The 56,869-nt window shown below is 45.9% G+C and carries 58 protein-coding genes and 1 tRNA gene (2 of these 59 only partly in view); 41 read left to right on the top strand and 18 right to left on the bottom strand.

Annotated features, from left to right (window positions below):
* From aceA to CL55_RS07420, 3 genes are all read left to right on the top strand, one after another.
* On the top strand, positions 1-497 hold the 3' end of the coding sequence (gene aceA, locus CL55_RS07430) for an isocitrate lyase (protein WP_046330514.1). It extends 802 nt beyond the left edge of the window; 497 of the gene's 1,299 nt are visible here — the last part of the coding sequence; the start codon falls outside the window, past its left edge; the stop codon is at positions 495-497.
* A gap of 113 nt (positions 498-610) precedes the next feature.
* Positions 611-1,051 carry an HIT family protein gene (locus CL55_RS07425; protein ID WP_046330513.1) on the top strand — a complete coding sequence of 147 codons (441 nt, stop codon included), beginning with the start codon at positions 611-613 and terminating at the stop codon, positions 1,049-1,051.
* Between the two features lie 37 nt (positions 1,052-1,088).
* On the top strand, positions 1,089-1,964 hold the full coding sequence (locus CL55_RS07420; protein ID WP_156156287.1) for a DMT family transporter: 876 nt from the start codon (positions 1,089-1,091) through the stop codon (positions 1,962-1,964).
* Here the strand turns inward: CL55_RS07420 and CL55_RS07415 are convergent.
* Genes CL55_RS07415 through CL55_RS07395 form a run of 5 tightly spaced genes read right to left on the bottom strand, consistent with a single transcriptional unit; the run spans position 1,961 to position 6,322 of the window.
* Positions 1,961-2,386 (bottom strand): DUF1841 family protein, encoded by a 426-nt coding sequence (locus tag CL55_RS07415; protein WP_046331250.1) that lies wholly within the window; start codon positions 2,384-2,386, stop codon positions 1,961-1,963. The two genes, CL55_RS07420 and CL55_RS07415, sit on opposite strands and share 4 nt — an antisense overlap.
* Positions 2,379-3,035: an endonuclease III gene (gene nth, locus CL55_RS07410; RefSeq protein WP_046331249.1), complete on the bottom strand. Its 657-nt coding sequence runs from the start codon at positions 3,033-3,035 to the stop codon at positions 2,379-2,381. Before nth ends, CL55_RS07415 begins: the two co-directional genes overlap by 8 nt.
* Positions 3,035-3,721 carry an electron transport complex subunit RsxB gene (gene rsxB, locus CL55_RS07405; protein WP_170217004.1) on the bottom strand — a complete coding sequence of 229 codons (687 nt, stop codon included), beginning with the start codon at positions 3,719-3,721 and terminating at the stop codon, positions 3,035-3,037. The genes nth and rsxB overlap by 1 nt, the downstream gene beginning before the upstream one ends.
* Before the next feature lie 60 nt (positions 3,722-3,781).
* A complete protein-coding gene (locus tag CL55_RS07400) occupies positions 3,782-5,080 on the bottom strand; it encodes a polyhydroxyalkanoate depolymerase (RefSeq protein WP_046330510.1) in 1,299 nt (432 codons plus the stop codon).
* A 42-nt stretch (positions 5,081-5,122) separates the two neighbouring features.
* The gene (locus CL55_RS07395) at positions 5,123-6,322 is read right to left on the bottom strand and encodes an amino acid aminotransferase (protein ID WP_046330509.1); all 1,200 of its coding nucleotides are present in this window, start codon (positions 6,320-6,322) and stop codon (positions 5,123-5,125) included.
* A gap of 149 nt (positions 6,323-6,471) precedes the next feature.
* Here CL55_RS07395 and uvrB point away from each other — a divergent pair, with 149 nt between their 5' ends.
* The 10 genes from uvrB (at position 6,472) to CL55_RS07345 (ending at position 15,711) form a co-directional block, all read left to right on the top strand.
* Positions 6,472-8,625, top strand: a complete 2,154-nt coding sequence (gene uvrB, locus CL55_RS07390) for an excinuclease ABC subunit UvrB (RefSeq protein WP_237150485.1) — start codon at positions 6,472-6,474, stop codon at positions 8,623-8,625.
* 118 nt (positions 8,626-8,743) lie between these two features.
* Positions 8,744-9,313 carry a Fe-S cluster assembly transcription factor gene (locus CL55_RS07385; protein ID WP_046330508.1) on the top strand — a complete coding sequence of 190 codons (570 nt, stop codon included), beginning with the start codon at positions 8,744-8,746 and terminating at the stop codon, positions 9,311-9,313.
* 43 nt (positions 9,314-9,356) lie between these two features.
* Positions 9,357-10,616 (top strand): IscS subfamily cysteine desulfurase, encoded by a 1,260-nt coding sequence (locus CL55_RS07380; protein ID WP_046330507.1) that lies wholly within the window; start codon positions 9,357-9,359, stop codon positions 10,614-10,616.
* Positions 10,617-10,684: 68 nt separating this feature from the next.
* Entirely contained in the window at positions 10,685-11,071 is a 387-nt protein-coding gene (gene iscU / locus CL55_RS07375; RefSeq protein ID WP_046330506.1) for a Fe-S cluster assembly scaffold IscU, read from the top strand.
* 19 nt (positions 11,072-11,090) lie between these two features.
* Entirely contained in the window at positions 11,091-11,414 is a 324-nt protein-coding gene (gene iscA, locus CL55_RS07370) for an iron-sulfur cluster assembly protein IscA (protein ID WP_046330505.1), read from the top strand.
* Positions 11,380-11,919: a Fe-S protein assembly co-chaperone HscB gene (gene hscB, locus CL55_RS07365; protein ID WP_046330504.1), complete on the top strand. Its 540-nt coding sequence runs from the start codon at positions 11,380-11,382 to the stop codon at positions 11,917-11,919. The genes iscA and hscB overlap by 35 nt, the downstream gene beginning before the upstream one ends.
* An 18-nt stretch (positions 11,920-11,937) precedes the next feature.
* Positions 11,938-13,803, top strand: coding sequence for a Fe-S protein assembly chaperone HscA (hscA, locus tag CL55_RS07360; RefSeq protein WP_046330503.1), 1,866 nt, complete (start codon positions 11,938-11,940; stop codon positions 13,801-13,803).
* Between the two features lie 18 nt (positions 13,804-13,821).
* The gene (fdx, locus tag CL55_RS07355) at positions 13,822-14,160 is read left to right on the top strand and encodes an ISC system 2Fe-2S type ferredoxin (RefSeq protein WP_046330502.1); all 339 of its coding nucleotides are present in this window, start codon (positions 13,822-13,824) and stop codon (positions 14,158-14,160) included.
* 49 nt (positions 14,161-14,209) lie between these two features.
* Positions 14,210-15,325: a DUF3300 domain-containing protein gene (locus CL55_RS10480; RefSeq protein ID WP_052728802.1), complete on the top strand. Its 1,116-nt coding sequence runs from the start codon at positions 14,210-14,212 to the stop codon at positions 15,323-15,325.
* A 17-nt stretch (positions 15,326-15,342) separates the two neighbouring features.
* Positions 15,343-15,711, top strand: a complete 369-nt coding sequence (locus tag CL55_RS07345) for a Rap1a/Tai family immunity protein (protein ID WP_046330501.1) — start codon at positions 15,343-15,345, stop codon at positions 15,709-15,711.
* 151 nt (positions 15,712-15,862) lie between these two features.
* Here the strand turns inward: CL55_RS07345 and CL55_RS07340 are convergent, their stop codons facing one another.
* Positions 15,863-16,762 (bottom strand): LysR family transcriptional regulator, encoded by a 900-nt coding sequence (locus CL55_RS07340; RefSeq protein WP_046330500.1) that lies wholly within the window; start codon positions 16,760-16,762, stop codon positions 15,863-15,865.
* Positions 16,763-16,844: 82 nt separating this feature from the next.
* Between CL55_RS07340 and CL55_RS07335 the strand changes: the two genes are divergently transcribed.
* Genes CL55_RS07335 through CL55_RS07305 form a run of 7 tightly spaced genes read left to right on the top strand, consistent with a single transcriptional unit; the run spans position 16,845 to position 22,255 of the window.
* Positions 16,845-17,576, top strand: a complete 732-nt coding sequence (locus CL55_RS07335; protein WP_046330499.1) for a succinate dehydrogenase/fumarate reductase iron-sulfur subunit — start codon at positions 16,845-16,847, stop codon at positions 17,574-17,576.
* Positions 17,573-17,923, top strand: a complete 351-nt coding sequence (locus CL55_RS07330; RefSeq protein ID WP_052728801.1) for a succinate dehydrogenase — start codon at positions 17,573-17,575, stop codon at positions 17,921-17,923. The genes CL55_RS07335 and CL55_RS07330 overlap by 4 nt, the downstream gene beginning before the upstream one ends.
* Positions 17,920-18,279 carry a succinate dehydrogenase, cytochrome b556 subunit gene (gene sdhC / locus CL55_RS07325; protein WP_046330498.1) on the top strand — a complete coding sequence of 120 codons (360 nt, stop codon included), beginning with the start codon at positions 17,920-17,922 and terminating at the stop codon, positions 18,277-18,279. The genes CL55_RS07330 and sdhC overlap by 4 nt, the downstream gene beginning before the upstream one ends.
* A gap of 11 nt (positions 18,280-18,290) precedes the next feature.
* Complete coding sequence (locus CL55_RS07320; protein WP_046330497.1) at positions 18,291-19,166, top strand: fumarate hydratase; 876 nt, start codon at positions 18,291-18,293, stop codon at positions 19,164-19,166.
* A gap of 8 nt (positions 19,167-19,174) precedes the next feature.
* Positions 19,175-19,786 (top strand): fumarate hydratase C-terminal domain-containing protein, encoded by a 612-nt coding sequence (locus CL55_RS07315; protein ID WP_046330496.1) that lies wholly within the window; start codon positions 19,175-19,177, stop codon positions 19,784-19,786.
* The gene (locus tag CL55_RS07310; RefSeq protein ID WP_046330495.1) at positions 19,783-21,501 is read left to right on the top strand and encodes an L-aspartate oxidase; all 1,719 of its coding nucleotides are present in this window, start codon (positions 19,783-19,785) and stop codon (positions 21,499-21,501) included. The genes CL55_RS07315 and CL55_RS07310 overlap by 4 nt, the downstream gene beginning before the upstream one ends.
* Positions 21,502-21,511: 10 nt before the next feature.
* Complete coding sequence (locus tag CL55_RS07305) at positions 21,512-22,255, top strand: sulfite exporter TauE/SafE family protein (RefSeq protein ID WP_046330494.1); 744 nt, start codon at positions 21,512-21,514, stop codon at positions 22,253-22,255.
* Between the two features lie 65 nt (positions 22,256-22,320).
* Here CL55_RS07305 and CL55_RS07300 read toward each other — a convergent pair whose 3' ends face one another.
* On the bottom strand, positions 22,321-23,307 hold the full coding sequence (locus CL55_RS07300) for a Bug family tripartite tricarboxylate transporter substrate binding protein (protein ID WP_046330493.1): 987 nt from the start codon (positions 23,305-23,307) through the stop codon (positions 22,321-22,323).
* 287 nt (positions 23,308-23,594) lie between these two features.
* Here CL55_RS07300 and CL55_RS07295 point away from each other — a divergent pair, with 287 nt between their 5' ends.
* The 5 genes from CL55_RS07295 to CL55_RS07275 are packed head-to-tail and all read left to right on the top strand — an operon-like array spanning position 23,595 to position 27,861.
* Entirely contained in the window at positions 23,595-24,605 is a 1,011-nt protein-coding gene (locus tag CL55_RS07295; protein WP_046330492.1) for an Ldh family oxidoreductase, read from the top strand.
* Positions 24,606-24,638: 33 nt separating this feature from the next.
* A complete protein-coding gene (locus tag CL55_RS07290) occupies positions 24,639-24,920 on the top strand; it encodes an SAF domain-containing protein (protein ID WP_046330491.1) in 282 nt (93 codons plus the stop codon).
* A 42-nt stretch (positions 24,921-24,962) separates the two neighbouring features.
* On the top strand, positions 24,963-26,135 hold the full coding sequence (locus CL55_RS07285) for a UxaA family hydrolase (protein ID WP_046330490.1): 1,173 nt from the start codon (positions 24,963-24,965) through the stop codon (positions 26,133-26,135).
* 9 nt (positions 26,136-26,144) lie between these two features.
* Entirely contained in the window at positions 26,145-26,864 is a 720-nt protein-coding gene (locus tag CL55_RS07280; RefSeq protein WP_046330489.1) for a GntR family transcriptional regulator, read from the top strand.
* Between the two features lie 4 nt (positions 26,865-26,868).
* Positions 26,869-27,861, top strand: coding sequence for a YeiH family protein (locus CL55_RS07275; RefSeq protein WP_046330488.1), 993 nt, complete (start codon positions 26,869-26,871; stop codon positions 27,859-27,861).
* Positions 27,862-27,870: 9 nt separating this feature from the next.
* Here the strand turns inward: CL55_RS07275 and CL55_RS10705 are convergent, their stop codons facing one another.
* Both CL55_RS10705 and CL55_RS07270 read right to left on the bottom strand, forming a co-directional pair.
* Positions 27,871-28,035, bottom strand: coding sequence for a hypothetical protein (locus CL55_RS10705; protein WP_170217003.1), 165 nt, complete (start codon positions 28,033-28,035; stop codon positions 27,871-27,873).
* A 106-nt stretch (positions 28,036-28,141) separates the two neighbouring features.
* Positions 28,142-28,918, bottom strand: a complete 777-nt coding sequence (locus tag CL55_RS07270; RefSeq protein WP_046330487.1) for a ferredoxin--NADP reductase — start codon at positions 28,916-28,918, stop codon at positions 28,142-28,144.
* Positions 28,919-29,068: 150 nt separating this feature from the next.
* Here CL55_RS07270 and CL55_RS07265 point away from each other — a divergent pair, with 150 nt between their 5' ends.
* The 3 genes from CL55_RS07265 to CL55_RS07255 are packed head-to-tail and all read left to right on the top strand — an operon-like array spanning position 29,069 to position 30,348.
* Positions 29,069-29,341 carry a hypothetical protein gene (locus CL55_RS07265; protein WP_156156286.1) on the top strand — a complete coding sequence of 91 codons (273 nt, stop codon included), beginning with the start codon at positions 29,069-29,071 and terminating at the stop codon, positions 29,339-29,341.
* Between the two features lie 40 nt (positions 29,342-29,381).
* Complete coding sequence (locus tag CL55_RS07260) at positions 29,382-29,867, top strand: methyltransferase family protein (RefSeq protein ID WP_046330485.1); 486 nt, start codon at positions 29,382-29,384, stop codon at positions 29,865-29,867.
* Between the two features lie 28 nt (positions 29,868-29,895).
* Positions 29,896-30,348, top strand: a complete 453-nt coding sequence (locus tag CL55_RS07255; protein WP_046330484.1) for an OsmC family protein — start codon at positions 29,896-29,898, stop codon at positions 30,346-30,348.
* An 80-nt stretch (positions 30,349-30,428) separates the two neighbouring features.
* Here CL55_RS07255 and lysS read toward each other — a convergent pair whose 3' ends face one another.
* From lysS to CL55_RS07235, 4 genes are all read right to left on the bottom strand, one after another.
* A complete protein-coding gene (lysS, locus tag CL55_RS07250; protein ID WP_046330483.1) occupies positions 30,429-31,985 on the bottom strand; it encodes a lysine--tRNA ligase in 1,557 nt (518 codons plus the stop codon).
* 34 nt (positions 31,986-32,019) lie between these two features.
* Positions 32,020-33,124 (bottom strand): peptide chain release factor 2 gene (prfB, locus tag CL55_RS07245; protein ID WP_156156285.1). Its coding sequence is split into 2 segments (ribosomal slippage): positions 32,020-33,042 and positions 33,044-33,124, totalling 1,104 coding nucleotides; the frame shifts between segments, so codons are not numbered across the junction.
* A gap of 28 nt (positions 33,125-33,152) precedes the next feature.
* A complete protein-coding gene (recJ, locus tag CL55_RS07240; protein WP_046330482.1) occupies positions 33,153-34,898 on the bottom strand; it encodes a single-stranded-DNA-specific exonuclease RecJ in 1,746 nt (581 codons plus the stop codon).
* Positions 34,895-35,854: a hypothetical protein gene (locus CL55_RS07235; RefSeq protein ID WP_237150483.1), complete on the bottom strand. Its 960-nt coding sequence runs from the start codon at positions 35,852-35,854 to the stop codon at positions 34,895-34,897. The genes recJ and CL55_RS07235 overlap by 4 nt, the downstream gene beginning before the upstream one ends.
* A gap of 70 nt (positions 35,855-35,924) precedes the next feature.
* On the opposite strand from CL55_RS07235, the gene CL55_RS07230 reads away from it, so the two are divergent.
* Genes CL55_RS07230 through CL55_RS07215 form a run of 4 tightly spaced genes read left to right on the top strand, consistent with a single transcriptional unit; the run spans position 35,925 to position 41,232 of the window.
* Positions 35,925-37,184 (top strand): lipoprotein-releasing ABC transporter permease subunit, encoded by a 1,260-nt coding sequence (locus tag CL55_RS07230; RefSeq protein WP_205621348.1) that lies wholly within the window; start codon positions 35,925-35,927, stop codon positions 37,182-37,184.
* Positions 37,177-37,872 (top strand): lipoprotein-releasing ABC transporter ATP-binding protein LolD, encoded by a 696-nt coding sequence (gene lolD / locus CL55_RS07225; RefSeq protein ID WP_046330479.1) that lies wholly within the window; start codon positions 37,177-37,179, stop codon positions 37,870-37,872. Before CL55_RS07230 ends, lolD begins: the two co-directional genes overlap by 8 nt.
* The gene (locus CL55_RS07220) at positions 37,869-38,729 is read left to right on the top strand and encodes a TatD family hydrolase (protein WP_046330478.1); all 861 of its coding nucleotides are present in this window, start codon (positions 37,869-37,871) and stop codon (positions 38,727-38,729) included. The genes lolD and CL55_RS07220 overlap by 4 nt, the downstream gene beginning before the upstream one ends.
* A gap of 4 nt (positions 38,730-38,733) precedes the next feature.
* The gene (locus tag CL55_RS07215) at positions 38,734-41,232 is read left to right on the top strand and encodes a DNA internalization-related competence protein ComEC/Rec2 (protein WP_237150482.1); all 2,499 of its coding nucleotides are present in this window, start codon (positions 38,734-38,736) and stop codon (positions 41,230-41,232) included.
* A 306-nt stretch (positions 41,233-41,538) separates the two neighbouring features.
* Here CL55_RS07215 and CL55_RS07210 read toward each other — a convergent pair whose 3' ends face one another.
* Positions 41,539-41,874 (bottom strand): hypothetical protein, encoded by a 336-nt coding sequence (locus CL55_RS07210; protein ID WP_156156284.1) that lies wholly within the window; start codon positions 41,872-41,874, stop codon positions 41,539-41,541.
* 80 nt (positions 41,875-41,954) lie between these two features.
* Here CL55_RS07210 and CL55_RS07205 point away from each other — a divergent pair, with 80 nt between their 5' ends.
* The 3 genes from CL55_RS07205 (at position 41,955) to CL55_RS07195 (ending at position 44,512) form a co-directional block, all read left to right on the top strand.
* Positions 41,955-42,533: a hypothetical protein gene (locus CL55_RS07205; RefSeq protein WP_046330476.1), complete on the top strand. Its 579-nt coding sequence runs from the start codon at positions 41,955-41,957 to the stop codon at positions 42,531-42,533.
* Complete coding sequence (locus CL55_RS07200) at positions 42,526-43,272, top strand: formyltransferase family protein (protein WP_046330475.1); 747 nt, start codon at positions 42,526-42,528, stop codon at positions 43,270-43,272. The genes CL55_RS07205 and CL55_RS07200 overlap by 8 nt, the downstream gene beginning before the upstream one ends.
* A 262-nt stretch (positions 43,273-43,534) precedes the next feature.
* Positions 43,535-44,512 (top strand): FkbM family methyltransferase, encoded by a 978-nt coding sequence (locus CL55_RS07195; protein ID WP_046330474.1) that lies wholly within the window; start codon positions 43,535-43,537, stop codon positions 44,510-44,512.
* 254 nt (positions 44,513-44,766) lie between these two features.
* Here CL55_RS07195 and CL55_RS07190 read toward each other — a convergent pair.
* Positions 44,767-44,843 (bottom strand) — tRNA-Met (locus CL55_RS07190).
* Between the two features lie 252 nt (positions 44,844-45,095).
* Between CL55_RS07190 and CL55_RS07185 the strand changes: the two genes are divergently transcribed.
* From CL55_RS07185 to radA, 3 genes are read left to right on the top strand one after another with little or no spacing between them, the layout of a single operon-like run.
* On the top strand, positions 45,096-46,940 hold the full coding sequence (locus CL55_RS07185) for a potassium transporter Kup (protein ID WP_046331243.1): 1,845 nt from the start codon (positions 45,096-45,098) through the stop codon (positions 46,938-46,940).
* Positions 46,937-47,446: a hypothetical protein gene (locus CL55_RS07180; protein WP_046330473.1), complete on the top strand. Its 510-nt coding sequence runs from the start codon at positions 46,937-46,939 to the stop codon at positions 47,444-47,446. Before CL55_RS07185 ends, CL55_RS07180 begins: the two co-directional genes overlap by 4 nt.
* Positions 47,447-47,450: 4 nt before the next feature.
* A complete protein-coding gene (radA, locus tag CL55_RS07175; RefSeq protein WP_046330472.1) occupies positions 47,451-48,815 on the top strand; it encodes a DNA repair protein RadA in 1,365 nt (454 codons plus the stop codon).
* A gap of 15 nt (positions 48,816-48,830) precedes the next feature.
* Here the strand turns inward: radA and prmB are convergent, their stop codons facing one another.
* From prmB to dapD, 3 genes are read right to left on the bottom strand one after another with little or no spacing between them, the layout of a single operon-like run.
* Positions 48,831-49,727, bottom strand: a complete 897-nt coding sequence (prmB, locus tag CL55_RS07170; protein WP_046330471.1) for a 50S ribosomal protein L3 N(5)-glutamine methyltransferase — start codon at positions 49,725-49,727, stop codon at positions 48,831-48,833.
* A gap of 37 nt (positions 49,728-49,764) precedes the next feature.
* Positions 49,765-50,916: a succinyl-diaminopimelate desuccinylase gene (dapE, locus tag CL55_RS07165; RefSeq protein WP_046330470.1), complete on the bottom strand. Its 1,152-nt coding sequence runs from the start codon at positions 50,914-50,916 to the stop codon at positions 49,765-49,767.
* Positions 50,917-50,933: 17 nt separating this feature from the next.
* On the bottom strand, positions 50,934-51,761 hold the full coding sequence (gene dapD / locus CL55_RS07160) for a 2,3,4,5-tetrahydropyridine-2,6-dicarboxylate N-succinyltransferase (protein ID WP_046330469.1): 828 nt from the start codon (positions 51,759-51,761) through the stop codon (positions 50,934-50,936).
* 174 nt (positions 51,762-51,935) lie between these two features.
* On the opposite strand from dapD, the gene smc reads away from it, so the two are divergent.
* The 3 genes in view from smc to ligA are tightly spaced (at most 18 nt apart) and all read left to right on the top strand, a layout consistent with a single transcriptional unit that may run on beyond the window.
* On the top strand, positions 51,936-55,457 hold the full coding sequence (gene smc / locus CL55_RS07155) for a chromosome segregation protein SMC (RefSeq protein ID WP_046330468.1): 3,522 nt from the start codon (positions 51,936-51,938) through the stop codon (positions 55,455-55,457).
* Positions 55,458-55,475: 18 nt separating this feature from the next.
* A complete protein-coding gene (locus CL55_RS07150) occupies positions 55,476-56,534 on the top strand; it encodes a cell division protein ZipA C-terminal FtsZ-binding domain-containing protein (RefSeq protein ID WP_046330467.1) in 1,059 nt (352 codons plus the stop codon).
* An 8-nt stretch (positions 56,535-56,542) separates the two neighbouring features.
* Positions 56,543-56,869, top strand: the start of a protein-coding gene (gene ligA, locus CL55_RS07145) for an NAD-dependent DNA ligase LigA (RefSeq protein ID WP_046330466.1). The gene runs 1,689 nt beyond the window's last position; the window shows 327 of its 2,016 coding nt (coding positions 1-327); its start codon is at positions 56,543-56,545; its stop codon lies beyond the right edge, outside the window.

Genomic DNA, 56,869 nt, shown 5'->3' with positions numbered 1-56,869 from the left:
ATCAAGCGATCTCTCGTGGATTGGCATATGCTGCTTACGCTGATATGGTGTGGTGCGAAACAGGTACTCCTGATCTCGAGTTTGCTCGTCAGTTCGCTGAAGCAATTCGTGCGAAGTTCCCAGGCAAGATGTTGGCTTACAACTGCTCACCATCTTTCAATTGGAAGAAGAACTTGGATGATGTAACGATTGCGAAGTTCCAGCGCGAATTAGGTGCAATGGGTTACAAGTATCAGTTCATCACTTTGGCTGGTATTCACTCTATGTGGTACAACATGTTCGACTTAGCTCAAGACTACATGCAGCGCGGTATGACTGCTTATATCGAGAAAGTACAAGAGCCAGAATTCGCTGCTCGTGATCGTGGTTACACATTCGTATCGCATCAGCAGGAAGTAGGTACTGGTTACTTCGACGATGTCACTACGGTAATTCAAGGTGGTAAGTCTTCAGTCACTGCGTTGACTGGTTCTACAGAGGAAGAGCAGTTTCACTAAGTAATCCCTAAGTAGTTCGTAATAGAACAGTAAAAGAATCTACCCTTACTGTCGCGGCATCTAAATTACCCCATAAGGGTGACTTAGATGCCGTTTTCGTTTACATTCTTCCCATGACTAATTGCGTACTCTGTAAAGAAGAGCTTAAACCTGAAGAGGGTCAATTAATTTGGCGCGGGGATGATTGCAGAATCATCTTGGTAAATGATCCTGATCTGCCTGGCTTTTGTAGGGTCATCTGGAATCATCATGTCGCTGAAATGACTGATCTCACCCGTGGTGAGCGCGAACACCTGATGTCCCTAGTCTTTGCGGTAGAGGAAGCGATAAGGCATGCGATGTGTCCAGATAAGGTCAATATTGCAGCCTTAGGCAATATGGTTCCCCACATACATTGGCATGTGATTCCCAGATATAAGGACGATGCTTTCTTTCCGGGATCGGCTTGGTCAAAAAGAGTTCAAGAGCTATCTCTCAGTAAGCTAGCCGAACGTCAGCAACTTGCAAGTCAACTGCCTGCAGTAATCAAAGCTGCCATTGCTACACTTTCCTAAAATTGTTCAGTAGTGTTTTTCTCCCCCAAGGTTGATAGTGAATAAAGAAACTAAGGGAATGCTCATTGGCTTTATTGGCATTCTCGTTTTTAGTCTCACCTTGCCGGTAAGTAAGATTACCGTTGAAAGCTTCAATCCTTACTTCATTGCTTTTGGTAGAGCTTCTTTAGCTGGTTTAGTTGCTTTAAGCTATCTTGCGTATAAGCAAGTACCGCTCCCCAGTAAAACTGACTTAGCGAAATTTGCTGTGATTGCACTAGGTGTAGTTTTTGGGTTTCCAATCTTTACTACACTGGCCATGAAGGAGGGTTCATCCTCTCATGGCGCCGTTATTTTGGGGATGATGCCCTTAGCTACTACAGTGATCGGAGTCATCCGCTTCAAAGAGCGCCCCTCGATCGGTTTTTGGCTCGTATCCATCTTGGGTGCTGCATTGGTAATGATGTATGCCCTTCTTAAAAGTTCTGGAAGTTTTACCTATATAGATATCCTGCTAGTACTGGGCGGCATTTGTGCTTGCGTAGGATATGTAGAGGGCGGGGAGTTATCTCGAAAGATGAACCCGCGCGTAGTAATTTCTTGGGCGCTAGTGATTTCATTACCTATTAATATCGTGGCAACTTACTTCACATTTTCTTCATCGTATTGGGGTGCTGATGTAGTTGCTTGGACAAGCTTTGTATACCTCAGTATATTTCCGATGTACTTGGGCTTTTTCTTTTGGTACGAAGGTCTTGCCATCGGTGGAATTGCAAGAGTCAGCCAAGTGCAATTGATCCAGCCTTTTTGTACGCTGCTGGCATCAAGCTTTTTCTTGGATGACCGCATCACCTTAATGAATATGGTCTTTGCTTTTTTGGTTGTCTCCACCGTCATTTTGAGCAAGCGAATGCTCGTGAAGCGAAGTTACTAGATTAATTTCTGAAGTGCCTCAAGATATTTCTCGGGGCTGAGTGCTTGCCCCTCACGTTGCGCTTCCCACATCACCTGTCCTAGACATTCCATCATGGCGTGCTGAGCTTCATGTGCAGAGCCCCGTTTCTTTGCTAACTTTTCAGAAACTTCTTTAATACCTGGGGGTTGATCAATCGAGGTTTGTTCGCTAATCGACAAGTGCATGGAGAGGTGCAAGAAGGGATTGGTCTCACCACGCTCTGGCGTATAGTCTTGCGCAATTGCCCCCTCTGGATCAGCTAGGAGGGCATGATATTCGGGGTGCTCACCCATCCAATCGCTAGCAAGCGTTTCCATTGGCGACAGAATTTGATCTCCAGTTTTCTTCTTCCAGGTGTCGCAAAAAAAGCGTCTTACCTCTTCGCGGGTCGGATTAAATATTGCCACGAACTTTTCCTTTACCAGTTTTCTGTTTAAAGCCGCAGAGAGGCTCAACAATACATTGCTCACAATCCGGACTACGGGCTTTGCAGGTATATCGGCCATGCAGAATAAGCCAATGATGCGCATCCATTAAAAACTCTTTTGGGATGCGCTTGAGTAATTGTTTTTCAACTTTCAGAACATCTTTACCGGGTGCTAAACCAGTTCGGTTTGAGACTCTAAAAATATGGGTATCGACAGCCATAGTGGGTTGACCAAAGGCGGTATTGAGAATCACGTTCGCAGTCTTTCTGCCAACGCCTGGGAGCAACTCTAGCTCTTCGCGATTTTGAGGCACTTCGCCACCATGCTTTTCAAGCAGTAGTCGACAGGTCTCTTGAATATGCTTGCCCTTGGAGTTGAATAAGCCAATGTGTTGGATAAAAGGCTTCACACCTTGCTCGCCCAGATCCAGAAGGGCTTGGGGCGTGTTGGCAAGCTTAAATAGCTGACGCGTACCTTTGTTTACTGAAATATCAGTTGCTTGTGCCGATAGTAATACAGCAATGAGCAGTTCAAACGGAGAGCTATATTCCAATTCGGTTTCTGGATGGGGATTGTTTTCCCTGAGTAGCTCAAAGAAAGCTTGGCGCTTTTCGAGATTCATCATTTTTGTTGCTGAGCTCGCGCGATTGCTGCGGCGATGATGGCTCGCTTTCTTTCCTGCTCTTTTCGGGCTTCTTCTGAATCGGGATTCTCTGCGTTTACTGCAACTAGTTTGGCAGCAGCTTTCTTTGCTAGTCGCTCATCATTGTCACGTTGCTCGCGATCCAATCGGACATTACGAGCTGCATATCTTGCGCGCGCTGCGTCCGCCAAATCTGGAGACCAGGCATCCCAGCCAGTCTTTTGGTCAGTGACATCTTGCATAGTGATGCAGTCTACAGGGCAAGGAGGAATACAGAGATCACAACCCGTGCACCAATCACTCAAGACAACATGCATTTGCTTAGAGGCACCCACAATCGCATCTACAGGGCAAGCTTGAATACAAAGCGTGCAACCAATACAAGTCTTAGGGTCGATGAATGCAACAGGTCTAGGGCGCTCTAAGCCACACTCAGGATCAATGCTGGGGTGTAGTTCAAACGCATCTTGAGGAAATATGGGAGTCAGAATTGCGCTCAGCCGCACAATGCCCTCTACGCCGCCAGGAGGGCAACGGTTAGGCAAAGCCTCGCCAGTGGCCATTGCTTGTGCATAAGCTCGGCAATCTGGGTAGCTGCATTTAGTGCATTGGGTTTGAGGAAGGATATCCTCGAGACGATCTGCAAGTTCTCTCGTCTGCTTCATATTCATTGCAATTGGTGAGCCCTAAAACTAGAAGCGCGACTCGAAAGTCGCGCCGCTGATTTATGCAGACTTTGAGCCTTCTAGTTTCGGAGGTCTAGCACGAGTTTTCTTTTGCACGCCCTGGTGTTCACGAATAAACGATTTAATCTTTGGATACACCTTCTCGCGCCAACGGCGACCAGAGAAAATGCCATAGTGGCCAGCGCCAGCAACTTCGTAGTGATCCTTATCGGCTTTCGGAATTCCTGCACACAAGGCATGTGCAGCGCGAGTCTGTCCGCTACCGGAGATATCGTCTAACTCGCCTTCAACAGTGAGAAGCGCAGTTTTCTTAATATCTTGTGGTTTAACTAAATCGCCTGATACCGCCCATGTACCGTTCGGCAAAGCATAGTCTTGGAAAACCGTCTTAATGGTATCTAGATAATATTGCGCATCCATATCTAGTACTGCGTTGTATTCATCATAAAAACGAATATGGGATGCAGCGTCTTGTTCATCGCCACGCACCAAGTTTTGGAAAAAATCCCAATGTGACTGCATGTGATTTTGTGGGTTCATGGCAATAAAGCCAGTGTGTTGTAAAAAGCCTGGATAAACCTTACGACCAGCGCCTGGATAGCTTGGCGGTACCTTGTAAATCACATGACTTTCAAACCAGTCATAGGACTTTTGATCGGCCAAGTTGTTAACAGCAGTTGGTGATTTGCGCGCATCAATCGGACCGCCCATCATGATCATTGAAGCGGGCGTTTTCTCACCGGCAGAGGCCATCAATGAGATTGCACCCAAAGTAGGAACGGTTGGTTGACATACCGAGATCACGTGTAAATCATCTGCACCAATAGCGCGAATGAAATCTTGTATGTAGTGAACGTAGTCATCCAAGCTAAAGCTGCCGTCTTCAGCAGGGACAATGCGAGCATCAATCCAGTCGGTAATGTAAACCTTATGATCTTGCAACAGGGTGCGTACAGTATCGCGTAGTAATGTAGAGTGGTGACCAGACAGAGGAGCCACTACTAAGACCGCTGGGTCGCCCTTAAGTTTTTTGATGGCATCAAGATCATCGGAAAAACGCTTAAAGCGAATTAAATTACAAAACGGTTTGGCAACAATCGTTCTTTCATGAATCGCTACTTCGCGACCATGCGCCTGTACTGAGCGGATACCAAATTCTGGTTTTTTATAGTCTTTACCAAGACGATGGAGCAGTTCATAACTTGCAGCTAAACGTTCAGATCCCGGAACCTTTGATGCTGGATTGGAAGCATTGATAAATGCTTCAGATGCAGCGCGAGCCCATGAGCTCATTGGTTGAAGTAAGGCTTTTTGAAATTCGTGTAACTGATAAAGCATGATGCCTCCTGATAATCCAGTGTAACCGCTGATTACTTGCTTTTAAGCCAATACGCGGGCAATTGCTTGAGCTACCTTATCAATATTTTTGGTATTAAGAGCAGCTACACAAATACGACCCGTGGAAAGGGCATAAATACCATCTTCCTTTTGTAGGCGCTCTACTTGTTCGGCGCTTAATCCGGAGTAAGAAAACATGCCACGCTGAGCTTCAATGAAAGCAAAGTCTTGCTTAACGCCAGCAGCAGCTAATTTTTCAACCAATCCATGACGCATCGCTTTGATGCGATCACGCATTTCAGCTAGCTCATCTTCCCAAAGCTGTCTGAGTTCTGGTGAATTCAAAACAGCGGCTGCAATTGCAGCGCCGTGCGTTGGAGGATTGGAATAATTTGTACGAATCACGCGCTTCAATTGAGAGAGCACACGAGTAGACTCATCTTTGCTTTGCGTCACGATAGACAAAGCGCCAACGCGTTCACCATAAAGCGAGAACGATTTGGAGAAGGAGCTCGATACAAAGAAAGACATGCCGGACTCTGCAAACAAGCGCACAGCAATGCCATCTTTCTCAATACCATCAGCAAAGCCTTGGTAGGCCATATCTAAAAATGGAATGAGGTCTTTCGCTTTACAGATATCGATCACTTGACGCCATTGCGCTTCGGTAATGTCTGCACCAGTTGGGTTGTGGCAGCAAGCGTGAAGTAATACGGTGGTGTACTTTGGGAAAGACTCTAAAGACTTCACCATGCCATCAAAATCTACGCCGCGGGTTTTGCCATCGAAGTAGGTGTACTCAACTACCTCAAAGCCAGCAGATTCAAAAATGCCGCGGTGATTTTCCCAGGTTGGATTACTGATTGCACAAGGAGCATTTAAGTTGAGGCGCTTAATGAAGTCAGCGCCAACTCGCAACGCGCCAGTTCCACCAAGGCACTCGGCGGTAACCACGCGACCATCTTTGATGAGCGAGGAGTCAGCGCCAAATAATAAGTTCTGAACTGCGCTGTTGTAAGGGTTTGGACCTTCGATTGGAATGTAGCTACGCGGTGAGTGCTTTGCAACAATCGCCTCTTCGGCCTGAATCACTGCCTTCAAAAGAGGTACCTTGCCTTCGTCGGTGTAGTACACGCCAACACCTAGGTTGACCTTGTCTGCACGTTGATCGGCGACATAGGCTTCTGTGAGGCCAAAAATAGGGTCTTTAGGGGCTAGCTGGACTGAAGTAAAAAGGTTCATTTGATGGTCAGAAAGGGTGGATAAGGGAATTTTTCAGTTAAATTTGCTTTGAGTGGCTGTTTTTGAGGCTAGATTCAACTATTTCTAAATAAAAACGGCAAAATCGATGTTTGTACAAAATTCGCTGTGAACTAAAACTTACAGTTGAAATGATAGCTGAGATGCCCCCCAAGTTGCCTAAAACTTCCTCGAATTCCCCAGTTGCCGAAAGCAAGAAAACCCCTGTAGCCGATCCTTTGGGCGAGGTAGGCCACGATTTAAACCCAGCTAAATTCGTTTCCTTCCCAGATTCCCCGTTTCAGCTCTATCAGCCATTTCCGCCCGCAGGCGATCAGCCGGCCGCAATTGATGCGTTAGTGGCTGGTATTGAGGATGGGTTGACCTTTCAGACGCTGTTGGGCGTGACTGGCTCGGGTAAGACCTTCACTATGGCTAATGTGATTGCCATAACAGGTCGTCCCGCCATCATTTTTGCCCCAAACAAGACCCTAGCTGCCCAGCTCTATAGTGAGTTTCGGGAATTCTTCCCTAAAAATGCGGTGGAGTACTTTGTTAGTTACTACGATTACTACCAGCCGGAGGCCTACGTTCCGACACGCGATTTGTTTATTGAAAAGGATTCATCAATCAATGAGCATATCGAGCAAATGCGACTGTCTGCTACCAAGAGTTTATTAGAGCGACGAGATGTCATCATCGTAGCAACCGTATCCGCAATTTACGGTATTGGTAATCCAGGCGACTATCACAGCATGGTGATGACTTTACGTCCTGGCGACAAGATGAGTCAGCGCGATATTTTGATGCGCTTAATTGCGATGCAATACGATCGCAATGAAACCGACTTTAAGCGTGGTGTTTTCCGAGTTCGGGGCGACACGATTGATATTTTTCCGGCTGAGCATAATGAATTAGCCGTACGCGTTGAGCTCTTCGATGATGTTATCGAGAGCTTGCAATTCTTTGATCCACTCACTGGAAAAATTCGTCAGAAGATTCCACGCTTTACCGTTTATCCAAGCTCGCACTACGTCACGCCGCGTGATACGGTTCTCAAAGCAATTGAAACGATCAAAGCAGAGTTACGCATTCGCTTAGATGAATTTGTAAAAGACGGTAAGCTGGTTGAAGCGCAGCGTTTAGAGCAGCGTACCCGCTTTGACCTAGAGATGCTCAACGAATTAGGCTTCTGCAAAGGCATTGAGAACTATTCCCGCCACCTCTCAGGCGCTATGCCTGGTGAGGCGCCGCCTACCTTGGTCGACTACCTGCCCAATGATGCACTCATGTTTTTAGATGAGAGTCATGTCCTCATCGGTCAGCTCAATGCGATGTACAACGGCGACAAGTCTCGCAAACATACCTTAGTAGAGTTTGGATTCCGCTTGCCTTCAGCAATGGATAACCGCCCACTCAAATTTACTGAGTTTGAAACCAAAATGCGTCAAACCGTCTTTGTTTCTGCAACACCGGCTGATTATGAAAATACGCACACCGGACAAGTGGTAGAGCAAGTAGCAAGACCAACCGGATTGGTCGACCCAGAAATTGAAGTATTGCCAGCAAGTACTCAGGTAGATGATTTGCTGAATCAGATTCATGAGCGAGTCAAAGTCCATGAGCGTGTTTTAGTAACGGTATTAACAAAACGTATGGCTGAGCAACTCACGGATTACTTATCGGATAACGGAGTAAAGGTACGCTACGTACACTCCGATATTGATACGGTGGAGAGAGTGGAAATTCTGCGTGACTTACGTTTAGGTGTCTTTGACGTATTGGTAGGTATTAATTTATTACGCGAGGGCCTAGATATTCCAGAGGTCTCTCTAGTCGCCATTTTGGATGCAGATAAAGAGGGCTTCTTGCGTTCTGAGCGCAGTTTGATTCAAACCATTGGTAGAGCGGCACGAAACGTCAAAGGTAAGGCGATTTTGTATGCCGACCGTATTACCGACTCCATGAAGCGGGCGATGGGCGAAACGGAGCGTCGCCGTACCAAACAAATTGCCTTCAATAAGGCTAATGGGATTGAGCCCCGTGGCGTTAAAAAGCGCATTAAAGACATTATTGACGGGGTCTATGACGTCAAAGAGAAGCGCTCTGAGATGCAAGTTGAGCAGGAGCGGGCACGCTATGAGGATATGAGCGAGAAGGACCTGGCGGGCGAAATCAAGCGTTTAGAGAAGCAAATGAACTCTGAGGCCAAGAATTTGGAGTTTGAAAAGGCCGCCTCTACCCGCGACAGATTGACTAAGGTGAAGGAAATGGCGTTTGGGGCTCGTTCCCGGGACGCCATTTAGACCTGAGGGGTTAATGCCTGAGCAATTTAGTGGGGTATATGGTAAAGTTGAGTGGAATGGTCGGGTATTACCCGCCCGACTGTTAGCTGTCCATAACAATCCATTACCAAGGTGACATATGAGACTTACAACTAAAGGCCGTTTTGCAGTAACCGCAATGATCGACTTAGCCCTGCGTGAGACGCACGGGCCTGTAACTTTGGCCGGAATTAGCCAAAGACAGAAGATTTCCCTCTCTTATTTAGAGCAACTTTTCGGCAAGTTACGCCGCTTCAATATCGTTGAAAGTACTCGTGGACCTGGTGGTGGTTACACCCTAGCCCGTAAATCCGAGGAAATTAGCGTGGCCGACATTATTGTGGCCGTTGATGAGCCCCTGGACGCAACTCAATGCGGCGGTAAGGGCAACTGTCATACCGACGAAGAAAGCCAAGGTCATTGCATGACTCATGATCTTTGGTCGAACCTGAATGCCAAGATGGTGGAGTACCTGAGTTCCGTGTCATTACGAGACTTGGTACATCAGCAATCTGGACGCGGAATCGTGTTGCAGGATTTGCGCCCCAAGAAAATCAAGACTGACAGTGTTAGGGCAGAAAAGCCAGTACCAGCAGTCGCAGCAAAAAAAGAAGATGCCCCGAAGCGTCCTCTAGTGAATTCTGTTTTTAATTTAGCTCGGCAAAGTTAATCCAAGAGATTCATCTCTTTACCTATAAATCGATAAGCAAAAAATGAACGCACCACAAGACATTCCCCAGCAGTCAATCCCGATGTTTAGTCCTAAGCATTTTCCGGTTTATATGGACTATTCGGCGACTACGCCGATTGACCCGCGCGTGGTAGACAAGATGTTGCCTTACTTGCGTGAGCAGTTTGGTAATGCTGCATCTCGTAGCCATGCCTACGGTTGGGCTGCAGAGGAAGCGGTTGAGTGGGCGCGTTCAGAAGTGGCTCAGTTAGTCCATGCCGACCCAAGAGAGATCGTATTTACTAGCGGCGCGACTGAAAGTATTAATTTAGCGCTTAAGGGTGCGGCGCACTTTTATAAAGATCGTGGCAATCACATCATTACTGTGAAGACAGAGCACAAGGCTACTTTAGATACTTGCCGCGAACTTGAGCGCGAAGGTTTTGAAGTTACTTACTTAGATGTTCTTCCAAATGGTTTGATTGATTTTGCTCAGCTAGAAGCGGCAATGAAGCCGGGCACTATTTTGTTGTCAGTGATGTACGTCAATAATGAGATTGGCGTAATCCAAGATATTCCAGGTATTGGCGAGTTATGCCGCTCACGTGGTGTGATTTTTCATGTGGATGCAGCGCAAGCTACCGGCAAAGTAGAAATTGATTTAGAAAAAACTAAAGTAGATTTAATGAGCTTTTCTGCTCATAAGTCTTATGGCCCTAAAGGTATTGGCGCCTTGTTTGTGCGTCGTAAGCCCCGTATTCGTATTGAGGCACAGATTCATGGTGGCGGTCATGAGCGCGGTATGCGTTCAGGCACCTTAGCCGTTCATCAAATCGTTGGTTTAGGTGAAGCTTTCCGTATCGCACGTCTTGAGATGGCTTCGGGCAATGCTCGTATTCGTGCTTTGCGCGATCGCTTGCTTAATGGTTTGAAGGATATTGAAGAGGTTTACGTCAACGGAGACATGGATCATCGTGTTCCGCATAACCTGAACATCAGCTTTAATTACGTTGAGGGCGAATCGATGTTGATGGCCTTGAAAGACCTAGCGATCTCTTCTGGTTCTGCATGTACTTCAGCATCCTTGGAGCCTTCTTATGTTTTGCGTGCTCTTGGCCGCAATGATGAATTGGCGCATAGCTCAATTCGTTTTACTTTGGGACGCTTTACTACTGAAGAAGAAGTGGATTTCACAATCAAATTAGTAAAAGAGAAGATTGCGAAGTTACGTGAACTTTCACCTTTGTGGGAAATGTTTAAGGATGGTATTGACCTCAGCACCATCCAGTGGGCAGCTCACTAAGAATTATTGAATCAGCATTGAATATATTGAAGCAAGATTAAAGATAAAAGAGATAGCGAGAAAACACCATGGCATATAGCGACAAAGTAATTGATCATTATGAAAATCCCCGCAATGTGGGTTCTTTTGAAAAAGGCGATGACCAAGTAGGTACCGGCATGGTTGGCGCACCTGCGTGTGGTGACGTGATGAAGTTACAGATTCGTGTAAACGATCAGGGTGTGATTGAAGATGCCAAGTTCAAGACCTATGGTTGTGGTTCTGCGATTGCATCATCTTCACTAGTCACTGAGTGGGTTAAAGGTAAAACTTTGGATCAAGCCTTGGAGATTAAGAACTCCTTGATTGCTGAAGAGTTGGCTTTGCCACCAGTAAAAATTCACTGCTCTATCTTGGCTGAAGATGCCATTAAGGCAGCAGTGGCTGATTACAAAGAAAAGCATCCGGCCCTGTAAAGATAAAGAGGCTTTCATCATGGCAATTACCTTAACCGACAAAGCAGCAAAACATGTTCAGCGCAATTTAGATAAGCGCGGAAAAGGTTGCGGCTTACGCTTGGGTGTTCGCACCACTGGTTGCTCGGGCTTAGCCTATCAATTGGAGTACGTGGATGAGGCTGCCCCTGAAGATGCAAAATTTGAATCTAATGGCATCACTATCTTTATTGATCCTAAGAGCTTGGCCTATTTAGATGGCACCGAATTAGACTTTGTACGTGAAGGTTTGAACGAAGGCTTTAAGTTCCAAAACCCGAATGTAAAAGATGAGTGTGGTTGTGGTGAATCCTTCCGCGTCTGACAATTACTTTAATTTCTTTGGTTTAGAGCAGCAATTCAATCTCGATTTGTCTGCACTAGATCAAGCCTATTTGGCGATCCAAAAAGAAGTACATCCTGATCGCCATGCTCGCGGTAGCGATACCGAGCAAAGATTGGCAATGCAAATGGCTACCCTAGCAAATACAGCATTTCAAACTTTGAAAAATCCCATTCAGCGCGGGCTCTATCTTTGCCAACTCCACAAAGTGGATGCGCGTCTTGAGACCAATACGGCCATGCCTGCTGCTTTTCTGATGAAGCAAATGGAATGGCGTGAAAGTCTCGAAGACCAAGATGAGGATCTTGGGGCTCTCGAAGCTCTAGCTGAAGAGGTTGATCAAGCCAAACAAGATATCCTGGTAGAAATTACACAGGCTATTGATAGAGCTAAAAACTATGAGCGCGCAGCTGAGTTACTCAGAGGGCTGCTTTTTATTGATAAGTTTGCGCTAGAGCTAGATGATGCTATCTCAGCTTTGGTATAGCTTTACACTCTAGACCCCATGGCCTTATTACAAATCTCCGAACCTGGTAAATCACTTGCTCCGCATCAGCGTCGGATTGCGGTAGGTATTGATTTAGGTACTACTAACTCCTTAGTCGCAATTGTGCGGGATGCCTTACCTCAAGTTCTCCCTGATTCAGAGGGGCGCGAATTACTCCCTTCAGTGGTGCGTTATCTCCCAAATGGCAGAACTCAAGCGGGTTTCGAGGCTGCCGAAAGTATTGTCTCTGATCCTAAAAACACGATTGTTTCTGTGAAACGTTTCATGGGCCGGGGTATTGTGGATGTAGAGAATATCGAAAGCACTCCTTACGACTTTGTAGACGAGCCCGGGATGTTAAAGATCAAAACAGTGGCGGGTGATAAGAGCCCCATTGAAGTTTCAGCAGAAATTCTGGCACGCTTGCGCCAGTTGGCGGAAGACTCGGTAAATGACGACATCGTTGGTGCGGTGATTACTGTGCCCGCTTATTTTGATGATGCTCAACGTCAAGCAACTAAAGATGCTGCGAAGTTGGCTGGTATTGAAGTTTTACGTCTACTCAATGAGCCTACCGCTGCTGCCATTGCTTACGGTTTGGATAACGCCTCCGAGGGTATCTACGCAGTTTACGATTTAGGTGGCGGCACTTTTGATATCTCCATTTTGCGTATGAGCAGAGGGGTATTTGAGGTGCTCTCTACTGGTGGCGATTCTGCTTTGGGCGGTGATGATTTTGACCATCGTCTCTATTGTTGGGTGATTGAGCAAGCTAAGCTTCCACCACTATCGATTCAGGATCACCGTAAGCTCTTGCTCTCTTGCAAACATGCGAAAGAGCAATTGAGTCATAACCCGTTAGCACGCGTTCATGAAGCCCTTGCAGATGGCACTGTGATTAATGTGGGAGTTAGCCAAGCTCAGTTTTTTGAAATCACCCAAAACTTAATCAATAAGACTTTAGTTGCTGTGAAGAAGGCTTTGCGCGATGCAGGCCTTAAAACTGATGAAGTCAAAGGTGTCGTGATGGTTGGTGGAGCAACTCGCATGCCTCAGGTGCAACGTGCGGTGGGCGAGCTCTTTGGTACCAAACCCTTAAACAATCTCAATCCAGATCAGGTTGTTGCTTTAGGCGCTGCAATGCAAGCTGACTTACTTGCTGGTAATCAAAGCAAGGATGATGAGTGGCTCCTCTTAGATGTCATTCCGCTGTCTCTTGGCATTGAAACCATGGGTGGTTTGGTAGAAAAAATTATTCCTCGCAACACACCTATTCCGGTAGCGCGTGCTCAGGATTTCACAACCTTCAAAGATGGCCAAACCGCTTTAGCGATTCAGGTGGTGCAGGGCGAGAGAGAGTTGGCACAAGACTGCCGCTCCTTAGGCAAGTTTGAATTGCGTGGCATCCCACCAATGGCTGCCGGGGCTGCCCGTATTCGGGTGACCTATCAAGTGGATGCAGATGGATTACTTTCCGTTAGCGCCATGGAGCAGGGTTCAGGTGTGCAAGCCTCAATAGATATTAAGCCATCATATGGTTTGACTGATGCTGAAATTGCCCGCATGCTGCAAGATGGATTTGCCTCGGCCAAAATAGATCTTCTCTCAAGATCTTTGCGTGAAGAGCAAGTGAATGCCCAACGATTACTAGATGCCGTACAAACTGCTTTGGATTCTGATCGTGGATTATTGAACTCTCAAGAGCAGGCTGAGGTTGATCAAGAAATGGCCGTCTTGCAAAAGTTACTTACAGAAGAAGCTGATAGCGCCATTCTCAGAAAAGCAGTCGATCATGCTGCCAAGGCTACCGACGAGTTTGCTCAAAAGCGTATGAATGCCAGTATTAAGAGGGCATTGGCCGGTAAGAATGTTGCAGAAATTTAAGAAAAGAAAATTACCCAAATGACTCAGATCGTCGTTCTACCCCATAGCGAGTATTGCCCTGAAGGTGCGGTGCTTGAAGTGACTCCAGGCACTTCTGTTTGTGAAGCCTTGCTAGAAAACCATATTCCGATTGAGCATGCCTGCGATATGGTCTGCGCTTGTACTACCTGTCACGTGATTGTGAGAGAGGGTTATCAGAGTCTGAATGAGCCTGATGAGAATGAAGAAGATTTGTTAGACCGTGCATGGGGACTCAATCCTCAGTCTCGCTTATCTTGCCAGGCTATTGTGGCGCGCCAGGACTTAGTTATTGAGATACCGAAGTACTCTATCAATCACGCTAAAGAAAACCACTAAATTCAAACCCGGTATTAAACTCTATCATTATTGGAGGATTAACGAGCGTATGAATATTCAATATAAGGCGTGCTACTGCATTAGTGTTATTTCACTTTTGGGCGCTTGCTCAAATAATAGTGATCCCTATCAAAATATCGACTATCCACAGTCCTACACTCAAAGTGGGGGCTATAACAGTTCGCCACAGTTGATTTCATCAGAGCAATTGCAGTCCTTACTCTCTCCGATTGCCTTATACCCGGACTCCTTACTGTCTTTGATGCTGTTGGCATCAACTTATCCACTAGAGGTGGCTGAAGCCTATAACTGGCGTAACAGCAATTCCAGTCTAAATGGCACTGCATTGCAAGATGCCCTCAAAGCACAATCATGGAACGATAGTGTGAAGTCACTGATCGCATTCCCGCAAGCATTCAATATGATGGGTAGTAAGTTGCAGTGGACCCAAAATTTGGGTAATGCCTACAAGCTACAACCTGCAGATACGATGAAGGCGGTGCAGGTTTTACGCAAACGCGCCGTTCAAGCTGGAACTCTCAAGTCAAATCAGCAAATTACAGTCAGTACTGATGCTAACTCGAACGTATTAATTGGTCCCGCCAATACTCAAGTGGTCTACGTGCCGAGCTATAACCCCACGGTTGTTTATGGAGCGTGGCCTTATCCAGACTACCCGCCATATCCTGCTTATAACCCCGCCTGGGGAATGATGTCTTTTGGACTTGGGATGGCAGTAGGTGGTGCATTTTGGTCCACGCCTAGTTGGTCTGACGGCACGATTAATGTGAATAATACAAACTCTCCTGGAAGAACGAATAGGGGGCTGATTGGCCCTAGTAGCATTCAGAACCAACAGCGACTTCTGAATGATTGGAAAAATAATGCTAGCCCGCAAGATCGACAAGCCGCAAGAGCGGCGGGGCAGCGCGCAGATAGCGCCTTTCAGAAAAATGCTACGCCACAAGAGCGCGCTCAAGCTGACCGCCTAAATCAAGAGGCAAGAAATGATTACCAGCAAGATCGTAGTAATCCAAATACCAATCGTGAGGCAGTCCAAGAAAATGCGATGCGAGAGCAAGCGCGTGCTGATCGAATGAATGATGATCGATTTGGTGGTCGCGGCGGTTTTGGCGGTGGTCGTATGGGTGGATTTAGGCGCTAATCTATAAAGAAGACACTATGAAACTATTCCGGATAATCCCACTTATCATTGGTGCAGTCTTGCTGTCGCAGGCAAATGCTTTTGCTCAGTCTGATCTGCCTAAAAATGATGCCTCCACTGCTGCATTGGTTGAGCTATGCAAAAACCTCAACGATACAGATGCTCAGAACTTTTGCTTTGGCTTTGGTGAGGGTGTTTATCAGACTTACCTTGCTAACCGAAATGCAAAACAAAAGCCGAGCATTTGCTTCTCATCGGAAGCTGGCACAAGAGAAGTCATTCTTCAGGAGTTCTTGGCTTGGAACCAAAGTAATCCCCAATTTAATCAGGAGCGCGCAGCTAAGACGCTGGTCCGCTTCTTTGAAGCAAGGTATCCCTGCAAATAGCAGGCACTTGGGTAGTATTAGCTATTGCACCAATCTGAGGCATTGTGCACATTAAGTAAGCAATTCCTTGTCGGGGGAGGCTATTGATGGAATACGATGAAGTTGTTGTTCATTCTTAGGTAGTGCCTCCATAGATTTATTTCAAACCACCCTACGGGGTGGTTTTTCTTTTTGCAATCACTTCATCTAAGAAGTATTTCTTAATCTCTTGAGTAATATTTTCACGAGAATGCTTACGTTTTTCTAGTAAGCCCACTTTTCGGTAAATTGTTTTTCCAGGTAATTGAGATATCTTTAATTGGCGATCGTTTTCCCAAGAAACGTTGGCTAGCTTGGGAACAATTGAATATCCAAGCCCTTGTCTTACAAGCTCAATGATTGCCTCTACAGAATTGAGCTCCATACCTTCTTTAATGTTGAGCTTATTTGCTCGAATGGTTTGATCTACGAGATGGCCAGTCCAAGTATTTCGTTCAAAACGGATAAACGGAAATTCATCGGCCAACTGCTTCGGCGTTAACCCTTTCTTATTTTTAACTGCTGGATGGATGACAATCATAGGCTCTGTATATAGCTCGGTCCATTGAACATTTTGGGGTAATGCATAGGGTGACTCAGTCACTATTGCTGCATCTAGGTTGCCTTCGATTACTTGCTCTAGAAAGTTGCTAGAAAGGCCTGCAATGAGTTTAATTTCAAGCTCTGGGTAGTTCTGCTTGAGCTCATTTAATGTATTTCCAAAAGCGCCCATTAAAGTGGAGACTAGTGCGCCTAGAACAATGGTGCCACTGAGTTCAGATTTAAAGTCTGATCCTAGAGCCTCATAGCGCGCAATGATCTCTTGAATGGGTTCGACCAACGATCTTCCATGATGATTAAGCGTCATAGATCGTTTGGTTCTATCAAATAGCTCTACACCAATATCTGCTTCTAGCTGTTGCAATTGCTGTCCTGCGGCGGCAGCCGTAAGACCTATTTCACGTGCAGCGGCTGCCACGCTCTTGTGCCTGGAAATAGCTAGAAAGTTCTTGAGCACTCGGATGCTGGACATAGGTTTTAATATAAAGTATTAATTTATCTCGTAGAAAATTATATTCGATTTATTTTTTACTATCTATCTATATAATTAGCCCATGTCTAATTCAGATCTCAAAGTCAAAGTATGGCGCGGTGCTCAAGAGGGTGAGTTTGTTGAGTATTTGGTGCCTCGCAATCCAAATCAAACGGTATTGGATGTCGTTACCTTTATTCAGCGTAAGCTAGACCCAACCCTCAGCTACCGATTTGCTTGTCGGGTGGGTATGTGTGGTTCTTGCGCCATGACAGTGAACGGCGTTGCTCGCTGGACATGTCGTACTCACGTTTCCCAGATTGTTGAAGGGGACTCCCTGGAGATTGCCCCCTTGAATAATCTACCAGTCATTAAAGACCTTGCTACTGATATGCGAGAGTTCTTTAATAAGTGGAAGGGTGCGGTTGGTTTCTTCAAGGGGGATAAAACCCGTCATGATGATTTTGCAAGAGTAGAGCCGCAGTCACCTGAACGTCAATTAGCCAATGCTGGTATCGAATGCATCGGTTGTGGAGTGTGCTATTCCTCTTGTGAAGTTGTGCAGAGCCGCCCTAACTACCTCGGTCCAGCCGCCTTGAATCGTGCCTGGACCTTAACGAATGATGTGCGTGATGTACAGCAATTAGATCGCCTACGTGCCGTTGCTGGTGATGAAGGTTGCCATGCATGTCATACGCAGGGATCCTGTACAGAGCGTTGCCCTAAGAAACTTGAACCTACGGCTAGTATTGCCGGATTGAAAAAGTTAGTAGCAAGAGCTGCTGTACGAGGAAGCAAGTGGGGCAAGTTATGAGTCAAGCCGTGATGCAGGCAAAGCTTTGGTATGCCCAGAGAATCAGCGCCATGGTTTTGGGTCTTTGCGTCAGCATCCATCTTGTCATTATTTTCTATGCAATACGTGGCGGCTTAACTGCTGAGGAGATTCTGGGGCGCACTCAAGGTAATATTGCCTTTGCTATTTTTTATGAGATTTTTGTTTTAGCCTGTTTTGTACATGCGCCTATTGGCTTGGCTAATATTCTCGAAGAAACGTTTTCTAAGGGATTTATTTCTAAAGCCCTATCTTCGCTGCTAGCGGTTCTCATACTCGTCTTAGGGACTACAGCAGTGATTGGTGTCTTTACCGGGGGTGCGTTATGAGCTCAAGACCAAAGCTCGATTTACGCGCAAAGTCTCACCTCTCTTACTTTGCATATGCATGCCATAGATTCTCCGGGCTGCTACTGGCTTGCTTCATTCCCTTACATTTCTTAATGCTTTCGCAGTCTTTACGTGGCGCTACTGGGTTTGAGCGCTCCTTAGGCTTAACGGACTTTTGGGTTTTTAAATTCGGCGAGTGGGCGCTGGTTATTTTATTGGCGGTCCATTTGGTGGGCGGAATTCGACTCATCATGATTGAATTTGGCCCATGGCGCGGATTGCGTAAGGCTTGGACCCAAGTAGCTATTTTGTTTGGTATTGCTTGCGGCCTTCTATTTTTGTATTTAGCAAACTGATTGGATAATTTATGCAGCTACAAATGAAAGCAGTTGAGGAGGCTTGCAAGGAGCTCTATATTCGTGCTTTAAAGGTGCTGCCAGATGATGTTAAAGCTGGTATTGAGCGCTTAAATCAAGGCGAATCAGATGCACGCGCTCAAGTGGTTCTCAAAACCATGATCACCAACATTGCTGTTGCCGAGCGTGAGGACAATCTACTTTGCCAAGATACTGGTTTACCAATTTATAAGGTCAAGATTGGCCGTAATGTGCAGCTAGATGGCATGGAGCTCAAGGCGGCGATTCGTAAAGGTTGCGAGCGTGCAACTACTGAATACCCATTGAGATCTTCTGTAGTGCATCCGATCACGCGCAAGAATAATCACACATCCTGCGGTATTGATATGCCAGCAATCAGCATCGATTTTTGTGATGATGATGAGATGATTGAAATCGAGATGGTTCCAAAAGGAAGCGGTTCAGAAAACAATTCTTTTTTGAAGATGGCCATTCCTGCTGATGGAATTAATGGCGTTAAAGCCTTTGTTATTGATAGCGTTGTTTCTGCGGGAGGCAAGACTTGTCCGCCAACCATCGTCGGTGTTGGTATCGGTGGCACCTCTGAGCAATGTGTCGCAATGGCTAAGCGTGCTGCTACAAGAGCATTGGGTAGCGTATGTAGCGATGAAGAAGGCGCCAAGTTAGAGCAAGAATTAACTGCTGCCGTGAACAAATTAGGCATTGGTCCTCAAGGCTTGGGTGGTGATGGCACAGCGTTTGCCGTGCATATAGAGCTTGCCCATACTCATATCACCTTAAATCCAGTAGCTGTCAATATGCAGTGCCACTCAGCTCGTAGAGCGCGAGCAACCTTCACGCCTGATGGTGTGACTTACGGATTTTAGGAATTAAGATGGCCCACTATAACCTTCCAACTCCTGTTAGCGAATCGGATATTCGAAAGCTGCGTATTAATGACACCGTGACTCTACAAAATACCTTATTTGGTATTCGAGATGCCACGCAGATTCACTTGTTTGATAAGGGTCGAAAAACTCGCTTTGATCTCCATGGTCATGCAGTAATTCATACGGCTCCTAATGTGCGCAAGGTGGCGGTGAGTGAGGAATTCCCAGCTGGATATCAAGCAATCTGTATTGGCACAACCACATCAGATCGCATGGAGCGTTTTACGCGTCCACTGATGACCGAGAATGGCGTGCGAATGATTGTAGGTAAGGGCGGTATGCGCGAAGAATCTGCGGCAGCTTTTCAGGAAATTGGTGGCGTGTATCTTGCAATTATCGGAGGTACAGCAGCACTAGAGACAACGTGGATTGAGCAAATTGAAGATGTGGATATGGACGATCTCAATCCAGAGTCTCTTTGGCGTTTCAAGATTAAAGACTTTGGACCTTTGCTAGTAGCGATGGATAGTCATGGCGGTAGTATTTATCAAGAAGTAAAAAGTGACGTTGCACGTAACAAAGAGGCTGTACTAAAGAGCTTAGGAATTTCCTCATGAATATCACTACTCTTGAGACAGACATTCTCATTCTAGGTTCTGGCGGTGCAGGGCTTTTTGCAGCTCTACACGCCCACCAAACTAATCCAAATCTGCACATCACCATTGCCGTAAAAGGATTGCTGGGTAAATGTGGTTGTACTCGCATGGTGCAAGGTGGTTATAACGTGGCGCTGGCAGAGGGCGACTCTGTTGAACGTCATTTTATGGACACAATCGAAGGTGGTAAATGGTTGTCGGACCAAGAGTTGGCATGGACATTGGTAAATAAGTCGGTTGAACGTATTCGTGAGCTTGAGAATGAGCTCGGCTGTTTCTTTGATCGCAATCCAGATGGCACAGTTCATCAAAAAGCATTTGCGGGGCAAACTTTTGACCGGACAGTTCACAAGGGCGATTTAACTGGAATTGAAATTATCAGTCGACTGGCTGAGCAAGTATGGGCAAGAGGAATTCATCGACTTGAGGAGCATAGGGCAGTCGAGTTAATTCATAGTGCTGATGGAAAGTCTCTCGCTGGTGTATTGATGCTCGATATGACGACTGGTCAATTCACCCTAGTGCGAGCAAAGGCAGTTCTGCTGGCTACCGGTGGTGGACCTACCATGTACAAGTACCACACACCATCGGGTGATAAGAGCTGTGATGGCTTGGCTATGGCACTTCGTGCAGGTCTTACTCTGCGCGATATGGAGATGGTGCAATTTCATCCTACCGGCTTACTGGCGGGACCTGGCACTAGGATGACGGGAACCGTACTTGAGGAAGGATTACGTGGCGCAGGCGGATATTTGCTCAATGGCAATAAAGAACGCTTCATGGGTAACTACGATCCGCGCAATGAACGGGCTACTCGGGATATCGTTTCGCGATCGATTAATTCTGAAATTCGTGCAGGTAGATCTACACCAAACGGCGGTGTCTATATTCAGATGAGTCACTTAGGTCCTGATAATGTGCGCAAGCTATTTAAAGGCATGGTCGAGCGTTGTGCGGACAGCGGTTTTGATTTGGCCGGAGATCTCGTAGAGGTCGTTCCAACTGCGCATTACATGATGGGCGGATTAATTTTCAAGGCGGATTGCAGTACCGAGTTACCAGGTTTATTTGCAGCAGGTGAAGATACTGGAGGGGTGCACGGAGCAAATCGCCTGGGTGGCAATGGTGTAGCTAATTCAACTGTATTTGGCGGCATTGCCGGTGAAGAGATGGCAAATTGGGTTGTGTCCCAGAGTCTGCAAGAGTGCAATATGGAAGAGGTACTTGCTAGCATCAAGGCGCATGAGGCCCCATTGGAGAGACCGGCTGGCGATATTGAATCGATTCGTGATGCCCTAGCAGAATGTATGTGGGATGACGTGGGCATTTCCAGAACAAGAGAAAGCTTGTTACGTGCTCGCGTGAAGCTCGATCAACTAGATCAGCAGCTGCACCAAATAGGGGTTGGCGACATCCAGAGGGAGTACAGCATTACTTGGCAAGATTGGATGAATTTAAGTAACCTGATCTTAGTGAGCAAGTCGGTAGCAGATGCTGCTCTTGCCCGAGAAAACTCAAGAGGAGCGCATTATCGTGAAGATTTTCCGCAGCCCGGCTCTTTGGAGGAGTCTTACTTTACCGCTGTCCATCTGGGTATAGAAGGATTAGAAATTAAAAACAGGCCAGTTCAATTTACGATGGTGAAGCCTGGCGAGACTATTTTGGTAGAGGCTTAATATTTTTGAATTGATTGAGCCGGCCTCATTTGCGCTATCAGCTTTAATAGTTCTTTGTGGATTCTTCATCTTTGGAGTTTCAGGATTTGGCTCGTCAATAGTAGCCGTCCCTTTGCTGGTACAGATATACCCCCTCAAGGTTGTAGTTCCCATGATGGTCATCATTGATATCTGCGCTTCGCTTTACATCGGTAGAAAGTCATCCAGCGATGCAAATATCCAAGAATTGAAATGGCTATTTCCTTTTAGCTTAGTCGGAATGGTCTTGGGTATCTTTTTATTGGTAAAGGCACCAAGCGAACCCTTGCTACTGATTCTTGGGATATTTGCAGCTGTTAACGGCGTGCGTGTTTTGGTTCAAAGAAATGTTGATTCTCGGGATCCAATTAACAGATGGTGGGCAGTGCCATTTGGATTCTTTGGCGGTGTATTTACAGCTCTTTTTGCAACTGGTGGACCAGTGTATGTCTCTTACCTTGGCTTAAGAATTAATAATCCCAAAGTGCTTCGTGCAACTATGGCATTCGCTATTTTTATGCTGACATTTTTGCGGCTCACCTTAATGTTGGTCACGGGACTCATCTTGAGCTGGGAGGTAATCGGCCTCGCGGTTTGCTTAATGCCTGTCACTTTCTTGGGGATATGGACAGGCTCACATGTTCACACGAAGCTAAGCAACACTTCCATGCGCATCGCCTATGGGTCGATATTAGTATTTGCGGGTTCAATGTTATTGTTTAGACAGCTAACGTAAAATATTTTTCAGGGAATATAAAAAGCGAGGATAAATCCTCGCTTTTTATATTCCGCTAGTAATTCTTACTGGGTGCTAATGTTGCGACCCTTAATTACTTTTTCCCAGTTAACTAACTCAGCTTTAATCTGAGCATCAAAGTCTTTCTGAGAATTCACAACCGGGGTTAAGCCATTAAGCTCCAAGCTCTTTTGCATGGCATCTGACTTCACCGCTTTCACAGTGGCATCATAGATTTTGTCCGTAATGACCTTAGGAGTGTTGGCCGGTGCCACTAAACCAAACCAACCAGTGCTTTCAAATCCGGGGATTCCGCTTTCGGCAACTGTTGGAACATCGGGAAGTTGCTTGACACGTTTAGCGCTAGTTACAGCAAGCGGCTTAATCTGACCAGCTTTGGCAAAACCTGTTGCGGCAGTGAGGTTGCCAACCATAAAGTCGATTTGCCCAGACACTAAGTCATTGATGGCAGCAGATTCACCCTTATATGGAACATGAGTCGCCGGAATGTTGGCAGAGTAGGTTAGGTTTTCAGCGGCCATATGAACTTGGCTTCCAATGCCTGCAGAGCCAAAATTCAGATCCTTAGTTTTTGCATAGGTAATAAATTCATTTAAATTCTTGACTGGGATTTTGCTGCTGACAGATAGCAACATGGGGCCGCTAGCAACATTAGTAATGTTCACAAAATCTTTGCTGTAATTTACTGGCAATCTTTTATATAAACTGGGATTCACGGTAAGCATACTGCCTGAGGCGAGCATGATGGTATAGCCATCTGCTGGTGCTTGCGCTACAAATTCAGCAGCGATATTGCCACCAGCACCGCCTTTATTTTCAACAATGACGTTTTGTCCTAAATCTTTTGTTAACTGCTGAGCTAAGAGTCGGCCAAGAATATCGGTGGTGCCGCCGGCTGCAAAAGGAATGATTAATTTAATCGGCTTTGTTGGCCAGGATTGTGCTGTTGCTAATTGGGGGAATGCAAGAGTCAGCGCTCCTGCAAGTAAAACTAAACGTCTGCTTATCTTCAATTTTTGAATCTTCAACATCGGTGACCTCCAGTGGTAATTTGATCTTTATATCTTAGCTATTTCGCTATGAAAAAAATATACTCAACTGCTATTTAATAGTTATATGCTTATTCATTACTTCTGTCTCCTCCATTCCTCCTGCAGTGCTTCAAGATACTTTCTGCGCTGCACCACGAATTGGGTATTGCAAGATATCTAAATCATCTATATGATTCAGATATGTCAGTTATTTTGTTCCCTAAAGCTAGATCTAGTCAAGCCCTGAAAACCCTGTATTTAGGCGACTTCATTCATGGGGAGCATTCATGAATCTGAGCTATCCAGAGATTCTTGAGCTAGCAAACAAAGGCCTTCAGGCTGCCGGTATCAATTCAAAGGCGGCTTATGAGACTGCACAGTTTCTGGCACTGGCGGAGTTGGATGGGTTGGCTTCGCATGGCTTGGCGAGAGTTCCCCAATATGCTGCACATGCAAAAAATGGCCGAATTGAGCTAGATCCTAAGTTAAGGGTTCGGCCATTTAAAACGGCAGCTGCTTTGGTCGATGCGCGTGATGGCCTAGCTTTTCCTGCACTACGGTTTGCAACTGACCTGTCGGTGAGTCTAGCTTCAAAAAATGGTCTTGGTTTAGTGGCTGTGACTAATAGCCATCATTTTGGTGTTGCGGGGCATTATGTTGAAGCTGCGGCACGAGCAGGTTACGTCTCCTTGTTGTTTGGAAATACTCCAGCTGCTATGCCAATGGTTGGTGGTAGCAGAGCCATCTTTGGAACTAATCCCCTAGCTGCGGCTTTCCCTACCCCTGGCGGCGATCCTTTAGTTATAGACATGTCACTTTCCGCAGTAGCCCGCGGAAAGCTATTGGTTGCAGCAAAAAATGGTCAAGCCATTCCAGAAGGCTGGGCATTGACTGCAGATGGTAAGCCGACTACTGATCCGCAAGAGGGCTTGAAGGGCTTAATGCTTCCTTTGGGTGGCGATAAAGGAGCCTTGCTTGCCCTCATTGTTGAATTGCTAGTAGTTGGACTTTCAGGTAGTCGCTTTTCTTATGAGGCGGATTCCTTTTTTGATCCTAAAGGTAATCGCCCGCGTATTGGACAGTTGATATTAACGATTGATCCTGGTTTGGCGGGCGCATCTATTTTCGCTAGCCGTATTCAGGATTTCTTGCAGGTTTTAAGTGCCGATGCTGGTACCCGTCTTCCTGGACAACGTCGTTTTCAGCAGCGCGCTACAGGATTGAGTGATGGCGTCACAGTTTCAGATGTGGTTGTGGAAGAAATTCAGACTGGCATTCGCCAGTCATGGACTGAGTAGTTTTTTATAAACGAGATTATTGAGGAGATAGTAATGATCCACTTTGTCGTGCATGAGCCAGCAGATGGCGTAGGTGTAGTAGTAGTCGAGGATGTAAAGGCTGGAACAGACCTAATTGGTTGGGTTATGGATGGTGACCTTACTCTAAATATCAAGTCTGAAAGTGACATTCCTATTGGTCACAAAATTTCATTGAACGATTTCAAGCCAGGTGACACGGTAATGAAATACGGCGTTGATATTGGCAAGGTAGTAGCCCCAATCAAAAAGGGCGAGCATCTTCACGTCCAAAACGTAAAAACTAAGCGCTGGTAATCCGGTACCTGACCTACCTATTCATTGAGAGAGATATAAAAAATGACTAATTTGAAAGACGCGACCTTTTTAGGTTATCGCCGTGAAAACGGCCGCATGGGTATTCGTAATCACGTATTGATTTTGCCTTTGGATGACTTATCCAATGCAGCCTGTGAAGCAGTAGCCAATAACATCAAAGGAACGATGGCAATCCCTCACTCCTATGGTCGTTTACAGTTCGGAGCTGACTTGGATTTACACTTTCGCACCTTAATTGGTACAGGTTCTAATCCGAACGTTGCTGCTGTAGTGGTAATCGGTATTGAGCCGCAATGGACAAAAATTATCGTTGATGGCATCAAGGCATCAGGCAAGCCAGTTGAGGGATTCTGGATCGAAGGTAATGGCGACACAGCAACCATTGCTTCCGCTAGTAAAGCTGCCTACAACATGATGAAGCATGCATCTAAGCAAAAACGTGTTTCTGCTCCATTATCTGAGCTATGGGTTTCTACCAAATGCGGTGAATCCGATACGACTTCTGGATGTGGTGCAAACCCAACCGTGGGTGATGCTTTTGATAAGTTATATGAAATTGGCTCCACCATGGTGTTTGGTGAAACTACTGAGTTAACTGGTGGCGAGCATTTAGTTGAAGCGCGTTGCCGTACTCCTGAAGTGAAGAAAAAGTTCCGCGAGATGTTTGATCGCTACCAGGATGTGATTGAGCGTCATAAGACGAGTGATCTCTCTGACTCTCAGCCAACCAAAGGCAATATTGCAGGTGGTTTAACAACCATTGAAGAGAAGGCTTTGGGTAATATCCAGAAAATTGGTAAGAAATGTATTGTGGATAGCGTGCTGGATAAAGGTGAGGAGCCGAAGATTCCTGGTTTGCATTTTATGGACTCATCATCAGCTGCTGCTGAAATGGTCACCTTGTGTGCAGCCGCCGGCTTCACTGCGCATTTCTTCCCAACGGGTCAGGGTAATGTGATCGGTAATGCAATTCTTCCAGTCATTAAGATTTGCGCTAATCCAAAGACTGTCCGCACGATGGGTGAGCATATCGACGTTGATGTGTCTGGCTTATTGCGTCGCGAAGAGAATATGGATGAAGCAGGAAACAAGTTGTTAGATTGCTTGAAGCGTACGGCTGATGGTGAATTGACTGCTTCTGAAATTCTCGGTCACCGTGAGTTCGTATTGACTCGTTTATACGAATCAGCATAAGACTGCAGCATGAGAAACCTGACCGCTTACGAGGAAGTTAAGCAAAAGATCACCGAGGATCTGGTCAGGGGTCGATATCCTATGGGGCAGGCATTGCCTGCCGAAAAGGATTTGTCAAAAGAGTTAGATGTATCTATAGGTACCCTGCGCAAAGCGGTGGACGAGTTGGTTGCGGAAGGTATCGTAGTTCGACGCCAAGGCAGGGGAACCTATGTTGTTGAGCATGATCTCAAAAGACTTTTGTATTATTTTTTTCACATTGTTAAACACGATGCTGAGAAAAAGGTTTACCCCAAAGTTGAATTAGTCTCCCTAATTAGCGCTACTGCCAATAAGGAAGAGGCGAGTAAGTTAGGGATAAAAGAGGGTGCACCCGTTTGGAGAATTACCAATCGCCTGTCATTGGAAGATCAGTGCGTCATGATCGATCAGATCACCTTGGATAAGCAGAGGTTTAAAAATTTAACCCGTGCAGACTTTATTGAACGTAAAGGTAGTATTTATCAGATGTATCAAATGGAATACGGCCAAACTGTTGTGCGAAGTAGCGAGCGTTTGCGTGCCGGCCTAGCAGGCAAACAGCACGCTGAATGGCTAGGATTAAATCCGGAGTCTCCCGTACTAGTTATTCGAAGAGTGGCGCTGGGCATTCAGGATGAGCCTCTAGAGTGGCGTGTTTCTACTTTAAATACTACTCAACATGAGTATTTCAGTGAGTTGGTAGCTTAGTTTGATGTTGACCACCATTCGGAAAAATACTCCAGGACTTTTGGTTTGCCTACTCATTGCCATGTCCACCAGTTTTCTTTCTGAGAACTATGGTGGCCCCCAGTTGTTGTACGCATTACTGATTGGTTTGTCGCTCCATTTTTTATATCTCAATGAGGCAGTAAAGTCAGGAATTGATTTTTGCGCCAAAACGGTTCTCCGTTTGGGTGTGGCATTTCTAGGTATTCGGATTACATTTGCTGATATTGGCGCAATTGGTTTGAATACCGGATTAATGGTGATGTTTGCAGTTGCTGCCACGGTAGCCTTGGGATTCTTCTTGGCCAAACTCTTAAAGCTGTCCCCAGATTTTGGATTGATTGCGGGTGGATCCGTTGGTATTTGCGGAGCTTCAGCAGCTTTAGCGGTAGCTTCAGTTCTGCCAAAAACAAAAGAGAATGAGCGATTTACTCTCCTGGTAGTAGTTGGGGTAACCGTCCTCTCCACTATAGCCATGGTGGTATACCCTTTCGCCTTGCAGTTGCTCGATATCACCGCTTTACCTGCTGGCATCTTTCTGGGGGCTACCATTCATGATGTGGCGCAGGTAGTTGCTGCGGGCATGTTGTTTGGCCCTGAGGCGGGGGATGTAGCGACTGTTGTGAAGCTTTTCCGCGTCGCTCTTCTGTTGCCTGTCGTTTTATTTATCTCTATTTTCTTTGGTGCTGAAAAATCATCTCAACATTTAGGATGGGGAAGTCTACGCCTGATACCGATATTCTTATTGGGGTTTGTGGCGCTATCAGTCGTTGCATCTATGCAGATTTTGCCAAGCTCAGTTACCCAATCTATTGGTGAAATGTCCCGTTGGATGTTGGTAATTGCTATTGGCGCGGCTGGACTGAAAACCAACTTTCAGGAGTTGGCCAAATTAGGTTGGCAACCCGTAGTCATGTTGGTTGTTGAAACTGTATTTATTGCTGTAATCGGATTAATCTTTATTAGCAGCTCTTTGTAAGAAAGATTTTTAACTGTAAGAGTCCTCAAACTCTTCCATCTTGATAGTGGTCATCAAGAACAGAATTCTGCGTTGGAAGTTTTTTCGTTCAGCCACATTCTCATGTGGCAAGCGATCATGTTCACGCAATAACTGCGTAATAATCGGGTTGTAGTGCTCTCGGACAGGGGACATCTCAATTCCTTGGTAAATTTCTTATGAGAACTAATTTACCAAGTTGTCTATATATCCACAAGAAACATATAGCGATAACTTAATTACTTTTGGGTATATAGGCTTTTTACTTTTCTACGAATGCGCGCTCAAATACATAGTCACCCAATTGACCAAGGCTAGGAGATACCTTGAAGCCCTTGGAGTCTAGCATTTCAGCGGTTTCTTTTAGCATGGATGGGCTACCGCAGATCATGGCGCGATCGACTGCTGGATCTAATGGGGGTAAGCCAATATCTTTAAATAGTTGGCCTGACTCAATCGCGGTAGTTAATCGACCAGTGTGTTTAAAAGCCTCGCGCGTCACCGTTGGGTAGTAGATTAATTTCTCGCGAATGATTTCACCAATATATTCGTCTTGAGTGAGCTCATCTTTAATGTAATCACCGTAGGCCAGCTCGCTTACCAAACGAACACCATGAATTAAGACTACTTTCTCAAATTTCTCATAAGTATCCGGATCACGAATAATGCTCATGAAAGGCGCCAATCCCGTCCCGGTGCTAAATAAGTAGAGGTGTTTTCCTGGGTTCAAGTCATCTATGACTAGGGTGCCCACGGATTTCTCGCTCACCAAAACGGGGTCGCCTACCTGAATCTTCTGAAGACGAGAGGTGAGGGGGCCATCTTGAACTTTGATGCTTAAAAACTCTAGATGCTCTTCATAGTTAGGGCTTGCAACACTGTAGGCGCGAACTAATGGCTTGCCTTCAACTTCTAAACCAATCATCAAGAAATGGCCGCTACGGAAGCGTAAACCTTTGTTTCTGGTGGTTGTAAAGCTAAACAGGGTGTCATTCCAGTGATGAACAGTGAGGACGGTTTCAGTGTTGTAGGCAGCCATAAATACGAATTATTAAGGTATAAAACCTAATTATCCTCATTCTAGGGATGGTTCTATAGATAAAAAAGTATTTAAGCTTATAAAAAGGGATTCTTTTACTTATGTAGGCTAGCCCCCTATGATTCTTTTATGCCTAATCGAGAGAATCCTATGTCTGCTAAGCCCAAAGTCCAAAAGCCCTTATTTTTAACCATCATCCAGATATTTTTGGGTTTGGCTCTACTGAGCTTATCCACCCACCTGGCCCTGGATAGCGCCCAGTATCTCAATGCCCTTAATCAGAGTGGCCTAAATCAATATCATGCTTTTGGAGTGCTAGTTTGCCTCAGCTTTATTTCAGGGGTTTTCCTGATTGCACAACATGTGTTGACCCAAGATGAGGCTAGCATTGATGAGCACTTTAATAAGGCATTAACGTACTAATTCAAGCTAGACTGTGGTCTTATCTTCATAAGGCCACGCCATGACTTCATCGCCACATCAATCGATCTTTGAAAGAGGTGCATGGTATGTGGTGGTACAGGGAATTCTGATTGGCCTGATCTTATTCGGCCCTCAAGGCTCTCTTTTAATCAGATCCGAACCCCTTGCTTCCATTCTCCAGTCTTGTGGCATTGCGATTGGCTTGCTAGCCACTTTAATCATGGTAATCGCCGTGATTAATCTCGGTAAAAATCTCACCCCTCTACCTTGCCCAAAAGACAATGCCATTCTGATTCAAAATGGCTTATATCAATTTGTAAGGCACCCGATCTACTTTGGGGTGCTCTTAGCAGCAATTGCTTGGCTACTCATCTTCCCCGGCATTTATATCTTGATCTATGCGATTGGCCTATTTTTCTTATTTGATATCAAAGCAAGGCGGGAGGAAGTCTGGTTGGTAGAGCGTTTTCCAGATTATCGAGACTACCAGCGTAGAGTCAAAAAGTTAATTCCTGCTATCTATTAAGATAGCGTTTTAAGTTATTGGAGTTTTTATGAGTAGCGATCCTTCCGTAAGACTAGTTCAGCAAGCTGATTACCAATTTGCTATTTATTACAACGAAGAGCGTGATCCTGTTTATGGCGATGAGCCACCACCCCTGGGAAAATCACAAGGCGCTACGCCATCACAGTTCTTATTGGCGGGTGTGGCGAATTGCCTGTCTGATTCGCTGCTCTTTGCGCTCAGAAAGTTTAAGCAAAATCCTGAGCCAATCGAAACGAAGGCCAATTGTGAAATAGGTAGAAACGCAGAAAACCGTTTACGCATATTGGCCATCAATGTAGAGATTCGGATTGGTGTTCCAGGAAATACTCTGGAGAACCTCGAGCGTGTATTAGCGCAGTTTCAGGACTTCTGTACTGTATCTTCTAGTGTGAGTCTTGGTATTCCGGTGAATGTGACTGTCATTGATAGCGAGAGCACGAAGTTATATCCAGCTATTTAACCATTCCTGATGTAGTCGAAAAAAAGCCGCAGAGTTTGCATTCTGCGGCTTTTGATTTACGGAGAAGATGTTCTAACTACTTACTCTTCTTCGCGACGCAGATGCGGGAACAAAATCACATCACGAATATTGGGTACGTCAGTTAGCAACATGACTAAGCGGTCAATGCCAATACCGCAACCACCAGTCGGGGGCATGCCATATTCCAGTGCACGAATGAAGTCATGGTCAAAGTACATTGCCTCTTCATCACCTGCTTCTTTTTGCTCTACTTGCTTACGGAAGCGATTGGCTTGATCTTCAGCATCATTCAACTCAGAGAAGCCGTTGGCGATTTCACGGCCGGTAATGAATAGCTCAAAGCGTTCGGTAATGCCAGGGCGGGTATCGGATTCACGGGCAAGAGGACTTACTTCGATTGGGTAATCGATGATGTAAGTTGGTTCCCAAAGATGTGACTCAGCCACTAATTCAAACAGAGCGAGTTGAAGGGCGCCGATACCGGCGCTCTTGAGGGTAGGAGAGTCTGGATTCTCACCACCTTTTTTCAATTCAGCGCGAATGAATGCAGCATCTTCTAATTGAGCTGCTTCATAGATCTTGTTAGATTGGCCACAATATTTCAGGATGGCTTCAGTAATTGTTAAGCACTGAAAAGGTTTACTGAGATCAAGTTCACGACCTTGGTGGGTTAGAACAGCAGTACCTTGCGCATCCATTGCAGCAGAGCGAATTAAGCCTTCCGTGAAATCCATTAACCAGCGGTAATCGGTATAGGCTGCATAGAATTCCATCATCGTAAATTCTGGATTATGACGTGGGCTAACACCCTCATTACGGAAGTTACGATTGATTTCAAACACACGCTCAAAGCCGCCAACCACAAGGCGCTTCAAGTACAGCTCTGGCGCAATACGCAAGAACATCTGCATATCCAAGGCATTGTGGTGCGTAATGAAGGGCTTTGCAGTTGCGCCACCAGGAATCGGATGAAGCATGGGTGTTTCAACTTCCATGAAGTCTGCATCGAGCATATGGCGACGCAAAGAAGCAATCGTATTGCTACGAGCCCTGAAGGTATTGCGACTTTCTGGATTGACGATCAAGTCAACGTAACGTTGACGGTACTTGGTTTCTAGGTCTGATAGACCATGAAACTTATCTGGCAGAGGACGTAAAGACTTGCTCAGCAGGCGCAGCTTGCTGCATTCAACGGAGAGCTCGCCTTTATTGGTCTTGAATAAATTACCTTCAGCGGAGATAAAGTCTCCCATATCCCAGTGCTTGAATGCACCATGAATATCAGCACCGCTAATTTCATCATTAATGTAGAACTGAATCTGGCCACTACGATCTTGAATGGTGGCAAAGCTGGCTTTACCCATCACCCGCTTGAGTACCATGCGGCCAGCCACTTTGACATGCACTTTCTTAGCGGCCAATTCCTCTTTAGTGAGGCTGTCATAGTGAGTATGAAGATCTGCTGCTAAGTGGGTTGGTACGAAGTCGTTTGGAAACGCGATACCACCTTCACGTAGCTTGGCTAATTTCTCACGACGCTCGGCGATGATATGGTTTTCATCTACGGCTTCAGTGGCTGTAGATTGGTTAGGAGTTGAATTCACTGGATCGTTCATATGGAATATTAATAACTGGAATGGGGGTAATGAATCAAACGCCTTGTTTCAGGCTGGCTTCAATAAAGGCATCAAGGTCACCATCTAATACCTTTTGTGTATTTGATATCTCAACGTTAGTACGCAAGTCTTTGATGCGACTTTGGTCCAGCACGTAAGAGCGGATTTGATGACCCCAGCCCACATCGGTTTTAGTGGCCTCTAATTTATCCTGCTCTACACGACGCTTTTGCATCTCATGCTCGTACAGTCGTGATTTCAGCATTGTCATCGCTTCAGCTCTATTACGGTGCTGGCTTCGGTCGTTCTGACATTGCACCACGATTCCGGTGGGAAGGTGGGTTAAGCGAACAGCAGAGTCGGTTTTGTTAATGTGCTGGCCACCCGCACCAGAGGCGCGATAGGTGTCGGTGCGAATATCTGCTGGATTAACGTCAATCTCAATCGAGTCATCAATCTCTGGGTATACATAGATGCTGGCAAAAGAAGTATGGCGACCATTAGACGAATCAAAAGGTGACTTGCGTACTAAACGGTGCACACCAGTCTCTGAGCGCAGGTGCCCGTAAGCATATTCACCATCGACCTTGATGGTGGCACTCTTGATGCCGGCAACATCACCATCGGATTCTTCTAGGATTTCTGTCTTGTAGCCTTTGCGTTCGCAATACTTTAAGTATTGGCGATAGAGCATGCTGGCCCAATCGCAGGCTTCAGTGCCGCCGGCTCCTGCTTGGATATCAATAAAGCAACTGCATGGATCCATTTCGTTATGGAACATGCGGCGGAACTCTAAATCATGAATGATCTTGCTATAGCTCTCGACATCATGCTCGATCGCACTAATCGTTTCAAAATCACTTTCGTCTTTAGCCATATCGAATAACTCGAGTGCGCCAGTGATGTTGCTATTTAAATCAGTGAGAGTAGCAACCACGCCGTCGAGCAATTTCTTCTCTTTGCCGAGGGCCTGCGCTTTCTTTTGATCATCCCAGATAGTAGGATCTTCAAGAATGGAGTTCACTTCCGTAAGGCGTCGTGACTTTACTTCGAAGTCAAAGATACCCCCGAAGTGCTTGCTCACGAGTGAGCAGATCGGACAGGGTATTTGAAATAATGTTGAGTTGTTCGGCTTCCATCCCCTGATTATAAGGGGGTTATTGCAGCTTAACCCTCGTCATGGGCCTCAATCATGAGTTGTACGCGTGCCTGTCCTTGAAAACGGTCAGTGACTAGGCGATAGGCCAGCTTGGCCTTGGCTGGTAAGGATTGGGTATGGTTAAACCAGACTCCAGTAAATGGCTTGCTAGCCAATGGACCGATTCCAATTGGACGAAGCTGCAGGCGCAGGTGTTTTTCTTTCATGAGGCTTTGCTGTCCAATCTCAAACTCACCATAAAAAATGGGCTGAGGAAAGCCTTGACCCCAGATTTCTTCAGCCAAGAGATCGCCTGTTTCGGGTGTGAATTCAGATAGATCTAGTGGCCCATCATGAATATGGCGACGCTCTAGCAATTCATCATTGAGTAAGCCATTGGCAACCTGTTGAAACACGGTGTCAAACTTTTCAAAATCACCTTTTCTAATGCTAAGACCAGCCGCCATGGCATGTCCACCAAACTTCAGAATTAAGCCAGGCTCACGCTTAGAAACAATATCCAAGGCATCGCGTAGATGAAAGCCTGTCAATGATCTACCAGAGCCACGCAACTCCTCACCGCTAGCGCCATCAGCTGGAGCAAAGACAATCGCGGGACGATTAAAGCGTTCTTTCAGACGAGAGGCGACGATGCCAACTACTCCCTGATGCCACTCTGCATTCCAAAGGCAGATACTGGAACGCTCTGCCATGGTGCCTGCTAATTGATCTTCAGCGAGGTGAGCGAGAGCAGCTTCTTGCATGCCACCCTCAATGACACGCCGCTCACGATTAATACGATCAAGTTCGTAAGCTAACTCAATGGCTTCGTCGGGCTTATCGCAAATCAATAGGCGAATACCTAAAGTCATGTCCGCTAGACGTCCTGCTGCATTTAAGCGAGGGCCGATAGCAAAACCTAGATCAAAGGTATTCGCTTTGCGAGGATCCCGCACAGCCGCCTGAAACAGCGCCTGAATACCAGCTTGCGATACTCCTGTGCGAATGCGTTTAAGACCATTGGAAACCAAGATGCGATTATTGCGATCAAGCTGTGCCACATCTGCTACGGTGCCTAAGGCCACGAGATCCAATAGGCTCTCAATCTTAGGTTGAGTCTCAGCAGTAAATTTTTCACGCTTGCGAAGTTCTGCTCTTAGGGCAACTAATAAATAGAACATCACACCCACACCAGCAAGTGCTTTGCTTGGGAAGCTACAGCCTGGTTGATTTGGATTGACGATTGCAGTGGCTTTGGGCAGTCGATCACCTGGTAGGTGGTGGTCAGTCACGATGACTTCCATTCCCAGCTCGCGAGCTCGGTCTACCCCAGCTTCACTGGCGATCCCGTTATCGACTGTGATGAGATATTTAGGTTTGGGGGTTTGCTGAGCGGCAAGATCTACCACCTCTGGTGTTAGTCCATAGCCCATCGTAAAACGATTGGGCACCAAAAACTTAATAGGGGTATCTGGCCCACCCAGCATTTTCAATCCACGCAGTGCAACAGCACATGCAGTAGCGCCATCACAGTCATAGTCTGCTACTACCAGCATGGATTCTTTGCGCTCCAAAATATTGGCCAGTAAGGCAGCAGTACTAATGCAGTTCTTTAGCTCTACTGGTGAGAGTAGTTGCTTTAGATCTAAAGAAAGCTCTTCTGGTTTATCAATACCACGAGCTGCATACAGCCTTGCTAATAACGGGTGCAGACCACTTTGCTGTAACCAGCTAGCGGTGCGATCAGAAAAAGGGCGCTGAGAAAAAAGACTCATTCTGAAATGATTTCTTGCCAAGTTAAAGGTTCTGATTTTTTCCAGAAGGCCCATGACTTTTTGTTTAAGTCCTTGGCTGTGAGGATTCTGTGGCGAGTTTGACCCTGAGGAAAATCGATCACTTCGATTTCATCTAACTCTTTACTCAAAAGCGCTTTTCTCAAGCTGTCCCAAATGATCTCGGGACGATCAATCCATGCAAAGGTATTTTGTAGCTTTGAGAAATCAATCTCACGCTGCTGACGGATTGCAAGATATTTGGCTAACCCAACCAAGACGGGGTGATCGCCATATAGCTGATTTACATTCTCTAGCAATCGAGGGGTCTGAATATCAGCTAGTTTGCCGATACCGCTAATCCATAAGGAGTTGATGCTGGGATATCCACGTTGTTCGCGTTCCTGATTGACCGGATCAATGTGCCAAAGCATCTGAATTTCATTTTGGAGTTTGCGCCAAAGCTTAGCAACTCCAGTCACGTTTGTATCGCGCGGCATCCACCAATCAATATTGCGACCATGCGCTTGATCAATAGAGTGCGTCGCAAGACTGATAAATGGACCTGCTGGAATGAACCAATCACGCTGTCCCTGAAATAACACCTTGTTTCTAAAATCTTCTTCGATGAAGGGGAGGGCAACTTGTAGCAAGTTGGCGGATTCATTTGCTGTCAGATCAATCTGACTTTGAGCCATGAGGATTAAATGATCTCGGGTAGCATGAAAGTGGACTGGCTGAAGGCAGGCAATCACTTCATTTGGGTTAACTGCTAGGTCGCTTTGACCCAATAGTAAGACTGGGGCAATCGGCAGTCGATCACCCAATAGAAAGCGCTCTTGCGGAAGTCCGCTGGGCGGGGTATCTCGCTCTAATCCAGCGTCAATAGCATCCTCCCCTGACACCATCAGGGTAAAGCGTCGCAAAGTACTTGTTTGGGAGGTCAAATTAGCAGTCATTCCCCTGATTTTAGGTGGCATTTACAGAATCCATTGGTTTGCTCGTTTAATTCACTAAACTGTAAGTATGTTGAGACTCCCTATTGAGCTAGAAATTGGTCTGCGTTATACCCGATCCAAGCGTCGCAAGACGGTAGGTAAGCGTGATGGCTTCCTTTCTTTTATTTCTGGAATCTCCACTGCAGGTATCGCTTTGGGCGTTGCCGCCCTGATTGTGGTGCTCTCAGTCATGAATGGTTTTCAGAAGGAAGTGCGCGATCGCATGTTATCCGTTCTTTCTCATGTGGAGATTACCGCCCCAGATGGTTTAGCGAATTGGGAGCCGATTGCACTGAAGGTAGCTGCCCAGCCCCACGTTGTAGGTGTCGCTCCGATGGTCGCCTCGCAAGGTCTACTCAGTCGTGAGAATGTGATGCGTGGCGTGTCTATTCGTGGGGTACTTCCAAGTGAGGAGGGCAAGGTCTCTGATTTGCCAAAGCAGTTCGTCACCGGCAGCATCGATGATTTGAAGCCAGGCGCCTTTGGGGTTGCTTTAGGTGCACAGCTTGCCAATATGGTTGGTGCTCGCCTTGGTGATCGAGTGAATTTAATAGTGCCAGAAAGTGATCTCACACCGGCAGGCGCTATGCCCAGAATGCGAACACTACAAGTCGTCGGCATCGTGGACAGTGGTCATTATGAATATGACAGCTCTTTAGCTATCATGCATTGGAAAGATGCCGCAGCTTTATTACGTTTGCAAGATCCATCAGGCTTACGCGTGAAGGTTGATGATATGCAGCGTGCACCAGAGATTGCCTCTGAATTGGCTCAAGTTGTGCCACAAGCGTTGTGGGTGAGCGACTGGTCGCGCTCCAATCGCAATTGGTTTGCTGCTGTTCAAACTGAACGCAAGATGATGTTCATCATTCTGACCTTGATTATTGCGGTTGCCGCTTTTAATTTGGTATCTACCCTGGTGATGACAGTAAATGAGAAGCAAGCTGATATTGCGATCTTAAGAACCATGGGCGCAAGTCCTGGACTCATTCAGCGAATCTTCTTGGTGCAAGGTTTAGCGATTGGTCTACTTGGCTCTCTAGCCGGTGTTGGCTTGGGCCTCCTGATTGCTTTAAATATTGATGTGATCGTTCCTGCAATTGAAGCCATCTTCCGTGTACGATTCTTGCCTCGCGATGTGTACTTTATTAGTGAGTTGCCATCGGATGTTCGTTTGTCTGATGTCCTTACTGTTGGCCTAATGGCTTTTGGCCTTTCTGTGCTGGCCACCTTATACCCAAGTCGCCGAGCTGCTCAAGTTCAGCCTGCGGAGGCATTGCGCTATGAGTAATTCCAATCAAATTATTCTGAGTGCATCGGGTTTAGCAAAGACCTATGGCAAAGGACCTACTGCAGTTGATGTCCTGAAGGAAATTGATTTACAGGTAAGCGCTTCTGAGAAGGTTGCCATCGTAGGATCTTCTGGTTCAGGTAAAAGTACCTTGTTGCATCTATTGGGTGGCTTAGACAGCCCTAGTGCCGGCACTGTTATGCTTGCTGGGCAGAATCTCCACAAACTGTCGGTAAGTAAATTAGATCAACTACGCAATCACAATCTGGGTTTTATTTATCAATTCCACCATCTTTTGGATGAATTCAGTGCTGTTGAGAATGTTGCGCTACCTTTGCGTATTCGTGGCTTAAGTAATGAAGAGTCTAAGGAGCGAGCGAGCGTGATGTTGAATGCAGTTGGTCTGGCAAAGCGTGTTCAGCATACGCCAGGCGAACTGTCTGGTGGTGAGCGTCAGCGTGTTGCAGTGGCCCGTGCGCTAGTTGGTAATCCCACTTGTGTTCTAGCGGATGAGCCGACGGGTAATCTCGATACCGAAACTGCTGACGGCGTATTTGACTTGATGCTAGATATTGCTCGTGAGCAGGGTACTGCATTTGTGATCGTGACCCATGATCCTATTCGCGCAAAACGTTGTGACCGGATTTTGCATTTAGAGCGCGGAGTATTAAAGACCTTCGTACAATGAGTGAAGTGAATACAGACCTTGCATGGGTGGATACCCATTGCCATGTAGATGCTCCAGAGTTTAGAGGCTCTCTCCCAGAGATTATTTCAGGTGCGGCCGATAAAGGCGTCAAAGCCATTTTGCTGCCTGCGGTTCAGGCCTCTGATTGGATACCAGCTAAACATTTAGCAAGCCAGCATGGCAATCAAATCCCAGGATTGGTCTACACGCTAGGCATTCATCCGCTTTACATTAATCGAGCGCAAGATAGCGACATCGATGTTCTTCAAGGGCAAATTGAGCAATCATTAGATGATCCTCGATTTGTGGGTATTGGTGAGATTGGCTTGGATTATTTTGTTGAGGGTCTCGATCCTCAGCGGCAAGAATTTTTCTTTCACAAACAATTAGATTTGGCACAGCAATTTCAATTGCCAGTGATTTTGCATGTACGCCGTTCGCAGGATGCCATTCTTAAAGCGCTCCGTAAAAGAACGGTTCCTAGCGGTATCGCGCATGCCTTTAATGGCAGTCATCAGCAGGCTGAACAATTTATTGAGCTGGGATTCAAGTTGGGATTTGGAGGCGCCGCAACCTACGATCGAGCGTTACAGATTCGCCGCCTCTTAAAAGAGTTGCCTTTAGAAAGCATTGTTACTGAAACCGATTCCCCTGACATTCCGCCGGCCTGGTTAAAAGAGGAGGGTGGCAAGTTCAATGAACCAGCTTTGCTTCCCAGAATCGCTAGCCAATTGGCAGACATTCGTGGAGTCAGTAAAGAAGTATTTTCAAAAGCAGTTTGGCAAAATGCCATGCAAGCATTACCCCGTTGGTCATCCCTAATGACTGACAACCCAAACCTCCAATCCGCCTCTTAAAAACTTGCGCACCAATATTGCGGCGTTTATCGCCGGGGGATCGCTACTTTTATTTTTATCTACTGTGCCAGAGTATTGGCGCTGGATATGTGCAGCAGTTGTCCTTGCCTCTCTGCTTGGTGCTCGTGTTAATTATGTATTGCTTCAATCTCATCATGTTAGCGGCGCATTACTAGCAGCCTGTTGTTGTAGCTTGGGTTTTGCTTGGAATGCACACTACGCGCAGGACCGCTTAAGTAATGTTCTATCCATAGAGCATGAAGGTAAAGATCTTGTGCTCGAGGGTAGAGTGAATGCCTTGCCACAAAGCTCTTTAAGTAGCGCCAAGTTTTCCTTTGAGGTAGATCAGGCATTTTTGGGGCGCAAGAGGATTGAATCATTTCCTCCGCAGATCTATTTGAGTTGGCAGCCCGCATGGCGTAATCCTCAGGATGTGCCCGAAGTCATTCCGGGTCAGCGCTGGGAATTTAAGGTCAAAATCAAACGACCTTATGGATCTCTCAATCCCCATACTTTTGATTTTGAGCGCTGGTCCTTCCATCAAGACTTTGGTGCCAGTGGATCAGTTAGGTCAGGAAAGCTAATCCTTGAGAAAGATATTGCCTTTACAGAATTTGCTCTAGCCATGGAGTATCAGCGTTGGAAGTTAAGACAAAAGATTAAGCGCTTGCTACCAAGAGATGCGCGCTATGGCGGAGTGATTGCTGCCTTGGTGATGGGCGATCAAAATGCAATCGACCAAGAAGATTGGCGTGTATTTAATGCTACTGGGATCGGACATCTTATTTCCATATCGGGCCTGCATGTAACGATGTTGGCTGGATTTGGCGCCATGCTGGCCACATTACTCTGGCGTCGTAACACGCTGCCACTTTTAGTCCCAGTTGGTAAGGTCGCTGCTGCAGCAGGTTTTTTGACGGCCTTTGTGTATGCATGGTTAGCAGGCTTTCAGATTCCAGCGCAGCGAACGATGTATATGGTGGGAGTAGTTGCATTTGCCTTATGGTCCGGCAGAAATCCTCGGTCTTTTGATATCTGGTGGTGGGCTCTATTTTTTGTACTAGTCATTGATCCGATGGCACCTTATACGCCGGGTTTCTGGCTTTCGTTTGGAGCAGTGGCGGCGATTTTGTATGCCATGCAAGATTCTGATGGTTTGCTGGGCCTACCTACTGGTAGAGAGCTAGAAGTTCATTGGAAAGATAGAGTGATTCAAGCCCTCCGTGAAGCCTGCCGGGTTCAGGCGGTCGTTACCATCGCACTTTTACCATTGACCTTATATTGGTTTTATCAAGTCTCGATCGTTTCACCACTGGCAAATGCCATTGCTATTCCCATAGTGAGTTACGTTGTAACTCCCTTAGCGATTGCTGGTGCTTTGTTGCCTGACTTCATTGGTAGGTTGTTATTGATACCAGCACATGCCACGATGGACTACTTGGCCATCATGCTTGCATGGATGGCGAACTGGAAATGGTCGATCGCTTGGTCTAGCCAGCCTAGTTGGTGGGCGATAGCCTTATCCATTATTGGAATCATCATAGCGATTCGTCCTGGATCTATGCAAGAGGCTTGGGTGTCGAGAGTGATAGGACTCGTGTTGTGCGCAACTCTATTTATGCAGCCGTTGACTAATGGTCATTTGGGAAAAGGCGAGTTCCGCGCGACGGTACTAGATATAGGTCAAGGTACGGCAGTCCTCATCGAAACTAAAACAAAACGATTGCTATACGACACCGGACCCATTCAGGGAAAAGATAACGCTGGTCAAAGAATCATCTTGCCGTATTTGAGGGGTAGGGGGATTCATCAAATTGATCGCATGGTCATTAGTCATAGTGATAGTGATCACATTGGAGGCGCCGCAACTCTACTAGAAGAAATTGGCTTTGAATCCATGATGGGATCCTTACTCAGTACTAACCCCTTGCTCACCAATTTGGAAGAGAGAAAGATTCCTGCCATTCCCTGTCGCTTTGGTCAGCGATGGTCATGGGATGGGCTTGACTTTTATATTTGGCATCCAAATGAGCAGACAGTTTTTGAGGATCAGCATCCTAGAAAACCAAATGAAGTCAGTTGTGTTTTGGAAGTTCGCAACCAGGGAACTTCATTCTGGTTAACGGGTGATGTAGAAAAGCAGGGTGAGGCTGAAATCACCGAGCACTTAACTCAAACAGCTCTCAATCATCTTAAGGATAAGAATTTGATATTCATGGCACCACACCACGGTAGCAAAACATCCTCATCTCACGAACTCTTAACAGCGCTCAGTCCTAATCAAGCATTTGCCCAAAATGGATATCGCAATCGATACGGTCATCCACACCCAACAGTCACTGCTCGATACCAAGGTATGAATATTCCGTTTTATCAAACACCAACTACTGGTGCACAGGTTTGGAGTTTTTATAACGCAAACAAGTTAAATGAAGACCCCCTGTTTCAGAGAAGGTATTCCCAAAGGCTGTGGCATCGCCTTCCGATAGAAGTGGGTAAATGATTGGCGGTGCCAGTGTGAAAAAGTATTGACCTAGAGGAGGGAAGATGAAATATCCAAGTGCAATTGAGCTGGCTGCTGATGGTGGTTTTCATGAGGCCATTAAAAAGCCAAAGGGGCTATAAAGCACTGGAAAGAGTGATGCAGCAAAGAAAAATTTTTAAGGTATGCATTAGGCGCTTGTAGATTCCAAATCCCAGAAAAGCAAAAAGCCCTTAAAAGTAAGGGCTTAGAGCTGTAATACTAGTTGCGGGGGCAGGATTTGAATCTACGACCTTCGGGCGATTATTGCGCTGTGAATATTTCTCTTTAGGCTTCTAGCGACTTTTTAATTGCCTTGCTTAGTGTGTCAAAGTATTTCTTTGTTTTAGCTGTGGGAATGATATCTTTATAGCGGGCATCAGATTGGGGAACCAGCTTTATATAGCCGCTTTCTACCAAACCAAGAAGCCTGCTATGAAGGTTTGCTTTTGAGCCTAGAGCATTCATTTCTATCAGTTGCTTGACCGTCAAATAGCGGTTAGAAAGATAGGCTTCCGCCGAAACGACCTCCAGTATTTTTCTTGAAGTGTCGTCCAGCGTTGGAAATGCTGGGTTGTTAATCGCAGACATGAGCCGAAAAAAACGAAGGTAGGTATTTCCCATAGGTCTCGTAGCTGTTTTAAGAGTACTATTTTTTAGTATTATCGGGTAAGATCAATTAACTAAATCTTACGACAATATAGATGAAGAGTCTACTCACAGGTGCCCTAATAAAGATAGCAATCTCTATTGCCCTCTACTTTTTGGCTTTTCTGCCTATGAGTTACTTGCCAGATGTATTGAGAAATAACGATTTCTCAACCTTCTTTTATCTGCCGACTGGCGTCAAAGTATTGTGTGTTTTGCTTTTTGATATCTGGGGAGCTATTGGGCTTGCTATTGGCGTTTTAGTTAGGCAGTCAATACAGCATCCAGAATATGGTTCGACTCTTCCCTTGATGATCGCCTTGGAAAACGCTATTGTTTTTTGGGCTTCAGTTAAGTTGGCATTAAAGGTAATGAATGTTAGTCCAGATATTGAAAATATTACTTATCTTAAGATCGTTGGGCTCGCATTGTTTTGTAGTGTTATTCATGGCTTTTCATATACGTTTGTACTTTTTGAATTTAACGTTATTTCCTCTGGCAATTATTTAAGAGAGAGTCTCGTCACCGTAATGTCGGGTTTCTTTGGAACTATGGCGATAGTTTTGCTTCTATCCTTTTCCCTTAAACATAGTTCATGGCTTCAGCGCCATACAAGGGCTGTTGAAAATGATTAATTCAATCATTCTTCTTCATAATGGCGAGCACTATGAAAAGTTCTCTTCGGAACTTAAAGGTATTAACCCTGCGGTAGAAATTATTTTGCTCAATGACTTAGCTAGCTTGATTGCGTTGCCACATTCGCTTTTAGATCGTTCTAGGTTGATTGCTTATCTCAGCGGGGTGATTGTTCCCTTATCAATCATTAAGAAGCTGAAATACGGCGCTTATAACTTTCATCCAGGACCTCCAATTCGACCAGGCTATGCTTCGTTGGAGATGGCGATCTACGAAGGGGATGAAGTCTACGGAACGACAGTCCATGAAATGGATGAATTGGTGGACACGGGAAAGATCAATGGAATTCACGCGTTCCCTGTACCAAAAAATGCCAATGCTTTTGACTTGTATAGGCTGACCATGGATAGCATGTTGGCGCTCTTTGGTCAAAAGAAGAAAGAGTTGCTAAACGAGACGCCGCTGATTTCTTATCCAATCCCGTGGGGAAATAAGAAATTTACCAAAGCAGACTACATGGCTTACTTAAGAATCACTAGGGATATTAGTAGGGAAGAGTTAGATCTGCGTATCAGAGCATTCGGCTATGACTTTGACCATAAATTGAAATTAATAGAGCGTGGAAATATTTATGAACTTGAGAATAGCGATAGACCAGAGGGTTATCTGGATCAAAGTGATTTTCAAGTTGTTTGTGGGCAAAAATTTATCAGAACTAAAGAGCTGGTAAATATTTGAGTAGTCTCCTCCGTTGTATGTGGTGCCTTTGCCCGCTTTATGCGGGCATTTTTTTAGTCGTAAAAAAACCATCAAACCTTCTGTAATAGGGTCTACCAAACTACCAACAAATAGTTTCTTTGGTTTGATTAATCAGCGGCAACAAATTTTTTTAACAGTAGTCCAGCGAATCAGATTACGGCACTAGCTAATTAAGCTATATAATTACAAATATTTAATTTAATTTATATAATTAAATATATAAATTTAGGATAAGTTAAAAATGAGCAAAAAAATAATTCAATGGTTTAAGGGAACCAGCCTTAAATGGAAATTTTTTTATTTGCCAAGAAAAATCTCTTATTTGACATTGAAGTCAATCTTCACATGTCATATCTTTAAACGTGTGTTACTCCAAAGCATATTTGATGCAGCCAGAAATACCTCCTCGTTCATGAGGGGGGGGCTACTTCTTTCGGCGGGACAATCTGAGCTATTTGTTGTTTCGTCTAACGACCAAGCAATAGGAAGGAGTACTTTTGTAAATGGAGGTGAGCCATTTGATTTTGAAAAAATGGAGTTCGTATTTAAGCTATTAAATCTTAATTCGCCACAAGAATTATTAATTGATATCGGTGCAAACATAGGGACTATATGTATCCCTGCCGTCAAAAGAGGTTATTTTAAGACTGCAATAGCAATAGAACCAGACCCATTAAATTACAAACTACTCACTGCCAATATTCTTTTAAACGACCTTCAGGCATCAGTGATTCCTAGAAATGCAGCCCTAGGAAATCATGCTAATAAGGTTTTACAGTTTGAGCTCTCAAGCGAGAATCATGGCGACCACAGAGTGAGGGTAACTGATGAAACAGGGGATGCAGGCTATGATGAGGGCAATAGAAAAACTATTGATGTGTCATCTACAACACTTGATAGCCTATTTCAAGTGCATAAATTAGATGCTGGAGTTATGTGGATGGACACTCAAGGATATGAAGGCTTCATTCTTGAGGGCGCCAGTCATGTGCTCGATGCAGGATTGCCTCTAGTTACAGAATTTTGGCCGTATGGCATGGATAGAGCTAACTGTTTCGAGAATTTTAAGAAGGCATTATTGAAAAGTAAATTTACTGCCATTTATGATTTAAATCGACCTTTGCATGTCCTCGAACTCAATGAGGTTAGTTTAAATTCTTTATATAGCTTGTACAAAGATAGCAAGACAAATGGAAGCACGGATTTAGTTTTTATTTAGCTAATTAATTTGGAGAAATGGACGTAATATTCTTTATGCAATTAATGCATAAGATGCATTGATATTCAATGTAGATTCAGAAGCTGGGGTGGGGCATTTAGAAGGACGGGGTAAGCGCCCTTCAGCCGATGCCCAACTGGTCTTCCATGTGCTTAATTAATGGGTTATTGATGTCTAATCAATACATAACCCATGCACAGCAAAAAAGCAAAAAGGCTTCAAAGACACAATCGCCTTTAAAGCCTTTTACTGTTTGGTTGCGGGGGCAGGATTTGAACCTACGACCTTCGGGTTATGAGCCCGACGAGCTGCCAGACTGCTCCACCCCGCGTCTGAAGCTAAGATTCTACCATTTTTCGACCAGCTCTGTCGAGCGAATCCTTGAAATAGCACTTAACAGGGCTGTTTTTTCATTGAAAAAAGACTGTAGAGTCAGCATGCATAAGGAGTAACATATTGCCACGCAACATTCACTAAGGGCTTTCAAATGTCAATTAGCAACCCTGAATTTTCGAATTCGACTTTATTAAAGCCAGTTGATCTGCATGACGATCAGAACAGCCATAAAAAAGGTCTTGCGACGATGATGCTTGCCGCTATTGGCGTAGTGTTTGGTGATATTGGCACTAGCCCTTTATATGCCCTCAAAGAATGTTTTGATCCTAAGCACGGCATCCCGTTTTCACCAGAGGCATTGTTTGGTGTAATCGCAATGATGATTTGGTCATTAATCTTAGTAGTGACCTTTAAGTATGTTTTATTTGTGATGCGGGCTGATAACAAAGGTGAGGGTGGCGTTTTATCTCTGATGGCTTTGGCACTAAGAACATTTGATAGTAAATCGAAGAGTTACTTCTTTTTAATGATTTTAGGAATGCTTGGAGCTTGTATGCTCTTGGGAGAGTCTGTGATTACTCCAGCAATTTCAGTGTTATCCGCTGTTGAGGGTATCGAAATTGCAGCGCCTGGGCTGCATAAATTTATCATCCCCATTTCCTTAACAATCTTGGTTGCCTTATTCTTGATTCAAAAATATGGCACGGCGGCTGTTGGTAATCTATTTGGCCCGGTCACACTCACTTGGTTTATTACTCTCGCGGCATTAGGCCTCATTAACATAGGCGCAGCGCCTCAAATCATTGGTGCAATTAATCCAATGTATGCAGTGCAGTTTGTGCTAGATCACCCAACAACTGCCTATATTGTCATGGGCGCTGTTGTCCTTGTTGTTACTGGTGTCGAAGCGCTCTACTTAGACATGGGGCACTTTGGAAGAAATCCTGTCCGATATGCTTGGCTCATTGTTGTCTTGCCTAGTCTGTTAATTAACTACTTAGGGCAAGGCGCACTCTTGTTATCCAATCCAGAGGCTGCCTCAAACCCATTTTATTTAATGGTTCCTGATTGGGCTTTATGGCCTGTTGTTGGTCTTGCTACTGCAGCTACAGTCATTGCATCCCAGGCGGTGATTTCAGGCGCTTACTCTTTGGTGAGCCAAGCTATATTGCTTGGTTTTATGCCGCGCATGACCATCATGCATACCTCCGATTCAGAACAGGGACAAATTTATATTCCCGTGGTGAATTGGGCCCTCTTATTTATGGTGGTTGTTACCATTATTGAGTTTAGAGAGTCAGTGAACTTAGCAGCTGCTTATGGAATTTCTGTGACATCCACCATGATGATTACTGCAATTTTATTAGGCGTAGTGATGTACCGTGAATGGAAAATGAACATTTTCCTGGTGCTTTGTTTAACAGCCATCTTCTTTGCTTTAGATTTTGCCTTTTGGTCAGCTAATTTAATTAAGATCAAAGATGGTGGCTGGTATCCATTATTTCTAGGCCTTATCATTTTTACTTGTTTAATTACTTGGTATCGTGGGCGGAAGTTATTGCGCGCTAAAGTAGAAGAAGGCGCCATACCTTTACAGGCCTTTGTCTCTAGTTTGTTAGCCCACCCACCTCATCGCGTCGAGGGCACTGCTATTTTTCTGACGGCCCACGTAGATTTTGTGCCGATCGCGATGTTGCATAATTTAAAACACAACCGCGTGATGCATGAGCGTATCTTTTTTGTCAAATTAAGTACTTGGGATGTGCCCTATGTTAGTGACAGTGAGCGCATTACGATGAAGGACTTTGGGGGCGGTATTTATTTGGTGAGAGCGGTACATGGCTTTAAAGAATCACCAGATATCAATAAAGTCTTGGACTTGCTGCAAAAGCAAGAAAACATTCAATTTAATGTGATGGATACCTCCTTCTTTGTTTCTCGTGACACTATTGTTCCATCGGCAAATCCTGGAATGGCCTTATGGAGAGAGAAGCTGTTTGGTTGGATGATGCAAAACGCAGCCAAGCCATCGGACTTTTTCAAGATTCCTACCAATCGCTTAGTTGAACTCGGTGCAAAGGTAGAGATTTGAGAAAGCTCGGCACCTTGCGTTCAATGCTGTCATTGGGGGCATTTCTATTGACTTGCTCCTTTAGCAGCCTAGTACTCGCTACTCCTGCTGAGGAAGCCCAGTTGGAGCAACTGGATAAGATTGAACGTGACCTCGAGTTGCAACGTGACTGGGCTAAGTATCGCTGGGATAAAACCAATTCAGAGTGTTATCAAAAGTATTGGGTAAATGACTGCTTAAAAGATTCACGTGCGCAATATCGCAAAGAAATTGATCCCATTCGTGTGCAAGAGGTAGAGTTGCATGAGGTGCAGCGCAAGTTACGCGCCAGCATTAAAGATCAACGCGATGCCACCAAGATTGCTGAACGTGCTTCTGCTGAAAAAGCGGCTGAGCGCTTAGCCAATCAAAAAGAATTTGAAGAGAAGCAAAAAGCAGCAGCCGCTCGTGCAGCCGATTTAGAACAGCGCCGTAAAGATGCACCTAAACGTGCTCAAGAAAACAAAGCGGGCACTCAGCTCGATTAATCCTTTGGCTAAAATAAAAACAATCTATATCTGTCAGTCATGCGGCGGGACCTTTGCCAAATGGCAAGGTCAGTGCCCCTCATGCCAGGCATGGAATACGCTGGAGGAGGGCTTGCCTGAGGTGAGCTCAAACACCCGCTTTCAGGGATTGGCGCAGTCACTTCCCCGCCAAAAGCTTTCTGCTATTTCGGCCGAAGATCTCCCGCGCTTTAGCACTGGCGTAGAAGAGTTTGATCGCGTACTAGGTGGTGGATTAGTTCCTGGTGGTGTTGTGCTCTTAGGTGGCGATCCTGGGATTGGTAAATCTACTCTCTTGCTCCAAGCCCTTGCTGAGATGAGTGCTGCTGGTATGAACGTGCTCTATAGCAGTGGCGAAGAGTCTGCAGCGCAAATTGCATTACGTGCAAAACGTATTGCACTCGATGCGCCACAATTAGAAGTGCTCGCTGAGATTCAGTTAGAAAAGCTCTTATCCATTATGGATACGGTGAAGCCACAGGTCTTGGTGGTCGATTCCATTCAGACTTTGTATTCGGAGGTGCTCAGCTCAGCTCCAGGTTCGGTTGCGCAAGTACGAGAGTGTGCAGCACAATTAACCAGGGCCGCTAAATCAAGTGGTATCTGCGTCTTGATGGTGGGCCACGTTACTAAAGATGGTCATTTAGCGGGCCCTCGTGTACTGGAACATATTGTAGATACCGTCTTGTATTTTGAGGGTGACACGCATTCCTCATTTAGATTAGTGCGCTCGATTAAAAATCGTTTTGGCGCAGTCAATGAGTTAGGTGTGTTTGCTATGACCGAAAAAGGTCTGCGTGGCGTTGCAAACCCATCGGCGATTTTTCTTTCGCAGCATGCGGAGATGGTTCCGGGTGCCTGCGTATTGGTTACACAAGAGGGCAGTCGCCCACTGTTGGTAGAAATTCAGGCGCTAGTAGACACTGCGCATATTCCTAATCCACGTCGCTTGGCAGTTGGTTTGGAGCAAGCGCGTTTAGCCATGCTCTTAGCGGTGTTACATCGTCATGCTGGTGTTGCCTGCTTTGATCAGGATGTCTTCTTAAACGCGGTTGGTGGTGTGAAGATCTCAGAGCCAGCAGCTGACTTAGCAGTGTTGCTAGCAATTCAGTCTTCAATTCGCAATAAGGCCCTACCCAAGGAGTTGATTGTATTTGGTGAGGTTGGGTTAGCTGGAGAAATTCGCCCCTGCCCACGGGGTCAGGAACGCTTGAAAGAGGCCGCTAAACTTGGATTTACTGTAGCAATCATCCCGAAGGCCAACATGCCTAAGGCAAAGATTCCGGGATTAAGGGTGATACCAGTAGAACGTATTGATCAAGCGATCTCTGCTGCAGCGGAGCTTAGTTAAATCTCAGGATGTAATTTAGCGCAAGTCTTCTGCTTGAATCAGTAGTACTTGCTCATCGCCTGCAGATACTTCCATCCAAATGACTGGGATTTGTGGGAAAGCCTTTTTAAAGTTCTCATACTCATTGCCAATCTCAATCAAAATGGCACCACGCTCAGATAAATAGTCGGGAGCACCAGCAATAATCTTTCGAATCAGATCCATCCCATCATCGCCACCTGCTAATGCAATAGCAGGCTCCGCCTGGTATTCAGTAGGCAGGGCATTCATCGAATTTGCATTAACGTAAGGCGGATTACAAATGATGAGATCAAAGAGATTATCTTCATGAGGCTCTGGTAGTGCATCCCATAGATCACCTTCAAAAAGCTCTATCTGTGAAGTCAGGCTATGACGATCGAGATTGCGAGACGCCACTGCTAATGCAGGCAAACTAATGTCACATGCACTCACATGAATATCAGGGCATGCTAAGGCTAATAAAATTGCTAAAGAGCCATTGCCGGTACAAAGATCTAGTGCTTTGCCATCAGCAGGCAGCCAGGGCTCCAATGAACCATCTACGATGAGCTCAGCTATCCAGGAGCGGGGAACAATGCTCTGCTCACTAGAGAAAAAAGGCACACCCATTAACCAGGCTTCACCCAAGATATAAGCTAATGGCTTACGTGTGGAGATGCGGGTTTGTGTCACTTCAAGCGCTCGGGCAATTTGCTCGGCACTCATCACTTGCTCTAAGTGATCGAGTGCATCTGTAGGGCTGAAGTCAAGTTGTTTGCTGACAATCCAGAGGGCTTCACTCTGCGCATCAATGGCACCATGACCATAATGCAAATCTGCCGTTTCTAGTTCTTGTGCAATCTGATCAATACATTGATCAAGCGTCAGAGATTGCTGGGGCGCAGGGTCCATAAGGAATGTTTATAAAAAAGTAATTGACTAAACAGTCTTAAGCAACCAGTTGCTCGAGTGTCTTGCGATAGATATTTTTGAGTGGCACAACATCATTCACAATCACGCACTCATCAATCTTATGGCTAGTCGCATTGAGCGGGCCAAATTCGACAACTTCTTTGCAGATCTTCGCAATAAAGCGACCATCACTTGTGCCGCCAGTAGTGGAGAGTTCTGTATCAATTTTGGTTTCAGCCTTAATGGCCTTACGTAGGGCGCCAGCAAGGGCGCCATCACCAGTAATAAATGGGCTACCACCTAAGACCCAATCAATTTCAAAATCGAGACCTGCAGCTTTGAGAATTCCTTCTAGGCGGCTACGCAATTCCTCTGGCTTACTCTCAGTGGAGAAACGGAAGTTGAAATCAATCGCTAGCTCGCCAGGAATGACGTTGTTCGCACCAGTACCTGCATGAATATTCGAAATCTGAAAGCTCGTAGGCTGGAAATACTGGTTACCTTTATCCCACTCAGTCTCAACTAGCGCTTGAATTGCAGGTGCTGAAAGGTGAATCGGATTTTTACCCAGGTGAGGGTAGGCGATATGCGCCTGAATACCTTTAACCCGAAGCTTGCCGGAGAGTGATCCGCGGCGACCATTTTTAATCATGTCACCGAGTTGATCAACTGAAGTTGGCTCACCAATCACGCAGTAATCTAAACGCTGGCCTTGTTTTTGCAAGCGCTCGCACATGATGACAGTGCCGTCGTTAGCTGGACCTTCTTCATCGCTTGTAATCAAAAAGGCAATCGTGCCTTTGTGATCTGGATGGGTGATGACAAATTCTTCGGTAGCGACCACAAATCCTGCTAAAGAGGTTTTCATATCCGCAGCCCCACGACCGTACAGCATGCCATCTCTGATGGTTGGGGTAAACGGATCATTGGTCCACTTCTCTAGTGGGCCAGTTGGCACAACATCAGTGTGGCCAGCAAACACTAAGACCTTACCTTGATCTCCAGACACACCTTTTTTGATTGCCCACAAATTAGTAACCTGAAAATTCTCGGGACCACTCACTACGCTCTCTGTGTGAAAACCAATAGCTTGAAGGCGTTTGGCAATGAGGTCCTGACAGCCTCCGTCCGCCGGGGTGACCGAGCGGCAGGAGATGAGGGCTTCAGTTAACTCTAGGGTGGCACTCATATATTTAGCTTTAAGACTTAATCACGTAACAGTTCGTTAATCGCAGTCTTAGCTCTAGTTTGAGCATCTACCTTCTTCACGATGATTGCAGCGTACAGGCTGTACTTGCCACAAGCGGAAGGAAGGGAGCCTGGCACCACAACAGAACCTGCTGGTACACGGCCGTAATGGATCTCACCGGTTTCGCGGTCGTAGATCTTGGTGCTTTGACCAATGTAAACGCCCATGGAGAGAACAGCATTTTCTTCAATAATCACGCCTTCAACGACCTCGGATCGGGCGCCAATAAAGCAGTTATCTTCAATAATCACTGGACCTGCTTGAATTGGCTCCAAAACACCACCAATACCAACACCACCAGATAAATGCACGTTTTTACCGATTTGGGCACATGACCCTACGGTTGCCCAAGTATCGACCATGGTGCCTTCACCCACGTAAGCGCCGATATTGACGTAGGAGGGCATTAAAACGGCATTTTTGCCAATAAATGAGCCACGACGAGCCATTGCAGGCGGAACAACGCGGAAACCGCCATTGGCGAAGTCTTCTGCGGTGTAGTGCTCAAACTTGCTCGGCACCTTGTCGTAGAACTGGGTATAGCCACCAGCGCCCATTGGTTTGTTGTCTTCCAGACGAAAAGACAGCAAAACTGCCTTTTTAACCCATTGGTTTACTTCCCATTTGCCAACACTGAGGCGCTCAGCAACGCGAATACTGCCTGTATTGAGGCCCTCGAGAACGGCGTTCACGGCATTGCGGATTTCTCCAGAAACGGCCTCAGGAGACAGGTTTGCGCGGTTTTCCCAGGCTTGATCGATGATGCTTTGTGGTGATTTGCTCATGCTTTTCAGTTAACTATCAGATTGTTAAGGGATTTTGTCCCTGGATATAGATTGATCATTATATCGGTGGGGCAAAAACCCGTGTGGGGAGCCTTAAGCTTGCTATCATCTTCCCACTTTAGTAATAATTTTTGCCCCCTTATTTGAACCCCCTTTTTCCCTGCAAAGTACGCCGTGCAACTGAAATCCATCAAACTTTCCGGCTTTAAGTCTTTCGTCGACCCAACCCATTTTGAAATGCCAGGTCAATTGATCGGTGTTGTGGGTCCTAATGGTTGCGGAAAGTCGAACATTATTGACGCCGTGCGTTGGGTTTTGGGTGAGTCTCGCGCTAGTGAATTGCGTGGCGAATCCATGCAAGACGTCATTTTTAATGGCTCTGGTTTGCGTAAACCGTCGGGTCGTGCCAGCGTCGAACTTATTTTTGATAATTCTGAAGGACGCGCTCAAGGTCAGTGGAGTGCATTTACTGAATTGGGTATTAAGCGCGTTTTGACACGCGATGGTAATTCTAGTTATTACGTCAATAATCAAGTTGTGCGCCGTAAAGACATTCAAGATATTTTCTTAGGCACCGGTATGGGCCCTAGAGGTTATGCCATTATTGGGCAGGGCACTATCAACCGAATCTTAGAAGCAAAGCCAGAAGAGTTGCGTGTTTTCTTAGAAGAAGCAGCTGGTGTTTCTAAATACAAAGAGCGTCGTAAAGAAACCGCCTCCCGCCTTGAAGATACAAAAGAAAACTTAGTGCGCGTAGAAGATATTTTGCGTGAACTCGATCAACAAGTCACTCGTTTAGAGAAACAGGCAACCGTAGCTGAGCGTCACGCTGAACTATCTACGCAGATGAAATCTCAGCAGCAGCTTTTGTGGTTCGTACGTCAGACCGAAGCTGGCAAGGAGCAAGAGCGTCATGCCAACGGTATTCGTGACACACAGGTCAGCTTGGAAGAACAGACTGCCAAAATGCGTCATGTGGAGACTGAGCTCGAGACAATGCGCACTGAGCAGTACGCTTTGCAAGATCAGGTTTCTCAGGCTCAAGGAGACTTGTATCAAACCAATGCTGATGTGAGTCAGGTTGAATCACAAATTCGTTACGTGCAAGAAGCGCGCCAGCGCCTGCAACAACAATCCCAAGATTTACAAGCTCAACTGCAACGTTGGACCGTTCAAGAAACTGATGCCGCTCAAGCGCAACGCTCTGCCGAGCATGAGCTCAGCTTGGCTGCTGAAAAAGAACAAACATTAATGGCGGACTTATCTGGCTTGCAAGAGCAAATGCCAGCTCGCGAAGAGGCCTATCAAGTTCATATGCGCGAACTCAATGATGCGCGCGAGAACTTAGCAACGATTGACCAGCGCTTAGCTAGTTTAGGTGAGCGTGTGAAAGCCATCACTTCACAAGTAGAAGAACTCAAGGGGCGCGATACCCGTCTTGAAGCTGAGCTCGCAGGTATGCGCAGACCTGATGCCGAAGCATTGCAAATGGCAATTGATCGTCATGCGATGGCACAACGTAAAGTGGATGAAGCGAGACAAAAAGCAGGTGAGGCACAACAACGTGTGCCTGCTGCCGATGAGGCTCGTAATATCGCACAACAACAGATTCAATCTGCTAACCAAGAGTTGGCGCAAACCGAAGCTAAATTAACTGCACTAACTGCCTTGCAGGCCAGCGTTCAAGCGCAAGGCAAAATTGGCCCATGGCTTGAGAGCAAAGGTTTAAAAGAGAGTAAGCGTTTATGGCAAGAGCTTAAAGTCGAGAGTGGTTGGGAAGCCGCTTTAGAGTCCGTATTGCGCGAGCGCTTAGCCGCTGTTACAGCCAAGAGCGTTCAAGAAACTTTAGCCTTAGCCAATGATGCGCCTCCAAGTCGTTTAGCGATTTTACTCACAGAAGACATTTCTCCTGCGCACACTACCGTGCCAGCTGATTTCATTGCACTATTAACTCGTGTTCAAAGTGCAGGTGCACCACGCGTAGCTGCTGTATTGCAAGAGTGGTTAGATAACATCTATATTGCTAATAGCCTGGAAGATGCATTACATCGCCGTGAGAAGTTACCTGCAGGCGGTGCTTTCGTTACTCAGCAAGGTCACTTAGTGAGCCGTGTGGGTGTCCAGCTTTATGCAGCAGACTCTGAGCAAGCTGGTATGTTGGCACGTGCTCAAGAGATGGAAGGTCTCGAGAAGCAATTACGCGCACAGAAGCTTATTCAGAGTGAGTTGCAAGGTGAGCTAGATCAATGTGTTGCTAATTACCAAGCTGCCCATCAAGCTGCTGAGCAAACCCGTATTGCCGCAGAGCATGCCGTACAAGAAGTACATGGCTTTGAAGTAGAAAGAATGCAGCTAACGCAAGCTGAAGAAAAGTACAGTCAACGCGCTGAGCAAATTCAGGGTGAGTTAAGTGAGCTACGTCAGCAAATAGAGCAGTTGAGTCAAACTCAAGAGCAATCCTCTGAAGAGCTTGCGCAGTCAGAGGAATCCAAGCAAGGCTTGCAAGAGAATCTAGCCATTGCTCAAGAAAAACTGGAGCTAGCCACTCAAGAGCGCGATCACCTACGTGAATCTTTGCGCTCATCCGAGATGTCTGCCCAAGAAGCTGCATTTACAACCCGTTCTTTGCAGCAACGGATTGCTGACTTACAACGTGATCAAAGTACTGCGCGTGTTCAGATCATGGAGATTCAGGACAAGCAGGCTACTTCCGAGCAAGAGCTGGACACTCTGAGTGATGAAGAGGCACAAGATAAATTACAGGGCCTCTTGCTGGCTCGTAGCGCTCGCGAAGCTGCATTGTCGAATGCCCGTACAGAACAAGATGCACTATTGCATCAATTACGTGAAGCAGATGAAGTGCGCTTGCAGATTGAGCGCAGTCTTCAACCTATGCGTGACAAAGTGGTCGACTTACAGTTGCGCGAACAGGCCGCCCGTTTGAACTTTGAGCAGTTTGCAACTTTGTTGTCAGATGCTGAAGCCGACCTATCTGCACTTGAGGTAAGCTTCAGTCCAGATCTGAAGGTAGGGGCACTGCAAGCTGAAGTAAATCTACTCAACTCCGAGATTCAATCTTTAGGCCCGGTTAATATGGCTGCCTTGGACGAGCTCTCCAGTTCGCGTGAGCGTAAACAGTTTTTGGATGCACAATCAGCCGACTTGAACGAAGCAATGCAGACCTTGACGGATGCGATTGCTAAGATTGATGCAGAAACCCGTGATCTCTTGCAGGGCACTTTTGATCAGGTCAACATCCATTTCGGTAAGTTATTCCCCGAGCTGTTTGGTGGCGGTCATGCGGAGTTAGTAATGACTGGTGAGGAGATCTTGGATGCTGGTGTTCAGGTCATGGCTCAGCCTCCAGGCAAGAAGCTTAGTTCCATCTATTTGTTATCCGGCGGCGAAAAAGCTCTAACCGCAATTGCCCTAGTCTTTTCTCTCTTCCTGCTCAATCCTGCACCGTTCTGCTTACTCGATGAGGTTGATGCACCACTAGATGATGCGAACACCTTGCGTTATGCGCAGATGGTTGCCAAAATGTCTAATAAGACTCAGTTTGTATTCATCTCACATAACAAGATCACTATGGAAATCGCTCATCAGTTGATTGGTGTCACCATGCAAGAGCAGGGTGTATCGCGTATTGTGGCGGTGGATATTTCTTCTGCAGTATCGATGGTGGAGGCAGCTTAAGTGGATCTAGAGCAAATCATGACAGCGTTAGGTTTGTCTGACTTGCAGTTTGCTTTGGCTGTTATTGGCCTACTAATACTGATCTTAGTGGCTATTCTGAATATTAAATACGCTCGCGCACTGCGTAAAGCAAAAGCGAGAGTTGAGTATTACGCTGCTGAGCGAAGTGCGCGTGAACCAACTTTTGGGACTGGTTTTGCTGACCCCAGTCGTGGCGAACAGATTGAGCCAGTTTTCAAAGAAGGTTCCTTGCCAGTAAAGTCTAAATTGCCAGCCTTTTCAATTGATCCAAGAATAGACTGCGTGATTACTTTGCGTTTCCCCCAGCCCATTATGGGATCGGAGATCCTAAAGGAAACGCATTCCTGGGAAGATTTATCTGCTCCATCATCAGCCCGTTGGATGTGCGAGGGTTTCAATGTGGATCATGATTCTTCTGAGGCATGGGGTTTGCTTATGCCGGACTCTTCTTATTCGGAACTTCAGCTTGCTATTCAATTGGCAAGTCGTCGCGGTCCCATAGGCGTGCTAGAGTTATCTGACTTTTGTTCTAGAGCACAGGCGCTTGCCTTAACACTTGGCTCTCAGATTGACATGCCAAGCGTAACTACGATGTTGGATAAGGCTAAAGAGTTGGACTTCATGGCTGCTGAAAGTGATATTCAATTGAGCATCAACGTGCTATTTGATGAAGCATACCCTTGGAACAGCCTTGATTCTTTGATGCGTCAACGTGGATTTATCTTGTCTCGCAGTGGCCGCACTTATGAATACTTTAGTAATCGAGCCCCTATTTTTAGCAGCAATGACCTTAACCCTGGTGAGCCTGTGCAGCAACTTACCTTACTCCTGGAGTTGCCCTTAGTTTCCTTTGATGAGAAAGCATTCGAGCGCATGCTGGCAGAGGGCCTTGAAATTGCACAAGTTGCTAATGGTCGTTTAGTCGATGACAACGGAATTAATTTATCTGAAATTTCTATTCAAAGCATTCGCAAACACCTTGAGGGTTTATATGAAAACCTCGAGAGAAGCGGTGTTCCTGCTGGATCCTCTGCTGCCAGCAGACTTTTTAGCTGAGGAATCACTTGTCGTCCTCTAATCCGATAAATTTAGCGGATCGCTATGCATTATTACAAGCGGATCTAGTGCGCTTAGAGCATGCCTACTACGTTCTAGATAATCCAATAGTTCCTGATAGTGAATACGACCGCCTATATCGTGAGTTACTTGAGATAGAGGCCTTGCACCCTGAATGGATTACTGTGGATTCACTCTCGCAAAGGGTGGGCGGTGCTGCACTGAAGGAATTTGATTCAGTAACTCACGCAGTACCGATGCTTTCTTTGAACAATGCGTTTGAAGATGCTGAGTTAGTTGCCTTTGATCGTCGCTGCCGTGAAGGTCTGCATATT

Source organism: Polynucleobacter duraquae, assembly GCF_000973625.1.
Taxonomy (GTDB): Bacteria; Pseudomonadota; Gammaproteobacteria; order Burkholderiales; family Burkholderiaceae; genus Polynucleobacter; species Polynucleobacter duraquae.
This window is presented reverse-complemented; position numbering and strand designations above follow the sequence as displayed.

Bases quoted from the DNA above. Each gene is read 5' to 3' on its own strand.
- hscB (WP_046330504.1), top strand. From the start codon at position 11,380: ATGAGTGTGGTTGTGGTGAATCCTTCCGCGTCTGACAATTACTTTAAT.
- CL55_RS10480 (WP_052728802.1), top strand. From the start codon at position 14,210: ATGAATATTCAATATAAGGCGTGCTACTGCATTAGTGTTATTTCACTT.
- CL55_RS07235 (WP_237150483.1), bottom strand. From the start codon at position 35,854: ATGACTGCTAATTTGACCTCCCAAACAAGTACTTTGCGACGCTTTACC.
- CL55_RS07320 (WP_046330497.1), top strand. From the start codon at position 18,291: ATGCAGCTACAAATGAAAGCAGTTGAGGAGGCTTGCAAGGAGCTCTAT.
- CL55_RS07335 (WP_046330499.1), top strand. From the start codon at position 16,845: ATGTCTAATTCAGATCTCAAAGTCAAAGTATGGCGCGGTGCTCAAGAG.
- CL55_RS07340 (WP_046330500.1), bottom strand. From the start codon at position 16,762: ATGTCCAGCATCCGAGTGCTCAAGAACTTTCTAGCTATTTCCAGGCAC.
- fdx (WP_046330502.1), top strand. From the start codon at position 13,822: ATGACTCAGATCGTCGTTCTACCCCATAGCGAGTATTGCCCTGAAGGT.
- lysS (WP_046330483.1), bottom strand. From the start codon at position 31,985: ATGAACGATCCAGTGAATTCAACTCCTAACCAATCTACAGCCACTGAA.
- iscA (WP_046330505.1), top strand. From the start codon at position 11,091: ATGGCAATTACCTTAACCGACAAAGCAGCAAAACATGTTCAGCGCAAT.
- CL55_RS07310 (WP_046330495.1), top strand. From the start codon at position 19,783: ATGAATATCACTACTCTTGAGACAGACATTCTCATTCTAGGTTCTGGC.
- CL55_RS07345 (WP_046330501.1), top strand. From the start codon at position 15,343: ATGAAACTATTCCGGATAATCCCACTTATCATTGGTGCAGTCTTGCTG.
- CL55_RS07290 (WP_046330491.1), top strand. From the start codon at position 24,639: ATGATCCACTTTGTCGTGCATGAGCCAGCAGATGGCGTAGGTGTAGTA.
- CL55_RS07210 (WP_156156284.1), bottom strand. From the start codon at position 41,874: ATGGGAAATACCTACCTTCGTTTTTTTCGGCTCATGTCTGCGATTAAC.
- CL55_RS07205 (WP_046330476.1), top strand. From the start codon at position 41,955: ATGAAGAGTCTACTCACAGGTGCCCTAATAAAGATAGCAATCTCTATT.
- CL55_RS07300 (WP_046330493.1), bottom strand. From the start codon at position 23,307: ATGTTGAAGATTCAAAAATTGAAGATAAGCAGACGTTTAGTTTTACTT.
- CL55_RS07315 (WP_046330496.1), top strand. From the start codon at position 19,175: ATGGCCCACTATAACCTTCCAACTCCTGTTAGCGAATCGGATATTCGA.
- hscA (WP_046330503.1), top strand. From the start codon at position 11,938: ATGGCCTTATTACAAATCTCCGAACCTGGTAAATCACTTGCTCCGCAT.
- CL55_RS07285 (WP_046330490.1), top strand. From the start codon at position 24,963: ATGACTAATTTGAAAGACGCGACCTTTTTAGGTTATCGCCGTGAAAAC.
- CL55_RS10705 (WP_170217003.1), bottom strand. From the start codon at position 28,035: ATGTCCCCTGTCCGAGAGCACTACAACCCGATTATTACGCAGTTATTG.
- CL55_RS07185 (WP_046331243.1), top strand. From the start codon at position 45,096: ATGATGCTTGCCGCTATTGGCGTAGTGTTTGGTGATATTGGCACTAGC.
- CL55_RS07265 (WP_156156286.1), top strand. From the start codon at position 29,069: ATGTCTGCTAAGCCCAAAGTCCAAAAGCCCTTATTTTTAACCATCATC.
- CL55_RS07195 (WP_046330474.1), top strand. From the start codon at position 43,535: ATGAGCAAAAAAATAATTCAATGGTTTAAGGGAACCAGCCTTAAATGG.
- CL55_RS07260 (WP_046330485.1), top strand. From the start codon at position 29,382: ATGACTTCATCGCCACATCAATCGATCTTTGAAAGAGGTGCATGGTAT.
- lolD (WP_046330479.1), top strand. From the start codon at position 37,177: ATGAGTAATTCCAATCAAATTATTCTGAGTGCATCGGGTTTAGCAAAG.
- uvrB (WP_237150485.1), top strand. From the start codon at position 6,472: ATGATAGCTGAGATGCCCCCCAAGTTGCCTAAAACTTCCTCGAATTCC.
- CL55_RS07200 (WP_046330475.1), top strand. From the start codon at position 42,526: ATGATTAATTCAATCATTCTTCTTCATAATGGCGAGCACTATGAAAAG.
- CL55_RS07400 (WP_046330510.1), bottom strand. From the start codon at position 5,080: ATGCTTTATCAGTTACACGAATTTCAAAAAGCCTTACTTCAACCAATG.
- CL55_RS07150 (WP_046330467.1), top strand. From the start codon at position 55,476: ATGACAGCGTTAGGTTTGTCTGACTTGCAGTTTGCTTTGGCTGTTATT.
- CL55_RS07280 (WP_046330489.1), top strand. From the start codon at position 26,145: ATGAGAAACCTGACCGCTTACGAGGAAGTTAAGCAAAAGATCACCGAG.
- CL55_RS07295 (WP_046330492.1), top strand. From the start codon at position 23,595: ATGAATCTGAGCTATCCAGAGATTCTTGAGCTAGCAAACAAAGGCCTT.
- nth (WP_046331249.1), bottom strand. From the start codon at position 3,035: ATGAATCTCGAAAAGCGCCAAGCTTTCTTTGAGCTACTCAGGGAAAAC.
- CL55_RS07220 (WP_046330478.1), top strand. From the start codon at position 37,869: ATGAGTGAAGTGAATACAGACCTTGCATGGGTGGATACCCATTGCCAT.
- CL55_RS07270 (WP_046330487.1), bottom strand. From the start codon at position 28,918: ATGGCTGCCTACAACACTGAAACCGTCCTCACTGTTCATCACTGGAAT.
- prmB (WP_046330471.1), bottom strand. From the start codon at position 49,727: ATGGACCCTGCGCCCCAGCAATCTCTGACGCTTGATCAATGTATTGAT.
- CL55_RS07395 (WP_046330509.1), bottom strand. From the start codon at position 6,322: ATGAACCTTTTTACTTCAGTCCAGCTAGCCCCTAAAGACCCTATTTTT.
- rsxB (WP_170217004.1), bottom strand. From the start codon at position 3,721: ATGAAGCAGACGAGAGAACTTGCAGATCGTCTCGAGGATATCCTTCCT.
- CL55_RS07380 (WP_046330507.1), top strand. From the start codon at position 9,357: ATGAACGCACCACAAGACATTCCCCAGCAGTCAATCCCGATGTTTAGT.
- dapE (WP_046330470.1), bottom strand. From the start codon at position 50,916: ATGAGTGCCACCCTAGAGTTAACTGAAGCCCTCATCTCCTGCCGCTCG.
- recJ (WP_046330482.1), bottom strand. From the start codon at position 34,898: ATGAGTCTTTTTTCTCAGCGCCCTTTTTCTGATCGCACCGCTAGCTGG.
- sdhC (WP_046330498.1), top strand. From the start codon at position 17,920: ATGAGCTCAAGACCAAAGCTCGATTTACGCGCAAAGTCTCACCTCTCT.
- CL55_RS07385 (WP_046330508.1), top strand. From the start codon at position 8,744: ATGAGACTTACAACTAAAGGCCGTTTTGCAGTAACCGCAATGATCGAC.
- CL55_RS07275 (WP_046330488.1), top strand. From the start codon at position 26,869: ATGTTGACCACCATTCGGAAAAATACTCCAGGACTTTTGGTTTGCCTA.
- iscU (WP_046330506.1), top strand. From the start codon at position 10,685: ATGGCATATAGCGACAAAGTAATTGATCATTATGAAAATCCCCGCAAT.
- dapD (WP_046330469.1), bottom strand. From the start codon at position 51,761: ATGAGCAAATCACCACAAAGCATCATCGATCAAGCCTGGGAAAACCGC.
- CL55_RS07330 (WP_052728801.1), top strand. From the start codon at position 17,573: ATGAGTCAAGCCGTGATGCAGGCAAAGCTTTGGTATGCCCAGAGAATC.
- CL55_RS07255 (WP_046330484.1), top strand. From the start codon at position 29,896: ATGAGTAGCGATCCTTCCGTAAGACTAGTTCAGCAAGCTGATTACCAA.
- CL55_RS07425 (WP_046330513.1), top strand. From the start codon at position 611: ATGACTAATTGCGTACTCTGTAAAGAAGAGCTTAAACCTGAAGAGGGT.